54 protein-coding genes and 1 tRNA gene (1 of these 55 only partly in view) are annotated in these 55221 nt (G+C 72.3%); 23 read left to right on the forward strand and 32 right to left on the reverse strand.

Translation table 11 applies throughout. The features are described 5' to 3' along the window. Positions 1 to 88 precede the first annotated feature (88 nt). From ABZ459_RS21735 to ABZ459_RS21745, 3 genes are read right to left on the reverse strand one after another with little or no spacing between them, the layout of a single operon-like run. Positions 89 to 829 carry a metallophosphoesterase gene (locus tag ABZ459_RS21735; protein WP_357972829.1) on the reverse strand — a complete coding sequence of 247 codons (741 nt, stop codon included), beginning with the start codon at positions 827 to 829 and terminating at the stop codon, positions 89 to 91. Beyond that, on the reverse strand, positions 822 to 1070 hold the full coding sequence (locus ABZ459_RS21740; RefSeq protein ID WP_357972832.1) for a BON domain-containing protein: 249 nt from the start codon (positions 1068 to 1070) through the stop codon (positions 822 to 824). The genes ABZ459_RS21735 and ABZ459_RS21740 overlap by 8 nt, the downstream gene beginning before the upstream one ends. Before the next feature lie 45 nt (positions 1071 to 1115). Further along, a complete protein-coding gene (locus tag ABZ459_RS21745) occupies positions 1116 to 2123 on the reverse strand; it encodes a DNA topoisomerase IB (RefSeq protein WP_357972835.1) in 1008 nt (335 codons plus the stop codon). Positions 2124 to 2177: 54 nt separating this feature from the next. On the opposite strand from ABZ459_RS21745, the gene ABZ459_RS21750 reads away from it, so the two are divergent. Then, positions 2178 to 2444: a hypothetical protein gene (locus ABZ459_RS21750; protein WP_357972838.1), complete on the forward strand. Its 267-nt coding sequence runs from the start codon at positions 2178 to 2180 to the stop codon at positions 2442 to 2444. An 8-nt stretch (positions 2445 to 2452) separates the two neighbouring features. Next, positions 2453 to 3457 (forward strand): SDR family oxidoreductase, encoded by a 1005-nt coding sequence (locus ABZ459_RS21755; RefSeq protein WP_357972841.1) that lies wholly within the window; start codon positions 2453 to 2455, stop codon positions 3455 to 3457. A 341-nt stretch (positions 3458 to 3798) separates the two neighbouring features. Here the strand turns inward: ABZ459_RS21755 and ABZ459_RS21760 are convergent, their stop codons facing one another. After that, positions 3799 to 4314: a GNAT family N-acetyltransferase gene (locus ABZ459_RS21760; RefSeq protein ID WP_357972843.1), complete on the reverse strand. Its 516-nt coding sequence runs from the start codon at positions 4312 to 4314 to the stop codon at positions 3799 to 3801. Positions 4315 to 4535: 221 nt separating this feature from the next. After that, positions 4536 to 4943, reverse strand: a complete 408-nt coding sequence (locus tag ABZ459_RS21765) for a RidA family protein (protein WP_357972846.1) — start codon at positions 4941 to 4943, stop codon at positions 4536 to 4538. Between the two features lie 131 nt (positions 4944 to 5074). On the opposite strand from ABZ459_RS21765, the gene ABZ459_RS21770 reads away from it, so the two are divergent. Together ABZ459_RS21770 and ABZ459_RS21775 are read left to right on the forward strand one after the other, a co-directional pair. Continuing rightward, positions 5075 to 5455 (forward strand): helix-turn-helix domain-containing protein, encoded by a 381-nt coding sequence (locus ABZ459_RS21770; protein ID WP_357972849.1) that lies wholly within the window; start codon positions 5075 to 5077, stop codon positions 5453 to 5455. Between the two features lie 127 nt (positions 5456 to 5582). Beyond that, complete coding sequence (locus tag ABZ459_RS21775) at positions 5583 to 7409, forward strand: transketolase (RefSeq protein ID WP_357972852.1); 1827 nt, start codon at positions 5583 to 5585, stop codon at positions 7407 to 7409. Between the two features lie 5 nt (positions 7410 to 7414). Here the strand turns inward: ABZ459_RS21775 and ABZ459_RS21780 are convergent, their stop codons facing one another. Together ABZ459_RS21780 and ABZ459_RS21785 are read right to left on the reverse strand one after the other, a co-directional pair. Beyond that, positions 7415 to 7798 (reverse strand): ChaB family protein, encoded by a 384-nt coding sequence (locus tag ABZ459_RS21780; RefSeq protein ID WP_357972855.1) that lies wholly within the window; start codon positions 7796 to 7798, stop codon positions 7415 to 7417. 13 nt (positions 7799 to 7811) lie between these two features. Beyond that, complete coding sequence (locus ABZ459_RS21785; protein WP_352319513.1) at positions 7812 to 8093, reverse strand: hypothetical protein; 282 nt, start codon at positions 8091 to 8093, stop codon at positions 7812 to 7814. A 38-nt stretch (positions 8094 to 8131) separates the two neighbouring features. Here ABZ459_RS21785 and ABZ459_RS21790 point away from each other — a divergent pair, with 38 nt between their 5' ends. The 3 genes from ABZ459_RS21790 (at position 8132) to ABZ459_RS21800 (ending at position 12541) form a co-directional block, all read left to right on the forward strand. Next, a complete protein-coding gene (locus ABZ459_RS21790) occupies positions 8132 to 8641 on the forward strand; it encodes a shikimate kinase (protein WP_357972858.1) in 510 nt (169 codons plus the stop codon). A gap of 12 nt (positions 8642 to 8653) precedes the next feature. After that, entirely contained in the window at positions 8654 to 9208 is a 555-nt protein-coding gene (locus tag ABZ459_RS21795; RefSeq protein WP_357972861.1) for a GNAT family protein, read from the forward strand. Between the two features lie 96 nt (positions 9209 to 9304). Beyond that, on the forward strand, positions 9305 to 12541 hold the full coding sequence (locus ABZ459_RS21800; protein ID WP_357972864.1) for a serine/threonine-protein kinase: 3237 nt from the start codon (positions 9305 to 9307) through the stop codon (positions 12539 to 12541). Between the two features lie 13 nt (positions 12542 to 12554). On the opposite strand, the gene ABZ459_RS21805 is transcribed toward ABZ459_RS21800, so the two are convergent. Then, the gene (locus tag ABZ459_RS21805) at positions 12555 to 14288 is read right to left on the reverse strand and encodes a protein kinase (protein ID WP_357972867.1); all 1734 of its coding nucleotides are present in this window, start codon (positions 14286 to 14288) and stop codon (positions 12555 to 12557) included. Between the two features lie 82 nt (positions 14289 to 14370). On the opposite strand from ABZ459_RS21805, the gene ABZ459_RS21810 reads away from it, so the two are divergent. Then, a complete protein-coding gene (locus tag ABZ459_RS21810; RefSeq protein ID WP_357972870.1) occupies positions 14371 to 15501 on the forward strand; it encodes a lactate 2-monooxygenase in 1131 nt (376 codons plus the stop codon). 50 nt (positions 15502 to 15551) lie between these two features. Further along, on the forward strand, positions 15552 to 16658 hold the full coding sequence (locus ABZ459_RS21815; protein WP_357972873.1) for a winged helix DNA-binding domain-containing protein: 1107 nt from the start codon (positions 15552 to 15554) through the stop codon (positions 16656 to 16658). On the opposite strand, the gene ABZ459_RS21820 is transcribed toward ABZ459_RS21815, so the two are convergent. From ABZ459_RS21820 to ABZ459_RS21830, 3 genes are read right to left on the reverse strand one after another with little or no spacing between them, the layout of a single operon-like run. Beyond that, positions 16629 to 17450, reverse strand: a complete 822-nt coding sequence (locus ABZ459_RS21820; RefSeq protein WP_357972876.1) for a carbohydrate ABC transporter permease — start codon at positions 17448 to 17450, stop codon at positions 16629 to 16631. The genes ABZ459_RS21815 and ABZ459_RS21820 overlap by 30 nt on opposite strands. After that, a complete protein-coding gene (locus tag ABZ459_RS21825) occupies positions 17447 to 18337 on the reverse strand; it encodes a sugar ABC transporter permease (protein WP_357972879.1) in 891 nt (296 codons plus the stop codon). The genes ABZ459_RS21820 and ABZ459_RS21825 overlap by 4 nt, the downstream gene beginning before the upstream one ends. Next, complete coding sequence (locus ABZ459_RS21830) at positions 18334 to 19584, reverse strand: extracellular solute-binding protein (RefSeq protein WP_357972882.1); 1251 nt, start codon at positions 19582 to 19584, stop codon at positions 18334 to 18336. Before ABZ459_RS21830 ends, ABZ459_RS21825 begins: the two co-directional genes overlap by 4 nt. Positions 19585 to 19706: 122 nt before the next feature. On the opposite strand from ABZ459_RS21830, the gene ABZ459_RS21835 reads away from it, so the two are divergent. From ABZ459_RS21835 to ABZ459_RS21845, 3 genes are all read left to right on the forward strand, one after another. After that, the gene (locus tag ABZ459_RS21835) at positions 19707 to 20462 is read left to right on the forward strand and encodes an IclR family transcriptional regulator (RefSeq protein WP_357972885.1); all 756 of its coding nucleotides are present in this window, start codon (positions 19707 to 19709) and stop codon (positions 20460 to 20462) included. Beyond that, positions 20459 to 21403 carry a sugar kinase gene (locus ABZ459_RS21840; RefSeq protein WP_357972888.1) on the forward strand — a complete coding sequence of 315 codons (945 nt, stop codon included), beginning with the start codon at positions 20459 to 20461 and terminating at the stop codon, positions 21401 to 21403. Before ABZ459_RS21835 ends, ABZ459_RS21840 begins: the two co-directional genes overlap by 4 nt. 85 nt (positions 21404 to 21488) lie before the next feature. Beyond that, positions 21489 to 23153: a catalase gene (locus tag ABZ459_RS21845; RefSeq protein ID WP_357972891.1), complete on the forward strand. Its 1665-nt coding sequence runs from the start codon at positions 21489 to 21491 to the stop codon at positions 23151 to 23153. 7 nt (positions 23154 to 23160) lie between these two features. Here ABZ459_RS21845 and ABZ459_RS21850 read toward each other — a convergent pair whose 3' ends face one another. From ABZ459_RS21850 to ABZ459_RS21870, 5 genes are read right to left on the reverse strand one after another with little or no spacing between them, the layout of a single operon-like run. Continuing rightward, complete coding sequence (locus tag ABZ459_RS21850; protein ID WP_357972894.1) at positions 23161 to 24093, reverse strand: dihydrodipicolinate synthase family protein; 933 nt, start codon at positions 24091 to 24093, stop codon at positions 23161 to 23163. Beyond that, on the reverse strand, positions 24090 to 25082 hold the full coding sequence (locus ABZ459_RS21855) for an ABC transporter ATP-binding protein (RefSeq protein ID WP_357972897.1): 993 nt from the start codon (positions 25080 to 25082) through the stop codon (positions 24090 to 24092). The genes ABZ459_RS21850 and ABZ459_RS21855 overlap by 4 nt, the downstream gene beginning before the upstream one ends. Beyond that, complete coding sequence (locus tag ABZ459_RS21860; RefSeq protein WP_357972899.1) at positions 25075 to 27006, reverse strand: dipeptide/oligopeptide/nickel ABC transporter permease/ATP-binding protein; 1932 nt, start codon at positions 27004 to 27006, stop codon at positions 25075 to 25077. The genes ABZ459_RS21855 and ABZ459_RS21860 overlap by 8 nt, the downstream gene beginning before the upstream one ends. Further along, the gene (locus ABZ459_RS21865) at positions 27006 to 27965 is read right to left on the reverse strand and encodes an ABC transporter permease (RefSeq protein WP_357972902.1); all 960 of its coding nucleotides are present in this window, start codon (positions 27963 to 27965) and stop codon (positions 27006 to 27008) included. The genes ABZ459_RS21860 and ABZ459_RS21865 overlap by 1 nt, the downstream gene beginning before the upstream one ends. Beyond that, a complete protein-coding gene (locus tag ABZ459_RS21870; RefSeq protein WP_357972905.1) occupies positions 27962 to 29566 on the reverse strand; it encodes an ABC transporter substrate-binding protein in 1605 nt (534 codons plus the stop codon). Before ABZ459_RS21870 ends, ABZ459_RS21865 begins: the two co-directional genes overlap by 4 nt. Before the next feature lie 139 nt (positions 29567 to 29705). Between ABZ459_RS21870 and ABZ459_RS21875 the strand changes: the two genes are divergently transcribed. After that, the gene (locus ABZ459_RS21875; RefSeq protein ID WP_357972908.1) at positions 29706 to 30425 is read left to right on the forward strand and encodes a FadR/GntR family transcriptional regulator; all 720 of its coding nucleotides are present in this window, start codon (positions 29706 to 29708) and stop codon (positions 30423 to 30425) included. On the opposite strand, the gene ABZ459_RS21880 is transcribed toward ABZ459_RS21875, so the two are convergent. Next, the gene (locus ABZ459_RS21880; RefSeq protein ID WP_357972911.1) at positions 30413 to 30997 is read right to left on the reverse strand and encodes an HD domain-containing protein; all 585 of its coding nucleotides are present in this window, start codon (positions 30995 to 30997) and stop codon (positions 30413 to 30415) included. The genes ABZ459_RS21875 and ABZ459_RS21880 overlap by 13 nt on opposite strands. A 31-nt stretch (positions 30998 to 31028) precedes the next feature. Here ABZ459_RS21880 and ABZ459_RS21885 point away from each other — a divergent pair, with 31 nt between their 5' ends. Further along, positions 31029 to 31877 carry a DUF4429 domain-containing protein gene (locus ABZ459_RS21885; protein ID WP_357972914.1) on the forward strand — a complete coding sequence of 283 codons (849 nt, stop codon included), beginning with the start codon at positions 31029 to 31031 and terminating at the stop codon, positions 31875 to 31877. Positions 31878 to 31927: 50 nt separating this feature from the next. Here the strand turns inward: ABZ459_RS21885 and ABZ459_RS21890 are convergent, their stop codons facing one another. Beyond that, the gene (locus ABZ459_RS21890; protein WP_357972917.1) at positions 31928 to 32188 is read right to left on the reverse strand and encodes a hypothetical protein; all 261 of its coding nucleotides are present in this window, start codon (positions 32186 to 32188) and stop codon (positions 31928 to 31930) included. A 220-nt stretch (positions 32189 to 32408) separates the two neighbouring features. Here ABZ459_RS21890 and ABZ459_RS21895 point away from each other — a divergent pair, with 220 nt between their 5' ends. Next, positions 32409 to 32969, forward strand: a complete 561-nt coding sequence (locus ABZ459_RS21895; protein ID WP_357972920.1) for an NADAR family protein — start codon at positions 32409 to 32411, stop codon at positions 32967 to 32969. Here the strand turns inward: ABZ459_RS21895 and ABZ459_RS21900 are convergent, their stop codons facing one another. From ABZ459_RS21900 to ABZ459_RS21915, 4 genes are all read right to left on the reverse strand, one after another. Continuing rightward, complete coding sequence (locus ABZ459_RS21900; RefSeq protein WP_357972923.1) at positions 32970 to 35333, reverse strand: helicase-associated domain-containing protein; 2364 nt, start codon at positions 35331 to 35333, stop codon at positions 32970 to 32972. An 80-nt stretch (positions 35334 to 35413) separates the two neighbouring features. Next, positions 35414 to 35490: transfer RNA gene (locus ABZ459_RS21905), tRNA-Lys, on the reverse strand. A gap of 41 nt (positions 35491 to 35531) precedes the next feature. Beyond that, positions 35532 to 36455, reverse strand: a complete 924-nt coding sequence (locus ABZ459_RS21910) for a nucleoside hydrolase (RefSeq protein WP_357972926.1) — start codon at positions 36453 to 36455, stop codon at positions 35532 to 35534. Between the two features lie 322 nt (positions 36456 to 36777). After that, positions 36778 to 37170 carry an OsmC family protein gene (locus tag ABZ459_RS21915; protein WP_352319472.1) on the reverse strand — a complete coding sequence of 131 codons (393 nt, stop codon included), beginning with the start codon at positions 37168 to 37170 and terminating at the stop codon, positions 36778 to 36780. Positions 37171 to 37222: 52 nt separating this feature from the next. Here ABZ459_RS21915 and ABZ459_RS21920 point away from each other — a divergent pair, with 52 nt between their 5' ends. After that, positions 37223 to 37930, forward strand: a complete 708-nt coding sequence (locus ABZ459_RS21920; protein ID WP_357972929.1) for a hypothetical protein — start codon at positions 37223 to 37225, stop codon at positions 37928 to 37930. Positions 37931 to 37980: 50 nt separating this feature from the next. After that, entirely contained in the window at positions 37981 to 38754 is a 774-nt protein-coding gene (locus tag ABZ459_RS21925) for an FAD:protein FMN transferase (RefSeq protein ID WP_357972932.1), read from the forward strand. A gap of 7 nt (positions 38755 to 38761) precedes the next feature. On the opposite strand, the gene ABZ459_RS21930 is transcribed toward ABZ459_RS21925, so the two are convergent. After that, complete coding sequence (locus ABZ459_RS21930) at positions 38762 to 39037, reverse strand: hypothetical protein (RefSeq protein ID WP_352319467.1); 276 nt, start codon at positions 39035 to 39037, stop codon at positions 38762 to 38764. A 115-nt stretch (positions 39038 to 39152) separates the two neighbouring features. On the opposite strand from ABZ459_RS21930, the gene ABZ459_RS21935 reads away from it, so the two are divergent. Next, a complete protein-coding gene (locus ABZ459_RS21935; RefSeq protein WP_357972936.1) occupies positions 39153 to 39533 on the forward strand; it encodes a phage holin family protein in 381 nt (126 codons plus the stop codon). Between the two features lie 9 nt (positions 39534 to 39542). Further along, on the forward strand, positions 39543 to 40874 hold the full coding sequence (locus tag ABZ459_RS21940; RefSeq protein WP_357972939.1) for an aromatic amino acid ammonia-lyase: 1332 nt from the start codon (positions 39543 to 39545) through the stop codon (positions 40872 to 40874). Here ABZ459_RS21940 and ABZ459_RS21945 read toward each other — a convergent pair. After that, positions 40816 to 41799, reverse strand: coding sequence for a LacI family DNA-binding transcriptional regulator (locus tag ABZ459_RS21945; protein ID WP_352352106.1), 984 nt, complete (start codon positions 41797 to 41799; stop codon positions 40816 to 40818). The two genes, ABZ459_RS21940 and ABZ459_RS21945, sit on opposite strands and share 59 nt — an antisense overlap. A 239-nt stretch (positions 41800 to 42038) precedes the next feature. On the opposite strand from ABZ459_RS21945, the gene ABZ459_RS21950 reads away from it, so the two are divergent. Then, positions 42039 to 42899 carry an amidohydrolase gene (locus ABZ459_RS21950; protein ID WP_357972942.1) on the forward strand — a complete coding sequence of 287 codons (861 nt, stop codon included), beginning with the start codon at positions 42039 to 42041 and terminating at the stop codon, positions 42897 to 42899. Positions 42900 to 43173: 274 nt separating this feature from the next. Beyond that, positions 43174 to 43710, forward strand: a complete 537-nt coding sequence (locus ABZ459_RS21955; protein WP_357972945.1) for a cysteine dioxygenase family protein — start codon at positions 43174 to 43176, stop codon at positions 43708 to 43710. Here the strand turns inward: ABZ459_RS21955 and ABZ459_RS21960 are convergent. After that, complete coding sequence (locus tag ABZ459_RS21960) at positions 43682 to 44347, reverse strand: hypothetical protein (RefSeq protein ID WP_357972948.1); 666 nt, start codon at positions 44345 to 44347, stop codon at positions 43682 to 43684. The genes ABZ459_RS21955 and ABZ459_RS21960 overlap by 29 nt on opposite strands. A gap of 13 nt (positions 44348 to 44360) precedes the next feature. Continuing rightward, entirely contained in the window at positions 44361 to 45533 is a 1173-nt protein-coding gene (locus ABZ459_RS21965) for an MFS transporter (protein ID WP_357972951.1), read from the reverse strand. A gap of 81 nt (positions 45534 to 45614) precedes the next feature. On the opposite strand from ABZ459_RS21965, the gene ABZ459_RS21970 reads away from it, so the two are divergent. Continuing rightward, complete coding sequence (locus ABZ459_RS21970; RefSeq protein ID WP_352352348.1) at positions 45615 to 46586, forward strand: LacI family DNA-binding transcriptional regulator; 972 nt, start codon at positions 45615 to 45617, stop codon at positions 46584 to 46586. Here ABZ459_RS21970 and ABZ459_RS21975 read toward each other — a convergent pair. Next, on the reverse strand, positions 46549 to 47871 hold the full coding sequence (locus tag ABZ459_RS21975) for an MFS transporter (protein ID WP_357972955.1): 1323 nt from the start codon (positions 47869 to 47871) through the stop codon (positions 46549 to 46551). The two genes, ABZ459_RS21970 and ABZ459_RS21975, sit on opposite strands and share 38 nt — an antisense overlap. 59 nt (positions 47872 to 47930) lie before the next feature. On the opposite strand from ABZ459_RS21975, the gene ABZ459_RS21980 reads away from it, so the two are divergent. Then, entirely contained in the window at positions 47931 to 48917 is a 987-nt protein-coding gene (locus ABZ459_RS21980) for a winged helix-turn-helix domain-containing protein (protein ID WP_357972958.1), read from the forward strand. Between the two features lie 14 nt (positions 48918 to 48931). On the opposite strand, the gene ABZ459_RS21985 is transcribed toward ABZ459_RS21980, so the two are convergent. The 5 genes from ABZ459_RS21985 to ABZ459_RS22005 all read right to left on the reverse strand — a co-directional run. Continuing rightward, entirely contained in the window at positions 48932 to 49792 is an 861-nt protein-coding gene (locus ABZ459_RS21985; protein ID WP_357972960.1) for a carbohydrate ABC transporter permease, read from the reverse strand. After that, positions 49789 to 50670, reverse strand: a complete 882-nt coding sequence (locus ABZ459_RS21990) for a sugar ABC transporter permease (protein ID WP_357972963.1) — start codon at positions 50668 to 50670, stop codon at positions 49789 to 49791. Before ABZ459_RS21990 ends, ABZ459_RS21985 begins: the two co-directional genes overlap by 4 nt. 54 nt (positions 50671 to 50724) lie before the next feature. After that, a complete protein-coding gene (locus ABZ459_RS21995) occupies positions 50725 to 52017 on the reverse strand; it encodes an ABC transporter substrate-binding protein (RefSeq protein ID WP_357972966.1) in 1293 nt (430 codons plus the stop codon). Between the two features lie 123 nt (positions 52018 to 52140). Continuing rightward, entirely contained in the window at positions 52141 to 52914 is a 774-nt protein-coding gene (locus ABZ459_RS22000) for an AMP-binding protein (RefSeq protein ID WP_357972970.1), read from the reverse strand. A gap of 358 nt (positions 52915 to 53272) precedes the next feature. Next, positions 53273 to 55221, reverse strand: the 3' portion of a protein-coding gene (locus ABZ459_RS22005) for a LuxR C-terminal-related transcriptional regulator (RefSeq protein WP_357972973.1). 406 nt of this gene lie beyond the right edge of the window; the window shows 1949 of its 2355 coding nt (coding positions 407-2355); the start codon falls outside the window, past its right edge — the gene reads right to left on this strand; its stop codon occupies positions 53273 to 53275.

Genomic DNA, 55221 nt, shown 5'->3' on the forward strand with positions numbered 1-55221 from the left:
GGACTCGAAGTCCGGTCGACGAGAGTGCTCACTCACCAGCGGCTACCAGGCACCGAGTCTGCCAGCGAGGCCGACCCGGCAGGTCCCATTAGTCGTCGTAGTCGTTGCCCGGCTCTTCCAGGCAGTAGACGCCGTACGCCCTGCCGAGGACGGGCAGGGCGACGTTGCGCACCCGGATGCCGCCCGAGGTGGTGCCCTTCTCCGTGCCCTTGTGGGCGTGCCCGTGCAGGATGAGGTCGGCGCCCGCCGTGTCCACCGCCTCGGCCAGCAGGTAGCTGCCGAGGAAGGGGTAGATCTCCAGCGGCTCGCCCTCCAGCGTCTCCTTGATCGGGGAGTAGTGGGACAGCACCACGCGCTGGTCGGCCACGAGCTCCTTCAGCGCGACCTTCCACGCCTCGGCGATGTAGCGCGTGTGGGAGATGAAGTTCTTGATCTCGCGCTCGCCGAACTCGCTGGCGCTCTTGCCGGCGAACCCGCCGCCGAACCCCTTGCCGCCGACCACGCCCAGCTTCCGGTCACCGCACTGGATCACCGCGCCGTCGTCGTCGAGCACGATGACGCCGGCGTCGCGCAGCTCGGCGGCGATCTCGTACTGCAGGTCGGAGTGGTAGTCGTGGTTGCCCAGCACCGCCACGGTGGGGATGGGCAGGCCGCGCAGCTCGTCGGCCACGACCCGGCCCTCCTCCAGCGTGCCGTGCCGGGTGAGGTCTCCCGCGACCATGAACACGTCGGCACGTTCCTCGATGCCCTCAAGCCTGCGCCGGTACTGGCCTCTGACGTCCTCGCCCAGGTGGATGTCGCCCACCGCCGCGATTCGCAGGTCAGTCAAGATGCTCATCCTCCCCCGGCGCCGAGACGTCGACCACGCGTATCTCGTTGTGCAGGTGCAGCTGGGGCGCGATCTCCCGCGCCACCTGGCCGAGCCTGTCGCGCTGCTCGGCTCCGCTCACCTGGCCACGCAGGAACAACTGGTCGCCGCGGACGTCGACCCGGATGCCCAGCTCGTGCGTGCGTCCGTCCTCGGCCAGCGCCTGTTGGACGCGGGCCGCGACGTACTGCGGAGCTTCCATCACTTGCCTCCTTCTATTGTCGCCGCATGCCCGGGGATTAACGGCTCAAACGGCGCGAATAAGGTCTATAACGGCCCGTTCCACCGTCCCGTGGGTGGCGAGCTGCCCGTAATCGGCGTCCGCTCCGAGTTCGGTGAGGGCCGCGGCGATCGTCCTGTCCTGGTCGTACGCCTCCACCACCCGCGGGTCCACGTACGACGCCCGCGCCACGGTCGGCGTGTTGCCCAGATACTCGGCCACCTCCCGCATCACCCGGGTGACCGCCCGCTTCCTGGCGGTGCCGTTCCCACGGGCGTGCTTGGAGACCGCCAGTCCCACGGCGGCCAGGACGGTCGCGTGCCAGGTGCGGAAGTCCTTGGCGGTGACCTCGCAGCCGACCAGTTCGCGTAGGTAGTCGTTGATGTCCTCGCTCCTGACGTCGCCCCAGCCGCCTTCCGGGCGGCGGTAGCGGAGCAACTCGCCCTCCGCGCCGAGCGCCTTGAGCGAACGCAGCACCGTGCAGGCGCCGGGATCGGCCACCACGACCTCGCGGGAGATGTCCCCCTTGGCCTGGTAGGCGCAGGTCACGACGCCGTTGCTGCAGGTCACGTGGTCCATGCGCAGGGTGGCCAGGCCGTAGGTGTCGTAGCTCTCGCCGCCGATCCTGAAGAAGCCGACGTCCAGCAGGCGGGCGGCGGCGGCCAGCACCCGGTCCCTGGTCAGGCCGCGGCCCTTGAGGCGGTCGTCCACGGCCTTGCGGAACGCGGGCAGGCGCTCGGCCACCTCCAGCACGTGGTCGAACTTCGCCTTGTCCTGCTGCTCACGCCACAGGTCGTGGTAGCGGTACTGCCTGCGTCCGGCCGCGTCCACGCCGACAGCCTGGAGGTGGCCGTACGGGGAAGGACAGATCCACACGTCCTTCCACGCCGGGGGGATGACGAGCGACCTGATGCGCTCCAGCGTCGCCCTGTCGCGCACCGGCCGCCCGTCCGGTCCTTCGTAGCTGAACCCGCGCCCGCGACGGCGCCTGACGATCCCCGGCTCACTCTGGTCACTGGGATGTAGCTCGGGCACGCAGGGCGGCTACCCAGCACGTTAGGCAACAAACAGGACGGGCAGGTGAGCGGCATGCCTGAGAACACGGATGACGGTAGATGGCACGAAGAGGGTGACCGGAAGGGCCACCCCATGGTGCCCGCCACACCGCGCGACGTGGTGCACATCAGGGTGGGGTCGTTCATTCTGGTGTTCCTCTTCGCGTTCACGGTGCTGGGGCTCATTGCGGGCGCGCCGGTGATGGCAGGGATCGCGATCGTGTTGTTCATCATCACGATCATCGACATCGCGATGGCGATCCGGCGGCAGAAGGAACGAGACACTGGAGAGGCAGGCTGACAACCGACATGGCATCCCTTCGAGGACGCGTGGTAGTGGTGACGGGCGCGAGCGGCGGGGTCGGCCGGGCGGTGGTGCGCGAGCTGGGCGCTCGCGGCGCGCGCGTGGCCCTGATCGCCCGCGGCACGGCGGGCCTCGGCGCGGCCGCCGTGGACGTGGGAACCGCGGGCGGGGACGCGAAGGTCTACGAGGCGGACGTGGCCGACTACGAGCAGGTGAAGGCGGCGGCGGAGCGCGTCGAGGCGGAGATGGGACCGATCTCGACCTGGATCAACACCGCCTTTTCCTCAGTCTTCGCCAAGTTCACCGATATTTCGCCAGATGAGTACGCTCGTACCACTTCGGTGACGTACCTCGGCTACGTGTGGGGCACCAAGGTCGCCCTCGACCTCATGGGCCCCCGCAACGCCGGGACCGTCGTCCAGGTCGGCTCGGCGCTGAGCCATCGCGGCATCCCCCTCCAGTCGGCGTACTGCGGGGCCAAGCACGCCATCAAGGGCTTCACCGAGTCGCTGCGCACCGAGCTCCTGGCCGACCGGAGCGGCATCGACGTCACGCTGGTCCAGCTGCCGGCGGTCAACACCCCTCAGTTCGAGTGGGTCCTGTCCAAGCTGCGGCGGCACCCCCAGCCCGTACCCCCGATCTACCAGCCGGAGGTCGCGGCGCGCGCCATCGTGTACGCCGCCGAGCACCCCGGACGCAAGGAATACTGGGTGGGCGCCAGCACCGCGGCCACCCTCATGGCCCAGCGGGTCGCCCCCGCCCTGGTCGACCGGTACCTGGCCAGGACCGGCGTCCAGTCCCAGCAGACGGACGAGAAGCAGCCGAGCGGGGTGTCGAACCTCTGGGAGCCGGCCGACGAGGACAAGGACTACGGAGCGCACGGCACGTTCGACCAGCGCTCACACGGTCACAGCCCCCAGGTGTGGCTGTCCCAGCACCGGCGCGCGGTGATGCTGGCGGCGGGAGGCGTGGCCGCGGCGGTCACCGTGGCCCGCCGACTCGCCCGCTGACCGGGTAACGGGCCTTTTCTCCGGCCCCCACCCGACACCTGGTAACCGGGTGGGCCGCAAGAGCCCACCCGGACGCTCGCTGCTCGCCATGGTCACGCGCCCGGCACCCGGTTACCGGGTGAGCCGCGGGAGCCCACCCCGGACCAGGCGCGCAGCGAAGTGTCCTCTACCGACGTACCGGCCATGCCCCTACCGCCTGACCTGGCAGCGGACCTGCTCATTCCTCAACCAGCCGTCCCAAAAGATCAGCAGCGACTGGACGGGAGCGTCCGCCAAACACTGCGATCTTCAGAGTCGCAGCACTCGGCTCCGAAAGGCCCCGGGGATCAAGGCGGTTCGGCTCAGCGCCCCGGCAAGGCTCGCTCCAGCTCGATCAGAGCCAGCGCGGGCCCCTCGTCGAACTCGTGGTCGTGGGTCCTGCCGGTCTCGGTGAAGCCGTTCTTGGCGTAGAAGCGGCGCGCCTGGGCGGAGTCTCGGAGCGTCCACAGGTGCACGTCGTCGTACCCGGCGTCGTGTGCCGCGTCCAGGACGGCCGTCAGCAGAACGCCGGCGATGCCGCTGCCCCAGACGTCCGGGTGGGCGAAGAAGGTATAGATCTCCGCGGAGCCGGGACGGGAGGTGGACGCCCCGAACCGGGCGAAGGCCCCGGGTCGCTCGTTCAGGCTCGCCAGCAGGATCGGGTCCCCGCCCTCGGCCAGGATCCGGTGCCACTTGCCGCGCCGCTCCTCGATCCCGGCCGCGGCGACCTTCGGCGCGCACAGCGGGCCGTGCGAGACACCCCAGGACAGGGCGTGGATCTCGCCGAGGACGTCCCCGTCACCGGGTTGCGCGGGGTGGACAGTGATCACGTCAGGCATGCCTCAGACACTACTGTCGGCCGCTTCCCGCCCCGCCCGGGGGACGAGGGTTCGACCCGCCGGCCCATGTCCCCCTCCCCACGGACATGGCAGATCAGACAGGCGTACGCGAGCCGGTCCCGAGGAGCGTGCTGTCACGTTGCCCCTCGCCCAACTGAGCACAACTGAGAAGTGGGTTCTCAACGACGTTTCTCAGTTGCCCTCAGTACGTCCCGCGTCCCTTACGCGAGGATCGCGGTGGCTTCGACCTCGACCAGGTGGTCCGGGACGGACAGGGCAGCGACGCCCAGCAGGGTCGCCGGCGGGGTCGCCGTCGTGCCCAGCTTGGCCTTCGCCCGGGAGATCCCGTCCAACAAGGCGGTCATCTTGTCGGGGGTCCAGTCCACGACGTGGACGGTCAGTTTCGCCACGTCGTCGAAGGAGCCGCCGGCCCCCGCGACGGCGGTGGCGACGTTGAGGTAGCACTGTTCGACCTGTGCGGCGAGGTCGCCCGCGCCGACGGTGGTCCTCTCGGCGTCCCAGGAGACCTGGCCGGCGACGAAGACCAGCCTCGTCCCCGACGCGACCGCCGTCTGGTGGTAGACGTCGATCTCGGGCAGCCCCTCGGGGTTCAGCAGGGTGACGGGCATGGTGGTACGCCTCCTCATAGGGGCGGCCGGGACGCGCACGGCCACCCAAAACTCTCTTGTGGTTACTGAGGAACTGTAGGAGAGTGTCCGCTGACGTGGAAGAACGCACTTTTCAGTGACTGGGGAACCTCATGGTGAGCAAGCAGTTCAAGGGCTCGGACGGCGAGGCGGACCTGAGGCGGGCCGACTCCCTGGCGCGGGAGATCTTCACGGACGTCGCCAACAAGTGGGCGTTCCTGATCATCGAGGCCATCGGCGAGGGCACTCTGCGGTTCGGCGAGCTGCGCGGCCAGGTCGAGGGCATCAGCCACAAGATGCTCACCCAGAACCTGCGCATGCTGGAGCGCAACGGGCTGGTCGAGCGGAAGGTGTATCCGACCGTGCCGCCGCGGGTGGAGTACACCCTCACCGAGCCGGGGCGGGCCCTGCGCGCGACGGTCGACGCGATGTGCGCGTGGACGCAAGCCCACCTCGGCGACATCGAGGCCGCCCGCCGCCGCTTCGACGCATGAGGCCCCACGCCGGGACCGCCCGGGCGAGGGAGGTTTCAACTGCCGACAAATGGGGTCAGGTGACGTCAGGCCCGAGTTAAGCGCCGCGCAGGGGGTAGGCGGCGTGAAACTCACGAGGAGGGTCTTGATGCCTGAACGCGATCTCCAGTACTTGACCGAACTGGCCGCGCAGCTGCGCGTCGACTCCGTACGCGCCGCCGCGGCGGCCGGTTCCGGGCACCCCACCTCGTCGATGTCGGCGGCGGACCTGATGGCCGTGCTGTTCGCCTGCCACCTCAGGTACGACTTCGACCGCCCCGACAACCCCGGCAACGACCACCTGATCTTCTCCAAGGGCCACGCCTCCCCCCTTCTCTACTCGCTCTACAAGGCGGCGAAGGTCATCGACGACGAGGAGCTGCTGTCGTTCCGGCGCCGGGGAAGCCGCCTGGAGGGGCACCCCACCCCCCGGCTGCCCTGGGTGGACGTCGCGACCGGCTCCCTCGGTCAGGGGCTGCCGGTGGGCGTGGGCGTGGCCATGGCGGGACGGCTGGAACGGCTGCCGTACCGGGTGTGGGTGCTGTGCGGTGACAGCGAGCTGGCCGAGGGGTCCATCTGGGAGGCGGCCGAGCACGCCGGGGCCGAAGGGCTGGCCAACCTGGTCGTGATCGTGGACGTGAACCGGCTGGGGCAGCGCGGCCCGACCCGGCACGGATGGGACACCGGGGCGTACGCGCGCCGGTTCGGCGCCTTCGGCTGGCACACGATCGAGATCGACGGCCACGACCCCGGCCAGATCGACTTCGCGCTGGGGGACGCCTGCAACACCCGCCGGCGTCCCACCGTGATCCTGGCCAAGACCCGCAAGGGCGAGGGGGTCGTCGAGGTCGAGAACCGGGAGGGCGCACACGGCAAGGCGCTCAAGGATCCCGACAAGGCCATCGACGAGCTGGGCGGGCCGCGCAGCGTCCACGTGGACGTGCACAGGCCGGAGGGTGAGGCCGCGCCGTACCACTTCGACCCGCGACCGGCGACGGTGCCCGAGTTCGAGGTCGGCGCGAAGGCGGCGACCAGGGCGGCGTTCGGCGCGGCGCTGGCGGCGCTCGGCGCGGCCCGCGGCGACGTGGTGGCGCTGGACGGCGAGGTGGCCGACTCGACCAAGACCGAGGAGTTCGGCCAGGCGTTCCCCGAGCGCTTCTTCGAGATGTACATCGCCGAGCAGCAGCTCGTGGCGGCGGCCGTCGGCCTGTCGGTGCGCGGCTGGACCCCGTACGCGGCCACCTTCGCGGCGTTCCTGACCAGGGCGCACGACTTCGTCAGGATGGCCGGCGTGAGCCAGGCGTCGATCCGGCTGGTCGGCTCGCACGCCGGCGTCTCGATCGGCGAGGACGGCCCCTCGCAGATGGGCCTGGAGGACCTGGCCATGATGCGGGCGGTGTACGGCAGCACGGTGCTGTACCCGTGCGACGCCAACCAGGCGGCGGCGCTGACCGTCGAGATGGCGGACGTGTCAGGGGTGTCCTACCTGCGCACCACCCGCGGCGAGACGCCGGTCATCTACCCGCCCGGCGAACGTTTCCCGGTGGGCGGCTCGCGGGTGCTGCGGAGCTCGCCCGACGACCGGGCCACGATCGTGGCGGCCGGGATCACGGTGCACGAGGCGCTGGCGGCGGCCGACGAGCTGACGGCGGCCGGCATCCCGGTCGGCGTGATCGACCTGTACTCGGTCAAGCCGGTGGACGCGGCGGTGCTGGTGGAGGCCGCCACGACGACGGGCAACCTGATCACGGTCGAGGATCACCGGCTGGAGGGCGGTCTCGGCGACGCCGTGCTGGACGCCGTCAGCGAGCTCGGCCCGCGGGTGGTGAAGCTCGCCGTGACCGGGTTGCCCGGGTCGGCGACGCCTGAGGAACAGCTCGCGGACGCCCGCATAGACCGCCACGCGATTGCCGAGGCGGTCAAGCGGTTGTTGTGAAGGAACTAGCGGGCCTTCGCCGTGGCCTTCCTGTTGGCCTTCTTGATGGCGTCCACCAGTTCCTTCTTGGTCATCCTGGATCGGCCGCGCACCCCGAGCCTGGACGCCACGCCCTGCAAGTGCTCCTTGCTGGCGTTGGCGTCCACGCCCTCCTCGGTCCTGCCGGAGCGGTCGGTCGCGCCCTTGTCGGACGGTCCCTTCTGCCCCTTGGGCTCCCAGTGGTCTCCGACCTTCTCGAAGGAGTGCTTGAGCGCGGCGAACGCGGTCATGTGCGCGCGCCGTCCCTCTCCGTACTCCTTCACGGCGGAGTCGTGCGCCTTGATCCACGTGTTCTGTGCCTTCTTCGGCGAACGCTTGATGGTCGACGGCAGCTCGTCAACGGCTGGCATGTCGATTCACCTCCTACAGCGGCGGCTCGTCGTAGTGGCGGCGCTCCTCGTACACCGTGGTCCTGCGGGTCTCCGGCTCCTCGTAGATCTCGTGCCGGTGCACCGGCTCGTCGATCGGGCCGACCGCCCTGCGGGTGACGCTGATCCGGTAGATGCCGAACAGCAGCCCCGCCAGGCCGCCGAGCATGAGGATGACGCCCACGACGTTGATGTCGAGGCCGGCGAGGTCGAACTCGACGGCCCAGGTGAGGATCGCACCGAGCATGATGAGGATGATGCTTCCGGCGATGGTCATCAGATTTACCTCCTTGACACGAAGGAACCTCTATCCACATGTCGAAAAACAAACCAGTCGTGGTGATCGGGCTGATGGGATCGGGTAAGACGACCGCAGGCCGCCTCCTCGCCACAGCGCTGGGGATGCCGTTCACGGACAGCGACCCGTTCCTGGAGAAGGAGCACGGCGGCACGGCGGCGCAGATCGCCGTCCGCGAAGGGGCCGACGCGCTGCACCGGTACGAGGCCGAGCACGTGCTGGCGGCGCTGGCGGGCGAGCCGAAGGTGATCGCGGCGGCGGCCAGCACCGTGGAGGACCCCCGGGTGCGCGAGGCGTTGCGCGAGGCGTTCGTGGTCTGGGTGGACGCCGCCGACGCCGTCCTGGCCCGGCGCATGAGCTCGGGCGCGCACCGCCCCGAGTTCCGGCCCGCGGAGATGCGGGCCCGGCGCGAGCGCTACTTCCAGCAGGTGGCGGACCTGACGTGTGACGTCGGCGTGCTGACCCCCGAGGACGTGCGCGACGCGGCTCTGCGGAAAATGGGTTTGCCCGCCGATGAGCAGGACTGATACCCAGAGGGGATGTTCGCCGAGAAACCCACTCTGACGGGTGAGCGCGTCAGGTTGCTCCCGGTCGGCCCCGAGCACGTCGAGGGCCTGATCGCGTTGATCAGCGATCCGGAGGTGCAGCGGCTGACGGGCTCGCACGGCGAGGTCGACCACGGGGTGGCCCGCCAGTGGTACGACACGCGGGGCGAGCACGCCGACCGGCTCGACCTGGCCATCATGGCCGGCGACGAGTACGTCGGCGAGGTCGTCCTCAACGAGCTCGACCGGCACAACCTGTCGTGCAACCTGCGGATCGCGCTGATCGGCGCCCGGGTCTTCGGCAAGGGCTACGGCACCGAGGCGATCGAGCTGGTTCTCGGCCACGCCTTCGCCACCACGCCGCTGCACCGCGTCGGCCTCGGCGTCTTCACCTTCAACGAGCGGGCGCGGCACGTCTACAAGAAGATCGGGTTCGTGGAGGAGGGCGTGCAGCGCGACACCCTGCTGTGGGAGGGCGAGTGGCACGACTCCGTGACGATGTCGGTGCTGCGGCCGGAGTGGCAGTCAAGATCCAGAAGCCTGGCATAATGATCATGACGCATGGGTCCCCCGAGGCGCGCGGGGGACCTGTGGTCGTTCCCTCACAACCAACGGCCGATCCGGCGCATCTAAGCATCAGTGACGATGCGCTTGGTGCCTGGTGACCCCGAGAGGCTGGGCGGCTTCTGGCTGGCCGCCCGGCTCGGCGCGGGCGCGCGCGGGGTGGTCTACGACGCCTACGACGACGAGGGCCGCCGCTACGCGGTGAAGGTGCCCCGGGTCGAGGTCGAGCCGGTCGCGCGGGTGAGCTGCCCGCACCTGGCGGAGGTGGTCGCCTCCGGGGCCGATCACGGCATCCCGTACGTGGTGAGCGAGTTCGTCGACGGGCCCGACCTGCGGCAGGCGGTCGAGCGGCACGGGCCGTACCGGGGCGAGGAGCTGGCGGCCCTGGCGGGCGCGCTGGCCGGGGCGCTCCGCGCGCTGCACGCGGCCGGGCTGACGCACCGCGACCTGCGGCCGGAGAGCGTGCTGCTGGCGGCGGGCGGCCCCAAGGTGATCGACATGGGGGTGGCGGTCGGCGGGTCGCTGGGGGCGACGTGCACGTACCTGGCCCCCGAGATCCTGACCGGCAGCGGCCACGAGCCGGCGACGGACGTCTTCTCCTGGGGGGCCGTGGTGCTCTACGCGGCCACGGGCGGCGATCCGTTCTCCGGGCGGAGTCTCGGCGCGGTGCTGCACCGGCTGCTGACCGTCGATCCCGACCTGAGCGCCCTGCCCGACGGGCTGCGCGAGCTGGTCGGGCGGGCGCTGGCCAAAGACCCCGCCGCCCGCCCCGCGGCGGACGAGCTGCTGGTCGAGGCCGACCCCGCCGCGTTGCGCCCGCCGGCGGGCGTGGCCGGGCACAGGTCGCTCGGCGAGCTGGCCGAGCGCGTCTACGCCGGGCTCACGCCGCGCCAGCAGGAGGCGGTGCCGGGCCTGCTGCTGCGCCTGATGGACGGCGACGACCCCCACGACGAGGGCGGCGTGCTGGCCCCGCTGATGGACGCCGGGCTGCTCGTACGCCGGAGCGTGCGGGTGCCGCCCACCGAGACCCCGGTCGGCAAGCTCGTGGCCGTGCGCGACGACCGGGTGGCGCCGGCCAGCGCCGCGCTCTACCGGGCCTGGCCGCGCCTGCGCGGCTGGGTGGCCGACGAGCGCGACGGCCTGGCCGTCCACCGGGAGCTGCGCCTGGCGGCCGACCGATGGTCGCGCCACCGGCGCGGGCGCACGTACCTCTACCGGGGCGACCGGCTCGACACGGCGCTCGGCTGGGCCGCGGCCAAGCGCCGTCACCTGCGGCTCAACCAGCTCGAACGCGACTTCATCGGCGCGAGCGTGGCCATGTCCAAGCAGCGCAGGCGGCTGCTGCGGCCCTCGCTGGCGACCCTGGCCGCCGCCCTGGCCGTCGCGGTGTCGATGTCGGCCGTCTCGCTCAACGGCGAACGGGAGCTGCGCGGACACCTCCTTGAGGCCAACGCGCGGGCCGTGGCCGCCCGCGCCGAGGCGCTGCGCTCCTCCGACCCGCGTACGGCGATGCGGCTGAGCGTGGCGGCCTGGCGGATGTCGCCGGTGTTCGAGGCACGGGTGGCGTTGCAGGCGTCGCTGGCGCAGCCGGAGCTGGGCGTGTTCACCGACCCCGCGGCCGACGAGCGGGCCGGCTACCTGCTGCGCGGCGACGAGCTGGTCAGGTGGCGCGACCGCACGCTGACCGTCTGGGACGTCCGCAGCGGCCGGCAGCTGGCCGCGCACGCGCTTCCCGAGGGCAGCGCCGCGCTGAGCGACGACGGCCGGTACGCCGAGGGCACCGGCGGGCAGCCCGTCGAGGTGGCCACCGGCCGGGCCCCCGCGACCGGGACGTACACGATCACCAGCGGCAACCGCACCAGGGTCTACCGGGGCGCCGAGGTGCTGCTCGACGTGCTCGACCACCGGGTGGCGGTGTCGCGCGACGGGAGCCGGGCCGCGGTCTCCGACCTGGACGGGCGGGTCGAGCTCTGGTCGCTGCCGGGCCGGGCCAAGGAGCGGGAGTTCACCGTCCGGCCGCAGACCGGGCCGGACCGGTCGGCGCCGCCCCTGTCGTTCAGCCCCGACGGCCGCACCCTGGCCGTCGCGGGCCGCGACGGCGTGACCCTCCTCACTCCCGGCGCCGAGCCGCCGCGGGAAGCCACCGCGACGACCACCGCCGCGTTCGCGGCGGAGGCGGGCGACGGGGAGATGCCGGCGGACGGCTCCGCCGGCACGCCCGTGTTCAGCCCCGACGGCAGCCTGCTCGCCCTCCCCGGCCGGGACGAGGTGCGCCTGTGGAGCGTGGCCGACCGGCGGCTGGCCGGCGCCTACCGCTTCCGCGGCGACCAGCACGGCGACCTGGCCTTCTCCGCCGACGGCCGCACCCTGCGCTACCTGAGCGGCCTGGGCTCGGTCGTCTCGCTCGACGTCTCCGGGCTCCCGGCCCCCGCCCCCGGCGTCCACACGGCCGCGCTGTCGAGCGACGGCCGGGTGGCGGCCAGAGACGTCGGGAACGCCATCCGGCTCACCGACGTGGTGGCGCGCAAGCCGCTGGCCGAGATCGCCGCCACCGGCGACGTCGCCTTCGACGCGGCGGGCAGGCTGCTGGCCGTGGCGGGCGACCCGGTCACCGTCTGGGAGGCGTCGGGCGGCAGGAGGGTCACCGTCATCGACGCGGGCGGCGACGTGCCGGCCGTGGCCCTGTCCCCCGGCGGCGACACGCTGGCCACCGCGCGCGGCCGGCGGCTGGAGACCTGGGACGTGCGCGCCGGCCGCCGGATCAGGGCCTACGAGGGTGCGGGCGACCTGGCGATGGCCTTCAGCCCCGACGGCTCGACGCTCGCCTCCGGCACGAACCTGCTCGACCTGCGTACCGGCGAGATCACCCCGCTCGCCCCGGCCGCCGCCCGGCCCACCGCGCTCGCCTTCTCCCCCGACGGCCGCACGCTGGCCCTCGGGCTCGGCGGCGGACGCGTCGAGCTGTGGGACGTGGGCGAGCGCGAGCGGGCCGGCTCGATCGAGACCGGCACGGCCCCCGTGCACGACCTGCGCTTCTCCCCCGGCGGCGACCTGCTCGCGATCGACGCCGAACGCACCTCCCTGTGGGACGCCGGCACGCTGCGCGAGGTCGGCCAGGTCGGGTCGGGGGCCGAGGGCCTGGCCTTCAGCCAGGACGGCCGCAGGCTGCGCGGCGTGGCGGCGGACGGCAGCGTCCGCGAGAGCCCGGTGGACCCGGCGCTGACGGCGCAGGAGGTGTGCGCCCGCGCGGGCGGGCCGCTCAGCCAGGACGAGTGGAGCCGGCTGATCCCGGAGAGCGGCTACCAGGGCGGCTGCTGAGGCGGGCGGCCGGTCAGGAGGCGGGGTAGGTCTTGAGCACCCTGCCCTGGGGGTCGGCCACCAGGTAGCCGGTGCGGTAGGCGTCGCCGAGGTAGACGAGCAGCACCTGCTTGGTGCTGGTGAAGACGAAGTTGGGATCGACGATGAGGTAGCGCGTGGTGGGCTTGCGCACGCCGAGGACGCTCTCGGCCTTCTTGAGCAGGCCGGGCAGGGCGTCCCAGTTGTACTTGGCCAGGTCGACGGGCGGGGTGCGGACGGTGGAGCCGGTGCCCTCGCGGGTGGCCTTGCCGTCGCGGTAGGCGTAGCGGTCGTAGACGGCCGGGTCGCCCTTGAGCGGGGCCTCGGCGGAGATGTACGTCGGGTAGACGACCATCCGGACGACCTTGGTGCCGCCCATGACCGGCTTGAGCGCCTTGATCGCGGCGCGGATGCCGTCGGGGGTGAGCAGGTTCTCCGGCTGCGGCTCCGGCTCCTTGCTCGCCTCCGGCTCCTGGGCGTCGGTAGTCTCCACCGGGGTGATCTGCGGCGTGTTCGGCTGGGTCGGCTCCTCGGCGCCGCGCACGCCCGGGAGCAGCGTGTAGACCAGCACGCCGGTCACCGCCAGCGCGCCCACGGAGGCCGTCACGGCGGCGACCGGCGAACGGCGGGCGCGGCGCGACGCCACGGTGCCGGGCTGCGAGAACGACGGCTGCGGCCCCCAGGGGTGCGGCGCCCCGGGCGGCACGGTGGCCCCCTGCCGGGCCCCGGGCGGCACAGTGGCCCCCTGCGGCGGGCCATGGTGCAGCGGCCCCGCCTGATGGAGCGGTCCCGAGGGCGCGGACGGGTGACCGGGGTGGAGCGGGGCCGAGGGTGCGGACGGGTGGCCGGGGTGGAGTGGGGCCGGGGCCGGGGCGGGCGGCAGGTAGGCGGGCGGGGCCGAGCCGGGGTCGGCGGCGGCGGCGAGCATGCGGTCGAGGGTCTCGGCGTCGGGACGGCCGGCCGGGTCGCGGCGCAGCAGCGCGCCGAGCACGGGACCGAGCGGCCCGGCCCGCTCCGGCGGCGGCACCTCCTGGTTGAGCACGGCGGCCAGCGTCGCCAGCGTGGTGCTCCGGCGCAGCGGGTGGCGGCCCTCGACGGCCACGTACAGCAACATGCCGAGCGACCACAGGTCGGAGGCGGGGTCGCCCTCGTGCCCGTTGATGCGCTCGGGCGCCATGTACTCGGGCGAGCCGATGAACGACCCGGTCGCCGTCAGGCTGGTCGACTCGCGCACGGCGGCGATGCCGAAGTCGGTGAGCACCGAGCGGCCGTCCTCGCGCAGCAGCACGTTGGCGGGCTTGACATCGCGGTGCTGGATGCCGACGGCGTGCGCGGCGCGCAGCGCGGAGAGCACCTCCCGGCCCAGGCGGGCGGTCTCCCAGGGCGTCATGGGCCCGCGCGCGAGGCGGTCCTGGAGCGAGCCGCCGGTGACCAGCTCCATGACGATCCACGGGTAGCCGTCGCCGCCCGGGTCGACGATGTGGTGGATGGTGGCGACGTGCGGATGGTTCAGCCGGGCCAGCGCGCGGGCCTCGCGCAGCACCCGGGCCCGCAGCGCGCGGGCGGCCTCGGGGTCGTGCTCCTCGAACGAGGGATCGGGCGGCCGGACCTCCTTCAGCGCGACCTCGCGGTGGAGGGCGGTGTCCCAGGCGCGCCACACCAGGCCCATGCCACCGCCGCCGAGCCTCTCGGTCAGCTCGAAGCGGTTGTCGATCACGCGATTGTGCATGGGAAGCAGCGTAGGGCCGGGCCGTGGTCGCCGTCATCAGGGTGGTCGCGGTGGGGATGGACGGGCTGGTTGGATGGGCGCCATGAACGCAGGCGATCACCAGCTCGGCATCTACCTGACGGGCATGCTCGAAGGCCGTACGCCGGAGCTGACCACCGACCTCTCGGCCCTGGAGGGCGCGGCCAGGCGGGTGCTCTCGCCCGAGGCGCTGGGCTACATCGTGCCGAGCGCGGGCAGCGGCTCGACCGCGCGGGCCAACCTGGAGGCGTTCGAGCGGCGCCGGATCGTGCCGAGGATGCTGCGCGGCGTCGCGCGGCAGCGTGACCTGTCGTGCGAGGTGCTGGGCACCCCGATGGCGGCGCCGGTGCTGGTGGCGCCCATGGGGGTGCAGACGCTGGCCCACGAGGAGGGCGAGCTCGCCACCGTGCGGGCCGCGGCCGCGGTCGGCGTCCCGTACGTGCACTCGACGGCCGCCGCCCACGACTTCGAGCAGGTGGCGGCGGCGGGCGGGGACGCGCCGCGCTGGTACCAGCTCTACTACCCGACCGACCGGGACGTGTGCCTGAGCTTCCTGCGCCGGGCCAGGGCGACCGGCCACTCGGTGCTGGTGGTCACGCTGGACACGACGCTGCTCGGCTGGCGTCCGGCCGACCTCGACCGCGGCTACCTGCCGTTCCTGGCCGGCACGGGCATCGCCAACTACCTGAGCGACCCCAACTTCGCCGGGGTCGAGAACCCGGTCGCCCACTGGGCGGGCATGTTCCCCAACCCGGGCCTGAGCTGGGACGACCTGTCGTTCCTGCGTGACCACTGGGACGGCCCGATCGTGCTCAAGGGCATCATGAGCACCGAGGACGCGCGCCTGGCCGCCGAGCACGGCGTCGACGGGATCGTGGTGTCCAACCACGGCGGCCGCCAGGTCGACGGCGCCCTGGCCGCGCTCGACGCGCTGCCCGGCATCGCCGAGGCGGTCGGCGACCGGCTGACGGTGCTGTTCGACTCGGGCGTGCGCACCGGGGCCGACGTGGTCAAGGCGCTCGCGCTGGGCGCGCGGGCCGTGCTGGTCGGCCGTCCCGTGCTGTACGGGCTGGCGCTGGGCGGGCAGGCGGGCGTCGAGCACGTGCTGCGCTGCCTGCTGGGCGAGCTGGACATCACGCTCGCCCTGTCCGGCTACTCCTCCCCCGACGAGCTGGGCCCCGACGCGCTCGCCTGATGGCACATCGAGGTCCGGAAATGACCGCGATTGCCCCTACCTTTGTCCCCATGGATCCCCTCATCTCCCAGCGCGCACTCAACCGGGCCACGCTCGACCGGCAACTGCTGCTGCGCCGCGGCGGCGGGAGCGTGCAGGAGGTCGTCGAGCGGCTCGGCGGCCTCCAGGCGCAGACCCCCCACACCTGGTACGTCGGCCTGTGGAACCGCATCGAGGGGCTCAAGCCCGAGGACGCCTCCGGCCTGCTGGCCGGCCGCGAGCTGGTGCGGATCGCGCTGCAGCGCTCCACCATCCACCTGGTCACCGCCCGTGACTGCCTGGCCATGCGGCCGCTGTTGCAGGTCGTCACCGAGCGCATGACGCGTACGACGTTCGGCCGGCGGCTGGCCGGCGTCGACCTGGACGAGCTGGCCGCGACCGGCCGGGCGCTGCTGGAGGAGCGGGCGATGACCTTCGCCGACCTCGGCCGGGCGCTGGGCGAGCGGTGGCCGGAGCACGACCAGCACGCGCTCGGCCAGGGCGTGCGCTGGCTGCTGCCGCTGGTCCAGGTGCCGCCGCGCGGGCTGTGGGGCAGGAGCGGGCCGGTCGCGCACACCACCGCCGAGTCGTGGCTGGGCCCGGCGGAGGTGCCGCCGATGACGCCCGCCGAGCTGGTCCGGCGCTACCTGGCCGCCTTCGGCCCGGCCTCGGTGCAGGACGCGCAGACGTGGTCGGGCCTGACCAGGCTGGGCGAGGTCGTCGAGTCCATGGACCTGGTCCGCTTCAGGGACGCCGCCGGCCGCACGCTGTACGACCTGCCGGAGGCCGTCCGGCCGGCGGCGGACGTCCCGGCCCCGGTGCGGCTGATGTACGACTTCGACAACCTGTTCCTGTCGCACGCCGACCGCTCGCGGGTGATCAGCGAGCGCGGCGCGGCCGTCATGCAGGGGTCGTTCATGGGCACGAACGTGATCCCCCGGATCATCCTGGTGGACGGCGTCACCGCCGGCGACTGGACGGTGACCAGGGCCAAGGGCGTCTCCACGCTGAACGTGCACCAGTGGACGCCGATCGCCGAGCTGGACGAGGTCGAGCGGGAGGCACGGCTGCTGCTGGAGTTCCTGGCCCCCGACGACGAGCACGACGTCTCAGTCCTTGACCGCCCCTCCAAGCCCTGACACGAGCCGCCGCTGCACCGCCACGAAGAAGATCAGCACGGGGATCGTCATCAGCGTCGAGGCCGCCATGATCCCGCCCCAGTCGTTCTCGTTGGGCTTGAAGAAGACGAGCAGCGCGGCGGGCAGGGTCTGGTTGTCCTTGGCCGAGATGATGAAGGTGCGCGCGAAGACGAAGTCGTTCCAGGCGGTGATGAAGGAGAACACGCTGGTCGCCACCAGGCCGGGCGCGACCAGCGGGAACAGGATGCGCCACAGCACGGTCGCGCGTCCGGCCCCGTCGATCATCGCCGCCTCCTCCAGCGCCTCCGGCACCCCGGCGACGAACCCGCGCAACATCCAGATCGCGAACGGCAGCGTGAAGGCGAGCTGCACCACCACCAGCGAGGCCAGCGTGTTGAGCAGCCCCAGGTCCCGGACCACGAAGAACAGCGGGATCGTCAGCGCCTCGACCGGCACCATCTGCGCGACCAGGAACATGATCAGCACGGTCGTCCTGAACCGGAAGGCGAACCTGGTCACGGCCACCGCCGCGAGGAAGGCGACCCCGGCCGACAACACGACCACGACGAGCGCCACGATCGCGCTGTTGAGCAGGTAGCGGGCGAAGTTCTCCCCGGTCAGCACGCGGACGAAGTTGTCCAGCGTCGGATGGGACGTCCAGGGCCTGACCTCCAGCGACTGGATCTCCCCGGCGGGCTTGAGCGCCGACAGGACCATCCAGTAGAGCGGGAACGCGGTGAGCAGGGCGACCACCAGCGCGACCGCGTTGGGCACAAGACGGCGTCGGTTCACAGGCGTTCCCCACTGCGCCGCAGCGCCCGGATGTAGAACAGGGTGATCACGAGCAGGATCAGCGTCATGACGACCGCGACGGCCGAGCCGAGTCCGTACTCGGAGGAGCCGAAGGCGATCTGGTAGGCGTAGACGTTGAGCACGGTGTTCTGCCCGGCCACGCCGCCGCCGTTGGTCATCACGTAGATCTGGGTGAAGAGCTTGAAGTCCCAGATGACCGACTGGATGACCACGATCGTGACCAGCGGCCGCAACATCGGCACGATGATCCGCCAGAACCCCTGCCAGGCCGAGGCGCCGTCGAGCGCGGCCGCCTCCAGCACCGAGGCGGGGACGGCCCGGATGCCCGCGTACAGGGTGATCATCACGAACGGGAACGAGTGCCACACGACCGTCGCGCCGACCACGCCGAAGGTGACCCACCGGTCGTAGAACCAGTTGAACCCGTCGATCCCGAGCACCTGGTTGACCAGGCCGAGGTCGGCGTCGAACAGGAACATCCACACGGTGGAGCCGGTCATCGCGGGGGCCGCCCACGCGCCGAGCGCGGCCAGCGACAGGGCCGTCCTCGGCAGCGGCCCGGTCCTGGTCAGCAGCACGGCCAGGGCCGCGCCGACCGCCAGCGTCGCGACGACCAGCGCCGCCGCGAACCCCACCGTCTGCGCCAGCACCTCCCAGAACCGCCGGTCGCCGAGCAGCGCGGCGTAGTTGCCGAACCCGACGAACGTGCTCGGCTGCCCGCCGCTGACCTGCGCCTGCCGGTAGTCGAAGACCGACAGCAGGCCCAGCATGTAGACGGGATAGCCGAACATGGGGACCAGCACGGCCGCCGCGGGCAGCAGGTAGAGCCAGGGGCGCCCGCGGCGGACGGTCGTACCTCGGCTCACGAGCGGCCGAAGGCGGTCTTGACGGCCGCGGCCGCCTCGGTGGTGGCCTGCTCGACGGTGGACTGACCGGTCGCGACCTTCTGCAGCATCGTGGGGACGACCTTGCCGTTGTCGATCTTCACCCAGGCGGGGTCGATCGGCACGAACCGGGTGCCCTTGGCCACCGTGTCCAGGAACGGCTTGACGAACGGGTCCTTGGCCGCCAGCTCGTCGCGGGCCGAGGTGAGCGTCGGCAGGTTGCCCATCGCGTCGTACATCTTGGCCTGGTACGCCTTGCCGCCCAGGAGCTTGACGAAGTCCGCGGCCAGGGTGCGGTGACCGGCGTTCTTCAGCACGCCCAGGTTGTTGCCGCCGGCGAAGGCGGGCGCGATCGAGCCCTCGGCCGCGCCGGGCAGCGGGACGACGGCGTACTTGCCGGCCGCCGCGCCGGCGTCCACGGCCGAGCGGTTGAAGTTGCCGAGTATGCCCATCGCGGCCTTGCCGCCGGCGAACAGCTCGACCGTCTTGCCGCCGGTCAGCGAGACGCACGCCTGCGGCGGGCAGACGTCGTCGGTCAACAGGTCCGTGTACGCCTTGACGCCCTTGCGCGACTGCGGCGAGTCGAGCGAGGTGATGTCGCCGCCGGCGTCCCAGACGAAGGGCAGGGCGCCGAAGGTGTACTCGCCGCCGACGGCTATGCCGTACAGGTCGGGCTTCTTCTTGCGGATCGTGCGGGCGGTCTCGGTCAGGGCGCCGATGGACGTGGGCGGTTTCAGGCCGAGCTCGTCGAAGACGTCGGTGCGGTAGTAGAGGGCACGGATGCCGATGAACCAGGGCAGGCCGTACTGCTTGCCCTGGACGGAGGCCGACTTGACCAGGTCGGGGGTCAGGTCCAGGCCCTTCAGGTCGGCAGTGAGGTCGGCGAATCCGCCGGCGGCGGCGTACTCGGCGAGGTCGGTGTTGCCGTACTCGGCGACGTCCGGGGAGCTGGCCGGGTCGTTGAAGGCGCCCTTGAACTTCTCGTGCCGGGCGGGCGTGGTGGGGATGTAGGTGACCTCGACCTTGACGTCCGCGTGCGCGGCGGTGAACTCCTTGATCGCCTCGTTGACGACCTTGTCCTTGGGGGCCCGGTTGGGCTCGTCGAAGAGCCAGACGCGCAGCGTCCCCGTCCGCTCGTCGCCGCCGCCGGAGGCGGGAGCGGTCGAGGGCGCGCAGGCGGCCAGCATGAGCAGGGCCGTTCCGGCCGCGGCAAAGTAAAGAAACTTCACTATTACCTCCTGCGCAGACACTAGGAATTCGCCCAGGAGTCGAGAAGACTTGTCAGGAGATGTTGTGCAGTGCACAACAGGGTGCTGCATTTCGCGAAATTTCATCGAATATGGTGACTTGCGTGCCCGAACGCAACCAGTCCGCCTCGCTCCGGCGCGCTCTGGCCGTCCTGGACCACGTACGCGGCCACACCGGCCTGTCGCTCACCCAGCTCGCCGAGGGCGTGGGCCTGTCCAAGAGCACGGTGCTGCGGCTGACCGTCCCGCTCGTGGAGGCCAGGCTGCTCGAACGCGACCGCAGGACCGGGGCGTACCGGCTGGGGCACGGCACCCTCCAGCTCGGGCAGGCGTACCTGGCCACGCTGGACCTGCGCGCGGTCGCCGCCGAGGAGTCGCACCGGCTGATGAGCGAGGTGCGCGAGACCGTGCACCTGGTCGTCTACGACCACCCGCACGTCGTCTACATCGACAAGGTGGAGAACGAGACGAACGTGCGCATGGCCTCGCGCATCGGCAGCCGCGGCCCGGTGCACGCCACGGCGGTCGGCAAGGCGATCCTGGCCTGGCAGCCGGAGGAGGCGCTGGCCGGGCTGGCACTCGACCCGATCACCAAGCACACCATCACCGACGCCGACCGGCTGCGTGCCGAACTGACCCACATCCGGCGGCGCGGCTACGCGGTGGACGACCGCGAGAACGAGCCCGAGGTGCGCTGCGTCGCCGCGCCGATCTTCAACCACAACGACGCCGTCGTCGCCGCCGTCTCGGTCTCCGGGCTCACCTCGCGGATCACCGCCGCGCGGGTGCGGGAGCTCGGGCCGCTGGTGGCCGGGGCGGCGTCGCGGATCTCCAGAAAGCTGGGCAGGCCGACCACATGACCGAACTGGTGACCTTCGGCGAGACCATGGCGCTGTTCGCCGCCCGGCGCACCGGGCCGCTGCGCTTCGCCCGCGACTTCGACCTGGGCCTCGGCGGCGCCGAGTCGAACGTGGCGATCGGCGTGGCCCGGCTCGGCCACCGGGCGACGTGGGCCGGGCGGGTGGGCGACGACGAGTTCGGCGACCTGATCCGGGCCACGCTCACCGGCGAGGGCGTGGACGTGCGCGCGGTCACCGACCCGGACGCCCCCACCGGGCTGATGATCAAGGGCAGGCGCACGGCCGACCTCGTGGACGTGCGGTACTACCGCAAGGACAGCGCCGGGTCCCGGCTGCGGCCGGCCGACCTCGATCCGGCGCTGATCGCCTCGGCCAGGGTGCTGCACGTCTCCGCGATCACCCCGGCGCTGTCGGCGTCGGCCCGGGAGACCGTGGCGCACGCGATCGCCGCGGCGCGGGCGGCCGGCGTGCTCGTCTCGCTGGACGTCAACTACCGCCGGGCCCTGTGGACGGCGCAGGAGGCGGGTGCCTGGCTGCGGGAGACGGTCGGCGGCGTGGACGTGCTGTTCGCGACCGTGCCGGAGGGCCGCCTGGTCGCCGACGTCGACGACCCGGCCGAGCTGGCCAAGGCGCTCGCCTCGCTCGGGCCCTCGTACGTGCTGGTCAAGTCGGGGTCGGCGGGCGCGCTGGAGCTGTCCGGCGGGGTGCTGCGCCGGGCGCGGCCGTACCGGGTGACCGAGGTGGACCCCGTGGGGGCCGGGGACGCGTTCGCGGCCGGGTGGCTGGCCGACTGGCTGGCCGGGGCGGACCCGGAACGGCGGCTGGACACCGCCTGCGCGGCGGGGGCGTTCGCGGTGACCTCGCAGGGCGACTGGGAGAGCCTGCCCCGCCGCTCCGACCTGGGCCTGCTCGGCCGGGGCGCCGACGGCGTGAGCAGGTAGCCGCCCCAGGACGAGGTTTTGCCCGTTTTCGACCCGTTCTTGAGGGCAGCCGGGGAAGATCTCGTCCGGGGAGAGGAACAGTGCGATGACAGACGTCTCCAGCAAGGGTCCGCAGTCGAACGACGAGCGCGAGGTGCTCACCAACCGACAAGGGCATCCCGTCTACGACAACCAGAACCAGCGGACGGTCGGCCCGCGCGGACCGGCGACGCTGGAGAACTACCAGTTCCTGGAGAAGATCAGTCACTTCGACCGCGAACGCATCCCCGAACGGGTGGTGCACGCCAGGGGCGCGCTGAGCTACGGCTACTTCGAGGCGTACGGCAAGATCGGCGACGAGCCGGTCAGCCGCTACACCAGGGCCAAACTGTTCCAGGAGGCCGGCAAGCGCACCGACGTGGCGCTGCGCTTCTCCACCGTGATCGGCGGCCGCGACTCCGCCGAGACCGCCCGCGACCCGCGCGGCTTCGCGATCAAGTTCTACACCGAGGACGGCAACTGGGACCTGGTGGGCAACAACCTGGCCGTCTTCTTCATCAGGGACGCCATCAAGTTCCCCGACGTCATCCACGCGCTCAAGCCCGACCCGGTGACCTTCCGGCAGGACCCGAACCGCATCTTCGACTTCATGTCCCAGACCCCCGAGTCGATGCACATGCTGGTCAACCTGTTCAGCCCGCGCGGCATCCCCGCCGACTACCGGCACATGCAGGGATTCGGCGTGAACACCTACAAGTGGGTCAACCAGCAGGGCGAGACGTTCCTGGTCAAGTACCACTGGATGCCCAAGCAGGGCGTGCGCAGCATGACCGCGGCGGACGCGGCGGTCGTCCAGGCGGGCGACCTCGGGCACGCCACGAAGGACCTGCACGACGCCATCGAGCGCGGCGACCACCCCGAGTGGGAGCTGCTGGTCCAGCTCATGAGCGACGAAGAGCACCCCGAGCTGGACTTCGACCCGCTCGACGACACCAAGGTGTGGCCGGAGAACGAGTTCCCGGCCAGGCCGGTCGGCCGCCTGGTCCTCAACCGCAACGTCGAGAACCAGTTCGCCGAGAACGAGCAGGCCGCCTTCGGCACCGGCGTCCTGGTGGACGGCCTCGACTTCTCCGACGACAAGATGCTGGTCGGCCGGACGTTCTCCTACAGCGACACCCAGCGCTACCGGGTCGGCCCGAACTACCTGCAACTCCCGGTCAACCAGGCCAGGAACGCGCCCATCAGGACCAACCAGCGCGACGGCCAGATGGCGTACTTCGTCGACACCGGCGGCGAGGACCCGCACATCAACTACGAGCCCTCGCTGCGCGGCGGCCTGCGCGAGGCCGAGTACCCGACCCTGGACGAGGAGGGCCCGGTCATCAACGGCCGGCTCATGCGCAGGCGCATCCCGCGGACCAACGACTACAAGCAGGCCGGCCAGCGCTACCTGCTCATGGAGCAGTGGGAGCGCGACGACCTGGTGCGCAACTTCGTCGACGCGCTCAGCCAGTGCGACCGGCGCATCCAGGAGCGCATGGTCTGGCACTTCCTGCTCGTGGAGGACGACCTGGGCCTGCGCGTCGGCGAGGGCCTGGGCATCACCCCGGACGACGTCGCCCGGCTGGAGCCGCTGGCGAGCCAGGACCTCACCGACGAGGACCGGGAGCGCCTGGTCAAGCTCGGGCGCAACGGACCGCGCGACGTGGAGGGCCTGAAGATGACCCACTGCGTGCCGAACGAGCGGGCCGCCCACGCCGACGGCCTCTGAGCGGCGGCTACAGCAGCCCGGCGGCGGCCAGCAGCTTGCCGACCCGGCCGGTCTCGTCGTCGTTCAGCGGGATCTGCGGCAGCGCGGTGAGCGGGCAGTCGATGACGCCCCGCAGATGCAGGGCGGCCTTGAACGCGCCCAGCCCCGCCGAGCTGCCGCCCATGCGGCCCGCACCGACCCGGACGATCTCGAACAGCCTGACCAGGCGTTCCTGCTCGGCCCTGGCCGCCTCCCAGTCGCCGCGGGTGGCGGCCCGGTACAGCTCGGCGTACCCGTGGGGGTCCACGTTGCCGAGGCCGGGGACCACGCCGTCGGCGCCCATCCACAGCGCGGAGTCCACGGTCACCTCCGACCCGGTGAGCACGCTGAACGGCGCCCGGCGGCCCATGATGACCTGGCGCAGCCCGCCGTCGTCGCCGCTGGAGTCCTTGACCCCGGCGAGCGCGCCCTCGGCGGCCAGGTCGAGCAGCAGGTCCGCGCTCAGCTTGGTGTGCACGCTGACCGGCAGGTCGTAGGCGTAGACCGGCAGGCCGGCGCGGGCGGCGATCGTCCGGAAGTGGGTGCGGATCTCCTCGGGATGGGTGCGCGTGTAGAACGGCGCGGTCGCCACCAGCCCGGACGCCCCCGCCGCCGCCGCGACGCGGGCGTGTTCGAGCACCCGCGGCGTGGTCATGTCGATCACCCCGGCCAGCACCGGCACCTGGCCGCCTACGTGCCCGACGACCGTGTCCAGCACCACCCGCCGCTGCGCGTCGGTCAGGTAGGCCACCTCCGAGGAGGAGCCGAGCACGAACAGCGCGTCCACCCCGCCCGCCAGCAGGTGGTCCACCAGCCGGGTCAGGGAGGCGGCGTCCACCTCGTGGCCGGGGGTGAACGGGGTGCAGACCGGGGGGATCACGCCGGTCACCGTCGCGGACCCGGCGACATCGGGATCTGTCATGAGTGCTCCTGGATCAGCTCTAGGTCGGTGGCTCCGGCCGCCACCGGGTGGTGGCAGTGGAAGAGGTGGTCGTCCCCGGCCCGCGTGGCGGCGGGCATCTCGGCCGCGCACAGGTCGTCGGCCCGCCAGCACCGGGTGCGGAACGGGCAGCCGCTCGGCGGCCTGGTGGCCGACGGCACCGCGCCCACCAGCGGGATCGGGGTGATGGGCGAGATCAGCCCGGGGGTGGCCGAGAACAGCGCCCGCGTGTACGGATGCCTGGCCCGCCCCGGCACCGACCGCGCGGGCGTCTGCTCGACGATCCTGCCCAGGTACATGGTGACCACGCGGTCGCTCATCCGGCGCACGGTCTGGATGTCGTGCGAGATGAACACCATCGCCAGCCCGAGCCGGTCCTTGAGGTCGAGCAGCAGGTTGAGGATCTGGGCGCGGACCGACACGTCCAGGGCGCTGGTGGGCTCGTCGGCGACGACCAGCCGCGGTTCGAGCGCGAGCGCCCTGGCCACGGCCACCCGCTGCCGCTGCCCGCCGGAGAGCTGGCCGGGCAACGCGCCGGCCACTCCGGCGGGCAGGCCGACCAGGTCCAGCAGCTCGCGCACGCGGGCCTCGCGCTCGCCGGGGGTGCCCCGGCGGTGCACGTCGAGCGGGTCGCGCAGGATCCGGCCGACCGGCAGCCGCCGGTTGAGCGCCGTGGACGGGTCCTGGAAGATCAGCCCGACGCCGCCGCCGACGAGCGTGCGCCGCTCGTCCTGCTTCAGCGTCCACAGGTCGCGGCCGTTCAGGCGCACGCTTCCCGTGGTCGGCCGCTGCAACCCGACCAGCACCTTGGCCAGCGTGGACTTCCCGCAGCCCGACTCCCCCACGATCCCGACGGTCTCGCCGGGCGCGACGGTCAGCGAGGCGGCGGTCAGGGCGTGCACGCGGTCCCGCGCGAACAGCCCTCCCGAGCGGGCCTTGTGCACCACGTGCACGTCGTTCAGCTCAAGCACGTGTCTCACTCCCTGCGAGTTCGACCGCCGGGTGGTGGCAGGCCACCGCGTGCCGCCTGGCCTCTCCGGCCAGCACCGGGGTCTGCGTACGGCACACGCCGGTGGCCATCGGGCACCGGTCGGCGAACCTGCACCCGGCCGGGAAGTCGGCGGGCGCGGGCACCACGCCGGGGATCTGCGTCAGCCGCTCGGCCCCCGACTCCAGCGACAACACCGAGCCGAGCAGCCCCCGCGCGTAGTGGTGAGCGGGCTCGCCGACCAGGGCGGCGGTGGCGCCGGTCTCGACGATCTGGCCGCCGTACATGACGACGACGCGGTCGGTGACGTCGGCGACCAGGGCCAGGTCGTGCGAGACCAGGATCAGCGCGAACCCCAGCTCCTCGCGCAGCCGCAACAGCAGCTCGATGACCTGCGCCTGGACGGTCACGTCGAGCGCGGTCGTCGGCTCGTCGGCGACGATGAGCTTGGGGTCGCGCGAGAGCGCCATCGCGATCAGCACCCGCTGCCGCTGGCCGCCCGACAGCTCGTGCGGGTAGGCGGACAGGGTGCGGCGGGCGTCGAGGCCGACGAGTTCGAGCAGCTCGGCCGGGGTACGCCGGCCGCCCCTGCGGGTGAGCTGCCTGAGCTGGGCCCTGATGGTCATGGCCGGGTTGAGCGAGGACAGCGCGTCCTGGTAGATCATCGCCATCTCGTGGCCGAGCAGGCGGCGGCGGGCCCGGCGCGGCAGCGCCAGCAGCTCCTTCTGGTCGAAGCGCACGTGACCGCCGACCCGGGCCTGGCGCGGTTGCAGGCCCATGACGGTCAGGGCGGTCAGCGACTTGCCGCAGCCGGACTCCCCCACCAGGCCGACGACCTCGCCGGGCCACACCTCGAAGCCGACGCCGTCCACGATGTCCACGCCGGGGTCGAAGCCGATCCTCAGGCGTTCGACGCTGAGGATCGGCTGTCCTTCGGGCAGCGGGCGGGCGCGTCCGGCCAGCCGGCGGGCGGCCTCGGCCAGGCCGGGCAGCTCGACGACCTGGCCGGTGCCGGGGGCGGCCTGCTCGTAGGCGTCGTCCTTCTTGGGGGCGGCCCTGCGTACCGGGGCGGCCCAGGCGTCGGAGATGCCCTCGGACAGGATGTTCAGGGCCAGTACGGTGATCAGGATCAGCAGGCCGGGGAAGACCGTGGCCCACCAGCCGCCGAGCAGCACCAGGTTCTTGCCGTCGGCGATGACGCTGCCCCACGACGGGTTGGGCGGGCGTACGCCGGCGCCGATGAACGACAACGACGCCTCGAACACGATCGCGTCGGCCACCATCACCGTGCAGAACACCAGTACCGGCGCCGCGCAGTTGACCGCGACGTGCCTGAGCACGATGTACGGCGTGCGCGCGCCGATGACGCGCTCGGCCGCCACGTAGTCCTCGCCGTACTGGGCGATCACGTTGGCCCGCACGACCCTGGCCACGGACGGCATGTAGAGGAAGGCCATGGCCATGACCAGCACCGGGATGCTGCCGCCGAACACCGCGACCAGCACGGCGGCCAGCGCGATGCCGGGGAAGGCCATGATCACGTCGAGCACGCGCATGACGGTCTCGTCCACGACCCGGCGCGAGGTGGCCGCGACCGCGCCGACGACCGCCCCGGCGACCAGGGCGAGGCCGGTGGCGCCGAGGCCGATGATCAGCGACCAGCGGGCGCCGTACAGGAGCCTGGACAGGATGTCGCGGTTGGCGCTGTCGAGGCCCATCCAGTGCGCGGCCGACGGGCCGCCGCCGGCGGCCTCCTGGAAGTACGGCGAGTGCGGCGCGATCAGCGGCGCGAACAGGGCGGCCAGCACGACCAGGACGACGACGCCGACCGCCGGCCACGACGCCGCCGGAAGGCGACGGAAGGCGACGCCGGGCCTGGACAGGCGTTCGGTGAGTCCGCTTCTCATCAGGCGGCACTCCTCAGGCGGGGGTTGACCAGCAGATAGAGGATGTCGACGACCAGGTTGACCACCATGAAGCCGATCGCGATGGTGAGCACGACGCCCTGCACCACGGCCGGGTCGCCGTCGCGCACCGCGTTGATCATGAGCTGGCCCATGCCGGGCAGGCCGTAGATCGTCTCGATGACCACCGTGCCGCCGATCAGGTAGCCGATGCGCAGGCCGAGCACGGTCAGCGGGTTGATGAGCGCGTTGCGCAGCACGTTGCGGCCGACCACGACGATCATCGGCAGGCCGCTGCCGATCGCGGTGCGCACGTAGTCCCGGTCCAGCTCCTCGACCATCGACGTGCGGATGATGCGGGTGAGCTGGGCGGCGATCGGCAGCGACAACGACAGCGCGGGCAGCGTCATCGACTGCAGCCAGCCGGTGAGGGAGTCGGCGGGGTTGATGTAGCCGCCGGTCGGGAACAGCCCCTCGCCGACCGCCAGCCACTGGATCATCAGCAGCGCCAGCCAGAACGCCGGGGCCGCCACGCCGACCAGCGACACGACCCGGATCGCCTGGTCGGGCCAGCGGTCGCGGAACAGCGCCGCGGTCACGCCGAACACCAGCGAGAGCACGACCGCCACGGCCAGGCCGAGGAACGTGAGCTGCAGGGTCAGCGGCAGCGCGGTGGTCACCGACTCGACGACCGGCTTCTTGGTGAGCACGCTGGTGCCCATGTCGCCCTGGGCGAGGTCGGCGACGAAGCGCACGTACCGCAGCGGCAGCGGGTCCAGCAGGCCGTTCTCCTCCTGGAAGCGGTGGATCTGCTCCGCGGTGGGGTTCGCGCCCTGGAAGTAGGCGTACTCGGGCTTGACGCCCGAGAAGCGCATCACGACGAACACGAACGCGACCACGCCCAGGACCAGCGGGATCAGGATGAGGAGCCGCCGCAGCAGCATCCTGAGTACGAGCGTCATGTCCTCTTGGCCTGCAGCAGGTTGATGCCGGGGTACGGCTGGGCGCGGATGCCGGAGAGCTTCTTCGGGTCCCAGGCGGTCATCAGCTCGTTGTGGACGACGGGGTAGAGCACGGCCTGCTCGGCGACCAGGTCCAGATATTTGTGGATCTGCTCGCTCTTCTTGGCCTTGTCCGTCTCCTTGCCGGCCGCGTCCATCATGGCGAACAGCTTCTCGGCGTCCTTGCTGCCGTCCCAGTGGCTGTACTTCATCCACAGGCCGCCGGGCACGTAGTTGTAGTGCAGGATCAGGTCGGCGTCCATGCCGAACTGGTTGGGGTTCGAGGCCGCCGCGACCACCTGGTAGTCCTGGAACTGGTCCATCTTGGTGAACAGCGCGGCCGTGTCCTGCGGCTCCAGCGTGGTCTTGATCCCGACGGCCTCCCAGGAGGCGGCGATGGTGGGCAGGCAGTCGACGATCCAGCTCACGTTGACGGCCATGAGGTTGACCGTCAGGTTCGTCACGCCCGCCTCCTTCAGCAGCGCCTTGGCCTTGTCGGGGTCGTAGTCGTAGACGACCGAGGCGCGCCGGTGGTCGGGGTGGCCCTCGTTGAGGAAGGAGCTGGAGGCCGTGCCGTGGCCCTTGAGCGCCACGTCGATCATCTTCTGCTTGTCGATGGCGTAGTGCAGCGCCTGGCGGACGCGTACGTCGTCGAAGGGTTTGGCGGCGGTGTTGAACATCAGGAACATGTGGTTCATGCCCTTGCCGCCCTCGACCGTGAGGCCCTGCTGCTTGAGCTGGTCGACGTTGGCGTACGGGATGTTGTCGGCGATCTGCGCCTCGGCCGAGCCGCCGGAGATCTTGGCCACCCGGGCGGAGGCGTCCACGATGGTCAGCCAGTTCATCTTCTTGACGGTGGCCGGGCGGGGGCCGTTGTAGGCGTCGAACGCCTCGAAGGAGGTGTTGGATTTGGGGTTGTGCGCCGCCTGCTTGTACGGCCCGGAGCCGACCGCCATGCCGCTCTTGGCCTTGTCCCACGCGCCCGCCTGGCTGAACACGTGCTTCGGCATGATCTTGGCGATGGTCAGCCGGGGCGCCGCGTCGGGGAAGGGGAACTTCAGGACCAGCTCCACGGTCCGGTCGTCCACCTTCTTCACCTCCTGGAGCCACGGCTTGAAGAAGTTGCCGGTCAGCACGTTGTCGGGGCCGAGGATGCGCTCGAAGGTGAAGACCACGTCGTCGGCGGTGACCGGCTGCCCGTCGTGCCACTTGGCGCCCTCGCGCAGGGCGAACGTCCACGACGTGGCGTTGGCGTCGGCGGGCAGCGCCGTCGCCAGGGCCGGGTACGGCTCCCTGGTGACCGGGTCGGTGTCGAGCAGCCCTTCGTAGACGTGACTGATCCCGGCCATCGCGAACGCCGACGCGGTCTGCGTCGGGTCCCAGCTCTGGTCGTTGCCGTAGCCGATGACGGCGGTGATCAGGTCTTTGTTCGATCCGGCGCCGACCGAGCCGGTCGAGGCCGGGCCTCCGGAACAGGCGGAGAGGGTGGCCGCGATGAACGCCGCCGCACCCGTGGCCCCGCTGTAGCGCAGGAAGTCACGGCGGCTGAACTCAGAGCTCACGGATGCCTCCTGGGGGGGAACAGGTAGAACGTAGGACATCCCATGTCCTATCTTGTGCGTAACGTGGACGCTAAACGCCAGAGCGTCTTGAGGTCAACAGAGGATTTCCGGAATGTTACCTACGCTGAAAGGAAGCTTCATGGCCGCAGTCCCGCGTCCGGCACGTCCCAGCCGGGCCGTCGAGGCCCAGGAGGGCGTCAAAGACCTGATCGTCAGGCGCGGGCTGGTCGCGGGCGACCCGCTGCCCACGGAGTCGGAGCTCATGGAGGAGCTCCAGGTCAGCCGCAACTCCGTCCGGGAGGCGCTGAAGGCCCTGCAGGCGGTCGGCATCGTGGACATCCGCCACGGCTTCGGCATGTTCGTGGGCCGGATGTCGCTGTCCGGGCTGGTGGACGAGCTGGCCTTCCACAGCCGCATCACCCTCCAGAACGGCCGCAACCACCTGGCGCACCTCATCGAGATCCGCGAGATCCTGGAGAGCGGGCTCGTCCAGCGGCTGATCGACCTCGGCCCGGAGGCCGACCTCGCCCCGGTGGCCGACGTCATGGCCCGCATGGACCACGAGTCGCAGGTCGGCGAGGTCTCCCCCGAGACCGACCGGCTCTTCCACGACCTGCTCTACCGGCCGCTCGGCAACCCGCTGGTCAGCCAGCTCCTCGGCGCGTTCTGGGACGTCTACCACCAGCTCCGCGACCACCTCGGCGCCCCCGACGAGCCGCCCGGCGACGTGGCCAGGCGGCACCGCGACATCTACGCCGCGGTGCTGGCCGGCGACCGGGCCGCCGCGGTGTCGGCCGTGTACGCGCACTTCGACGGCGTGCGCAACCGGCTGGCCCGGCTGGGAGGTCAGTCCGGGTAGCGGGCCACGCGCCTGGCCCACGGCCGCCGCCACTCCTCGTACCACTCGGCGAACCAGGGGTGGGGCGCGGCCAGCGGCACGATGTGGGTGACGGTCTCGTGGTAGTAGCGCTTCTGGAACCGCCAGTGGAGGCGCTGCAACTCCTGCACGTTGCTCACCCGGTCGGCCAGCTTCACCAGCACCGCCTGCGCCGGGGCCTTGGCCAGCGCGGCCAGGTGGTCGGCCTTCGCGCGCCCGGCGGGCCTGGTCACCCAGCGGACGAGCCCGGTCACCTCCGCGCCGAACCGCCGGGCCAGCTCCCGCTCGGTGCACGCGGTGTCCTCCAGCACGTCGTGCAGCACGATCGCGGTCAGCACGTCGGGGTCGCGCACCTGCGCCCCGGCCACCGCCACCTCCAGCGCCTCCAGCAGATGCTCCACGTACGGCCGCCCGGTGGGACGCTGCTGCACGCCGTGCTGCGTCCGGGCGAAGCGCACCGCCTCGCGCAACCTCGTGACGGCCTGCGACGGGAGCGCCTCGGCCAGGGGGCCGGCGGCCTGGCCCCACGACATCCAGCTCGTGAAGATCTTCATCGGGCTCCTCTCGACGTCCTAGGCTGAGAATATGACCGAGATCGCCGTTCCCGACGGCTCGTGGACGTTCAACGGAGAGATGCTGCGCATCGTCCCTGGCGGCGACAAGGACGTCCACGAGCTCCGCAAGGTGCTCGGCGAGGTCGCCGTGCCGCTGGAGGCCATCGCGACGTGCGCGTTCGAGCCCGGCCGCAAGGGCGGCCAGCTCCGCCTTCGCCTGCGTTACGGCGCCGACCCCCTGTCCGACCTCGTCGCCGGATCGCTGGCCGCCCCCGCCGACCCGTACCGGCTGGCGGTGCCCAAGGAGCGCGCCGGCGCGGCCCAGTACTTCGCCGACGAGGTCCGCGACACCCTGGAGATCAACCAGACGCCCAGCGGCCCCTGCGAGCACTATCTCCTTCCCGGCCCTGCCATCCCCGTCTCGGCCACGGCGGGCGACGGCACGGCGATCTTCGACGGCGAGCGCGTACGCCTGGAATGGACGGGTTTCGCCAGCTCGGAGAAGGAACGGGCGGGGTCGCAGGAGTTCCCGCTGGCCGAGCTGGTGGGCGTGGAGTGGAAACCGCAGTCCGGCCTCGGCTACGGCACGCTCCGCTTCCGGCTCAAGGGCGACGGGCCCGGCGCGTCCCCGCAGAAGGACCCCCACTGCGTCTCCTGGGGCATCCAGCGCTTCGGCGGCGCGACCGCGCTGGTCGGCGCCGCGGTGCTGGCCCGGCTGCCGCGCGAGCGGCCCGAGGAGCTGGAGCCGCCGGCCGCCGCCGGCGACGCCCACGACGCGGTGCTGCGCCGCCTGGCCGAGCTGGGCGAGCTGCACCGTTCCGGGGTGCTGACCGACGAGGAGTTCGCGGCGGCCAAACAGGCCATGATCCGCCGGCTCTGACCGGCGGACGGCCCGAAGGACAAGCCTCCGGGCCGCGGCCGGTCAGGCGGCTATCGGGTCAGCACCATCAGCGTGAAGAAGCCGGTGTACTGGCAGAAGTACGACAGGTAGGTGCCGTTCGCCTTGAGCTCCTTGCCCTTGGCGATGCACTTGGCCTCACTGCTGTAGTCGCCGTACTTGATCCAGGTGGAGGCGGCGGCCGAGGCGGCCGAGGTGGTGGCGGAGGCGGCGGGCGCGGTCATCGCGGTGCACGTCGCGGCCAGGGCGACGGCCGCGACGGAGGTGGCGGCGGCGCGGGTGAGCTTGGACATGGACATCCCTTCGGGGTCAGGGGGTCATGGCGGAGAAAACTAGATCATTTCCCGCCGCCATGATCATAATCATCCGCGCGGCGGCCCGCTGACGCCGCCTGGCCGAGCTGCACCGTCCCGGGGTGCTGACCGACGAGGAGTTCGCGGCGGCCAAACAGGCCATTATCCGCCGGCCTTAATCGGCTTGGCTGACGTCCGTCCCCTGTGGGACGGTTGAGCCGTGTCCGACCAGCTTCCCCGTACCGTGGACGAGGCCGTCGAGGCGGAGCGGAACGGCCGCCGGCTGCGCTACCTCTACTTCTGGGGCCACCGCCCGGCCCGCGACGGCGGCCCCGGCCGCGGCTGCCTGTCGCAGTGGTGGCCGGTGACGTTCACCGAGGGCGGCCATACCTTCGCCTCGGCCGAGCACTACATGATGGCCCACAAGGCGTGGCTGTTCGGCGACCACGACAGCGCCGGCCGGATCCTCCTGGCCGCGACCCCGGGCGAGGCCAAGAAGCTCGGCCGCACCGTGCGCGGCTTCGACGAGGCCGTGTGGGCGGCCCACCGGCTCGACATCGTCACCCGGGCCTCCCTCGCCAAGTTCGGGGCGCACCCGGACCTGCGGCAGTTCCTGGTCGGCACCCGCGCGCACGTGCTGGTCGAGGCCAGCCCGCTGGACCGGGTCTGGGGCATCGGCCTGGCCGCCGACGACGAGCGCGCCGCGTCCGCGGCGACCTGGCGGGGGCTGAACCTGCTCGGTTTCGCCCTGATGGCGGCCCGCGACGAGCTGGACGCCTGATCAGGTCAGCACCTTGGTGATCTTGGCCAGGTCCAGCAGCCGGAACTCGGCGGGCTCGTGGCACCACACGTCGAGGTCGGCGCCGCGCACCTCCGGGCCGCTGACGGTGAGCTCCTCCCCGTCGTGGACGATCCGGGCGGTGCCGTGGTACTGCAGCTCCATCGCCACCCGTTCGCGGGCCTTGGGGGGCAGGGCGGTGGCGTACCGGGCGAAGACGTCGCGCATGCCGTGGTGGCTCGGCAGCGGCTCGCCGGCGGTGGCGACCAGCCAGGCGGCGGCGCGTTCCGGGCTGAGGACCGCCCGCTCGCGGCCGGCCGGACGGGCCGGGGCGCGCCGGGGCGTGCGGCCGGTCACGGTGAGCGAGCCGTCGGCCTCGCGGGCGACCGGCGCGTAGCCGGCCTCCCTGAGCAGGGCCAGGGTCTGCGCCGGGTCGAGCGCGCTGGCCAGGACGGTGGGCGCCAGCAGGCGCGGACGCAGCTTGGCCAGCCTGCGATGCGCGGCCAGCTCGGCCAGCAGGGCCTCGTCGTCGCCGACCACGCAGCAGCCCACGGGGACCACGCCGATCTCGCCGTGCCGCCGCGCGACGTCGTGGACGAGGTACGTCAACGGCTGCGGCAGCGGGCCGGTGGCCACCTCGGCCAGAGCCGCGACGAGGCCGTCGGCGGTGTGGCCGGCGTCCAGGGCACGGCGCACCGAGGACGGGCCGAACCGCCACGAACCGCCGGGCTCGCGGTCGGCGGCCCGGTCGAGCACCTCCGCCAGGGCGGCGGCCGGAGGCCCGGTGACGACGGCGGTCAGGTCGGTCCCGAACAAGGCCGTCTGCCGGGCCCCCGCCAGCAGCCCCTCCGCGGCTTCGTCCACGCCCCCCGGCGCGGCCTTCTCACCGGCGCCTTCCCCGACGGACAGGGCGGGAAGGGTCGCCCGGAGTGCCAGGCCGGGCGGGCTGAGGGCGTCCGCGCCGACCAGTCCGAGCAGCCTCGACTCGGCCAGCACCGCCAGCACGACCTCGCGGCAGCTCTCCCGCTGCACCAGCGGGAGGTGCCAGCTCGCGGCCCGCGCCACCTCCTCCGCGTCCACCACGGACGCCGCGCCCGGAAGAAGGCCGAAGACCACCTCGCGGATGACGCTGGACGGCGTCCCGGTCCCGGCGGGGGCCAGGGGGAGGCGCGGCTTGCCGTCGTACCGGCGGGTGGGGCTGATCGGCAGCCGCCACCACGCCTCGACCAGCGCGACGTACCGGTCGGCGGGCGAGAGCCGCAACCAGGCGTCGAACCCCTTGGTCGGTGAGACGCCGGTGCGCCGCGTCTCGGTCGCCCGCCGCGTGCGCACCTGCGTGACCGGGTTGGCGCCCAGCAGCCCGGCGGCGTGCGTCAGATCCAGCAGCAGGCGGACCTCGTCCTCGTCGCAGCCGAGCCGGCTCGCCAGGCGGCGCACCTCCTTCACCCCGACGCCACCGCCCTTCAGCTCGGGCAACGGCTCCCCCGCCGCGGCCTGCAGCAGCGCCGCGGCCCGGTCCAGCAGGCGCAGGGCGGCCACGGACGCCTCGTGCGCGACCAGGTCGGCGGCGACCGGCCGCGTCCGGACCGCGGGCGGCCCGGACGGAAGCTCGACCCGGTAGTCGCGTCCGCGCAGCGCGAGCGCGACCTCCATGGGCATGACGTAGGTGCGCTCCCAGTCGACGCTCCAGATCAGGCCGTGGTCGGCGGCCCATTGCACCGGGGTCGCCGCGGGCCGCTGCCGGCGGTGGCCGCGTGCCGGGAACTCGTCGAGCACGCGCCCGGGGCCGCGCTGGAGGAAGTCGTCCAGCAGCTCACGGGTTCCGGCGGGGGCATGGGCGACCTGCCGGGCCAGCCGGTCGGGGTCGGCGAGGGCCGCCGTGATCGACTCGACCAGCACGGCCTTGCGGGCCGTCCCCCTGCCGCCCAGCCGTCGGTGCACGTCGGTCAGCTCGGCCACGGTGACGTGCGTCAGGACCGAGGCCAGGTCGGGACCGAGCCTCAGGGGCGTCGGCAGCACCGCGGGCAACCCGGCGGCCGGGTGCAACGCCCCGCCCTCGCCCCGCCGTACGAGCGCGACGCGTTCGAGCCGGTCGATCAGCCCCGGCAGGTCGGCGCCGGCGGCCACCAGCTCGGACAGCGGCCGGCCGCTGCGGGCCGACACCAGGATCGTCTCCACCAGCAGCAGGCAGGGCAGCGGTGTCCGGGACAGCGCCAGGTGCACCGACTCCGGCGCGTCGAGCCGCTCGGCCAGCTCGGCCAGCCGCCGCGGCGGCACGGGCCGCAACACGTCGGGCCGCGCCGCCAGCAGCTCGGCCAGCCGCTCGCGCCCCAGCCCCGCCAGCCATCCCAGAAACGTCTCGTCCACCGCCCGATTGTCGCAAGCCGCGGGGAACGGAGGGGCCCGGAAAGCAGCGAAGCCGCCTGGTGAACCAGGCGGCTTCGGTGTGGTGCGCCGCCAGGGACTCGAACCCCGGACCCGCTGATTAAGAGTCAGCTGCTCTAACCAACTGAGCTAGCGGCGCAACAGGCTTAACTGTATCAGCCGCCGGACGGTGCCCGCACATCAGCCGAGCCTCTGCCCCAGCCGCCCGTACGCCTCCAGCACCAGGTCCCAGAAGCCCTTCACGTCCACGGACGTCGCCACCAGCGCGTTCGCCTGCCGCCCGCGCAGGTCGAAGTCGGTGACGGTCATCCCCCGCGTGTACGTCCCGGCGGTCTCCACGTTCACCACGGCCGGCACGCAGGTGAACAGCGACGGGTCCAGCACGTACGCCACCGCGCAGGCGTCGTGGATGGCCGGGCCGCCCTCGGCCGTCACCACGCCGTAGAACTGCGCGGCGGGCACCAGCAGCTCCGACAGCCGGCCGAGCGGCCGCATGCGGTCGAGCACGTCCGCGGTGACCAGGGCGGACAGGGTCACGTCGAGGCCGAGCTGGCGTACCTGCCAGCCGGCCTCGAAGACGATCGCCGCGGCCTCGGGGTCGGCCAGCATGTTGAACTCGGCCGCCGGGTTGTGGTTCCCGCGGGTGTACGAGCCACCCATGATCACCAGCTCCCGGGCCCACTCCACGACGCGGGGCTCGCGGCGTACGGCGAGCGCGATGTTGGTCAGCGGGCCCACCGCGACCAGCGTGATCTCGCCCGGGGCGGCACGCAGGGCGTCCACGATGAAGTCCACCGCGTGGCCCTCGGACAGGGCGCGCACGGGGGCGGGCAGGACGACGTCGCCGAGACCGGTGTCGCCGTGGACGTGGCCGGCGCGGACCGTGCGGTGCAGCAGGGCGCCCGCGCTGCCGGGCGTGACCGGCACGTCGCCGAGGTCGAGGAACTCCCTGAGCGCCAGCGCGTTCGCGGTGGTCAGCTCCAGGTCGACGTTGCCGCCCACGGTGGTGACGCCCACGATGTCGAGGTCGGGGGAGCCGGCGGCGAGGGCCAGGGCGAGCGCGTCGTCGATGCCGGGGTCGCAGTCGATGAGAACTTTCTTCACACCACAGGACAATACGCATGACCGATGGCAGACGGGACAGCGCCGGGGTCGGCTGCGGGCATGGATCGGGACACGGACCGGGGCACGGGTCCGGGCATGGATCGGGGCCGGGCAGTTCCCCCAAATCTGCCCGGCCCCGATCGGTGGCGGTCCAGGCCGACGTCTTCCCCCAAAAACGTCGGCGGTCCCGCACTCGCGGACCGCGGTCCCCCTCCGCGTCCGCATCGGTGAAGGTCTGTTGTGGCCTCTCGACCTGCTACAACGCTACCGAGACGAATGCAACGGTCGCGTCATAACGGGGTCGAATAAGCGTTTAATCCGACTAGGGAAGCTCCAATCGAACCTCCGTACCGTCCTGCAACGATCTGCTCACCGTGCAGTACTTGTCGTGCACCCGCCCGGCCACCGCCCTGAAGACCTCGTCGGCCTCCTCCGAGGGCAGCTCCACGTCGTAGGTGACCGTCACCGGCCCGAGCTTGTTCGGCTCGACCTTCTCCGACTCCACCGTCATGGCCAGGCGCACCAGCCGGTGCCCGCGCTTGGCCGTGAGCGGCTCGACGGTCACGATGTTGCAGCCGCCCACCGCCGCGAGCAGCAGCTCGACCGGGGTGAACACGCCCTCGTCGTCGCCGCCGCCGATCTTCACCTCGGCGCCGCGGGCGTTCGTGGCCCGGAAACCGCCGTCTTCTGTCCGCTCAACACGCACGTTAGCCATGTTTCAGACCTTACTCAGAAAGCTCTCATGTTCTTTCAGCATCGTCGTAGACATGGCTAGTGAGGTGAATGCGAGTCACGGTCCCATCCTCTTCTGGTGCGGGGTCGCGGTCGCCGAGTTCGGCGCGATCCAGCCCGGGTTCGGCTACCCCTGGCGGCCCACCGCGTACGCCGCCGCGGCGTTGCTCGTCGCGCTCGGCTTCGCCATCGTCAAGGCCGCCGATCTGCTCCGCACCGAACAGGCCAGGCAGCGGCTGCGGCTCGGCGGCTACCTGGCCGGCGCGCTGCTGGTGGCCCACGAGCTGAGCTCCACCGCGTACGTGACGGAACTCAGCCGCGTCGGTTCGCTCCTGCTGTACGCGATGGCGGCGGTCATGGCGGTCCGCAGCCACACGGTCGTCCCCGAGACCAGGGGCAGGGTGCTGATCGCGTCCGGCATGGACCCGGAGACCCTGCGCGCCCAGCTGACCGGCGGCACCGGGACGGACACCGTGGCGGTCTACCGGGCCGAGCGCGCCACCAGCGAGCTGCGCGACCTGGAGGCCAGGTACGGCCTCATCCTCGTCACCGGCGCCGAGCACGACCCGAGGGCCAAGGAGCGCATCAGCGCCTCCGGACTCAGCCGCGAGATCCCCGACATCGCCGAGCGCGAGGTGGTCGTCGAGGGCCCGCGCCCGTTCACCCGGTACGTCGGCGGCGCGTTGTCACGCCTGGCGATCCCGAGGTCACAGGTGCGCTTCAAACCAGGGCAAAAGGTTTAGCCCCACGTTACGGCCGACGTGAGAGCGTGGGCAGCGGACAAGGAGGCCAGGTGACGATTTTCCCCGGAAGCGCCCGTGTCGACACGGTCATGGGCATGCCCGTCAGCGTGGACATCCGCACGGCTCTGCCGGCCCGAGAGCTCACCCCCCTGCTCGACGACGCCTTCTCCTGGTTGCGCTGGGTGGCCGACACCTTCAGCCCGGCCAAGGAGGACAGTCAGATCTGGCGCCTGAACCACGGCCTGACCATCAGGCAGATCCCCGAGCTCGTCGAGGTCCTGCACCGCTGCGAGGAGCTGGGCGAGGCGACCGGCGGCTGGTTCGAGCACCGGATCAACGGCGTGATCGACCCCTCCGGCTACATCAAGGGCTGGGCCCTGGAACGCCTGTCGCGGGCGCTGTGCAACGCGGGCGCCGGTGACCACCGCATCAACGCGGGCGGCGACATCAGGGTGCGCGGCTCGGCCGCCCCGGGCAAGCCGTGGCGCGTCGGCATCCGCGACCCGCACACCGACGTCGTCAGGAAGGCGCTGTTCGCCCACGACCTCGGCATCGCCACCTCGGGCGGCGCGGCCGTGGTGGACCCGCGCACCGGGGAGCGCCAGCAGACGCTCGGCTCGGTCACCGTGATCGGCCCCGACCTCGGCGTGGCCGACGCCTACGCCACCGCCATGTACGCCATGGGCCCCACCCTGGCCAGGCGGTTCGCGACCGACCTGGCCGAGGCCGGCGCGTACGACACCATGATCGTGCTCCGGGACGGCCAGGAGGTCAGCACGCCGGGCATCTCGGGCATCGCCGCGGGGGCGCGCCTGGCCGGCTGAGCACGGCTCAGGCGTCGGGATGATCCCGCAGGTATTCCAGGTAGATCGGGCGCAACGCCTCGCCCAGCTCACCCTCGCCCGCCGCGAGCGCGTCGCTGAGCAGCGCGGACACCCGGCTGAGGTCGTTGGCGGTCTCACTCTCGTGACCGCTCGCGGCCTCGGCGGCCGGGATCACCTTCAGCAGGTTCCACAGGAAGCCCAGATCCCCATGGCGTACGGCGTACCGCACCGCTCGGTCGTGCAACTCCGCCGCGGGCAACGAATCAAGACCATTAGCGTCCATCCCGCTCCCTTTCCCGACATGAGTCACAGGTAACCGCCGCCACCACGCGTGATCGACCGGCTTCGCGCAGTCGATGTATCGCGCCGGCGATCGCGAAGTGGGAGGATCAACCAGCGTGAGATTCATCATCAGAACCGTGGCCGCGGCCGCCGCCCTCTGGGTCGCCATCCAGCTCCTCGACGGCATCCGGATCACCGCCCCGGAGAACTCGGCCAAGTACTGGGGCGTGCTGCTCCTCGTGGCCCTGATCTTCGGTGTCGTCAACGCCATCGTGAAGCCGATCGTCAAGGCGCTGGGCTGCGCGGTCATCGTGCTGACCCTCGGGTTGTTCCTCCTCGTCATCAACGCGGGCATGCTGCTGCTGACGAGCTGGATCGCCGGCCAGTTCGACATCCCCTTCCACGTCGACAACTTCTACCCGGCCGCCTTCTGGGGCGCGATCATCATCAGCGTGGTCAGCTGGCTGCTCGGCCTGTTCATCCCCGACAACGACTGACCCCCTCCCATGCAGCTCAACGGCGCCGGCCTGACCTGCGCCCAGGTACACGAAGCCGCCCACGGCCGGGCCCGGGTCACGATCGGTCCCCTCGATCGTGCCCGGGCCTCGTGGGCCACCGCCCAGGGGCTGACCGGCCCCGTCTACGGCCGCAGCACGGGCGTGGGCGCCAACCGGGACGTCCGGCTCGACTCCCCCGGTCTCGACCTGCTGCGCAGTCACGCCTGCGGAGCGGGTCCCCTGGTGGCGGCCGAACGCGCGCGGGCCATGCTCGTCGTACGGCTCAACCAGCTCATGGCGGGCGGCTCGGGCATCGACCCGGCCGTGCTGCCCGTCCTGGCCGAGGCGGTCGCGGGCGGGTTCACGCCGCCGGTCCGCACGTACGGCGCGATCGGCACCGGCGACCTGACCGCGCTCGCCACCACGGCCCTGTGCCTGCTGGGCGAGGTGCCCTGGCGGCGGGCGGGCGAGGAGACGGCCGGGCCGCGCTTCGCGCTCGCCTCCGGCGACGCGCTGCCCTTCATCAGCTCGGGCGCGGCCACGCTGGCCGACGCCGCGCTGGCCTGCCACCGGCTGGGCGCTCTGCTGGAGGCGGCGGTCGAGGTGGCCGCCCTGTCTTTCACCGCGGTCGACGCCTCCGCCGAGCCGCTGGCCGCCGCCGTCCAGGAGGCCAGGCCGCATCCGGGCCAGTCGCGTGTGGCCGGACGCCTGCGCGGCCTGCTCACCCACGAGCTGGCCACCCGCGTCCAGGACCCGTACGGCTACCGCGCCTTCGCGCAGGTGCACGGCGCGGCCGTGGACGCGTTGGAGCGTGCCACCGCCACCGTCGAGACCGACCTGAACGCCGCCACCGAGAACCCGCTCATCACCGGCACCCTGGCCTGGCACAACGGCAACTTCCACTCGGCTCCGGTGGCCCTGGCCCTCGACGCGCTGCGCGCCGCGCTGGCCCAGACCGCCCAGCTCAGCACCGCCCGCCTGGCCACCCTCATGAACCCGGCCTACACCGGGCAGCTGCCCTTCCTGGCCGACCGGCCGGGCGCCTCCGGCCTGATGATCCTGGAGTACGTGGCCCAGGACGCCCTGGCCGAGCTGCGCCATCTCGCGGCCCCCGTGACGACCGGGACCGCGGTGATCTCGCTGGGCACCGAGGACCACGCCGGTTTCGCCACCCAGGCCGCCCGCCACGCGCTGCGCTGCCTCGAACCGCTGGAGATCGTGCTGGCCTGCGAGCGCGCCGCCGCCGTGCGGGCCCGCAAGGGGGCACGACCCGACGGGCAGCTCACCGACGAGCTGGACGAGGCGCGGGCGGCGCTTGCGCGACCGAGCCACGCTCCCTGAGCGTCGGCTCCTGGACCACGCGGCGGCGGCGGGTGCCGCCGTCGGCCGCGGCCGCGATGAGGCGCACCGCGGCCCTGACGATGCCGTCGATGTCCCAGTCGACGGTGGTCAGGCCGGGGGTGAGCAGCCCCGACATGGGATGGTCGTCGTAGCCCATGACCGACACGTCGCCGGGGATGGACAGGCCCAGCTCCTTGGCCGCGGCGTAGACGCCGTAGGCGATGGAGTCGGCGAAGCAGAAGACCGCACCCGGCCTGGACGTGGAGAGGATCTCGTGGGCCGCCGAGGTGGCCGCCGCCAGGTCGTGGGGGGCCGTGACGACCTCGATGTCGAGCCCCAGCCGGTCGGCCTCGGCCAGGACGTGCACGTCGGCCGGACGGTCGGGGGTGCTGGCCTGGGTGGGCGTGAGCACGGCCACCCGGCGGTGCCCGAGGCCGGCCAGGTGTTCCAGGGCCAGCGTGACGCCCCGGCGGTTGTCGAAGACGACCTCGCCCGCCGTGCCCGCCAGCGAGTCGCCGATCGCGACGACGGGCAGCGACTCGCACAACTCGGCCCAGAACGGCGCGGCCGGGTCGACCGGCTGCACGATCATGCCGTCGACGCGCTGGTCGCGGAGCTGCTGGGCGAGCACGCGCTCGCGGTCGGGGTCGCCGACCGCGTCGAGGATCAGGGCATAGCGGTCTTTCTCCCGCAGGCCCCTGCTGATGCCGACCGCCAGCGACTGCTGCCACAGGTCTTCGAGCGAGCCGCAGAGCAGGCCGATCATGCCCGTGCGGCCGCTGGCCAGGGCCCTGGCGATGGGGTCGGCCTCGTAGCCGAGCTCGGCGGCGGCGGCGCGCACGCGCTCCATCGTCTCCTCCGAGACCTGCATGCCGCGCAGCGCATAGGAGACGGCCGCCGGAGACAGACCGGTCGCGCGGGCCACTTCCCGAATCGTCGCTCTCTTCCGCGGCATCCCGCCAGCCTATTGCCTGCCACCGACAGAAGCCGGGTTCCCGCACGGGCTCGCGGGCTTTCTTGGCCCGCCCTCGACGTGCGAACCGTTGACAAAAGGGACAGTGAAGCGTTTCACTGAACCGTATCAGTGAAACGGTTCACCTGCTTGATTTCGCAGTACACTTCGTTTACCTGTAATCTCAGTAGGAAATAGAGGGAGGTGTGATCGTGAGCATCGACGTGCACCAGCATCTGTGGACGGACTCGTTCGTCGCCGCGCTGCGCGCTCGCACCGTCCCGCCCCGGCTCGACGGCTGGACGCTGCTGCTCGACGGCGAGCCGCCGTACGAGGTGAACCCGGCCGACCACGAGCACCGGGACACGACGGGGCTCGACCTGGCGCTGGTGTCGATGTCGAGCCCGCTGGGCGTGGAGTTCCTGCCGCCGGAGGAGGCCTGGCCGCTGATCGACGCCTACCACGAGGGCGCGCTCGGGCTGGGCGAGCCGTTCGGGGTGTGGGCGGCGACCTGTCACAGCGAGCCCGATCCGGAGCGGCTGGCCAAGGACCTCGACCGGGGGCCGGCCGGGCTGCAGATCCCGGCCACCGCCGTACCGGACGACCGGCTGCTCGACGTGCTCACCGAGCGGGACCTGCCGCTGTTCGTGCATCCGGGGCCGGCCGCCGTGCCGCCGCCGCCGGGGGCGCCGCCGTGGTGGCCGGCGCTGGTGCCGTACGTGCAGCAGATGCACGCGGCCTGGCACCACTTCCACGCCGTGGTCCGGCCCCGGCATCCTCGGCTGCGGGTGTGCTTCGCGCTGCTGGCCGGGCTCGCGCCGTTGCACTCCGAACGGCTCATCGCCCGTGGCGGCACCGGGCGCGGCCTGGTCGATCCCGGTTTCTACGTGGAGACGTCCTCGTACGGGCCGCGTGCCATCGACGCGATCGTCCGCGAGCTGGGCGTGGACGTCGTCGTCAACGGCTCCGACGCACCGTACGCCACCGCCCCCGACCCCGGCCTCGGCACCGCCGCCCGCCACGCCATCCAGTCCACCAACCCCCGCCGCCTCCTGGGCCTCCCCCACCCATGAACCCGCGAGGGAGCGCCGGTGCCTGGAGGAGCGGCGGGAGCGCAGCGACAGCGGGGGAAGGCGCCGGCATACAGGCGACCGAGCCGCCTCACGGAGTGAGGCAATCAGATACAGCGCCCGCCTCACGCAGTGAGGCCGTTAGACCCGCGAGGGAGCGCCGGTGCCTGGAGGAGCGGCGGGAGCGCAGCGACCAGAGCGGGGGAAGGCACCGGCATACAGGCGACCGAGCCGCCTCACGGAGTGAGGCCATTAGATACAGAAGGGAGACTCGTACGTGAGTGACATCCAGATCCAGGGCGGGGGCGTGTGTGCCGGGCTGCCGGAGCGCACGCTCGACCGGCGCGAGCTGCGCGACCTGGTCGACGAGCTGGCCGCCAACCCGCAGGAGTGGCGTGAGATGGTCGACTTCCCGGCCGACGGCGGGCGGCACTACGCCTCCCTGTACCGGGACGCCTACGTGGACGTCTGGGTGCTGTGCTGGCGTCCCGAGGACGACACGGGCTGGCACGACCACGACATCTCCTCGGGCGCGGTGCACGTCGTGCAGGGGGCGTTGCAGGAGTGCAACCCGCGCATCGGCGGCGAGCACCTGGAGACCGTGGTGCCCGCCGGGCAGTCGTTCTCCTTCGGCCCCGACCACATCCACCGGCTCGGCGGCGCGGAGGGCGAGAGCGTCTCGATCCACGCGTACTCGCCGCCGTTGTGGCGGCTCGGCCAGTACTCCATCGACGACAGCGGCGTCATGCGCCGGGTGTCGGTGAGCTACGCCGACGAGCTGCGTCCTATGGACGAGCCGGTCGCTGTGGCCTGAGCACGCAGCAGCTCCCGCACGCCTCGACGTCGGGCAGGGTGATCCACAGGCAGCACGTCCTGCGGAAGTAGCCGTCGTCGGCGGGCTCGACCAGCCCGTCGACCGGGCTGCCGAGCTCGGCGAGCAGGGCCATGTAGTCGCCCTTGACGATGCAGGTCAGCGGATGGGCGAACGCCTCGGCGGTCGAGCCCCACAACGTGCGCTCGCCGACCTTGGCGAGCGCGCTGATGGCCTTGACCAGCGGCTGCTGCGCCTCGGCCAGCGACTCGCGGATGGGCTCGACGCCGGTGCCCCAGCTCACGCGGCTGGCGGCGATCGTCACGCCGGCGTCGGAGACCTTGAAGTAGGTGTCGGCCAGCCGCATGACGGGGATGCGGCCGTCGAGGGCCCAGCCGAGCGCCATGGGCAGGCTGTGCCAGTAGCCGAAGGTCTTCCAGAACAGCGCCGCGCCGACGTGCCGGGGCGCGTTCCAGCGCGCCGCCGTCTGCCCGACCAGGCCCTCCAACAGCGTGTACGGCTCCCGCAGCAGGTCGGCGGCGGCCGTCCAGCTCTCGTCGGGGTCGATCACGAGCCCTGGCTCGACCCCGATGACACCGCCCCGGCCGTCGGCCAGACGCTGGAGAGCCTCGGTCAGCACGCTCGGATCCCTTCTACAGGTTAGCCTTACCTAAGGTAGCAGGGCGTCCGGCGAACCATCCAGCCACCAGCTGGGCCCCGAGGACCCCCAGGCCGACCGTCAGCGGCACGGTCCAGCCGCCCGAGACCTCCCTCAGGTAGCCGAACAGCAGGGGGCCCAGGGCGGCCACGACGTACCCCACCGACTGGGCCACGGCCGACAGCGCGGTCACGCCGGCCGGATCGGCCGGGCGCAAGGCGATGATCAGCAGCGCCAGCGCGAACGAGGCTCCCTGGCCGATGCCGAGCACGATCATCCACAACCACGGCACGGTGGCCGGGGCCAGCAGCACGCCGAGGTAGCCGAGCACGGTCAGCACGCCGGCGCCCACCACGTACGGCACCTGCGAGGCCCGGCGGCCGGCCAGCACCGGCACCGCGAGCGAGGTCGCGACCTGGACCAGGTTCGTCAGGCTGAGCAGGTAGCCGGCCTGGTCGGCGGGCAGGCCGGCGTCGAGGAAGATGGTCGGCAGCCAGGCCAGCATGACGTAGAAGGTGAGCGACTGCAGGCCCATGAGCGCGGTCACGTACCAGGTGACGCGGCTGCGCAGGACGGCGCCGAACGGTCTCGGGCCGCCCTGCTCGGCGGGCCCGCCCCGGACCGCCTGCGGCAGCCAGAGCAGGGCCGCGAGCACGGCGGGCACGGCGAGCAGCGCCGAGACGCCGCGCCAGTCGAAGCCGGTGGCCCGCTCCAGCGGGATCACCAGGGCCGAGGCCCCGGCCGCGCCGGCCACCACGGCCGCTACGTAGACGCCGGTGAACAGGTTGACGCGGGTGGGGAAGTGCTGCTTGACGATGCCGGGCATGGAGACGTTCATGACGGCGATGGCGGTCGCGGCCAGCGCCGAGCCCAGGTAGAGCATCGGAACGCCGTCGAGCCCGCGCAGGCACTCGCCCGCCGCCACCACGAGCAGGCCGGCCAGCAGTGTCCTGTCCAGGCCGATGCGCCGCGCGAGCAGCGGGGTCAGCGGGCCGAACACGCCCAGGCAGACCACCATGACGGTGGTGATCGCGCCGCCGCCCGACGGCGACAGCCCCAGGTCTTTCATGATCTCGTCGAGGAGCGGTGACAGGCCCGCGATGGCGGGCCTCAGGTTGAGCGCGGCCAGCACGAACCCGGCCACCAGCAAGGCGTGACGCAACGGCATAGGGAACCTACTCTGGCACAGGCGTCTGACAACGTTGTCCGCCCGGGTGGAGTAGGACATGATCCATGCGTGAGACCGACGATGAAGGACGTCGCGTCGGCGGCGGGCGTGGCGCTCAAGACCGTCTCGCGCGTGGTCAACGGCGAGCCCGGCGTCCATCCGGCCACCGCCGAGCGGGTGCGGGCGGCCATCGACCGGCTGGGCTACAGCCGCAACGAGAGCGCCCGGGTTCTGCGCACGGGCATGACCGCCACCATCGGTCTGGTCATCGAGGACGTCGCCGACCCCTTCTACGCCGGTCTCAGCCGGGCCGTCGAGGACGTCGTCATCGACCACGGCTGCCTGCTGCTCAGCGGGTCCTCGGGCGAGGAGCCGGGACGGGAGCGCGAGCTGGTCGAGACGTTCTGCGCGCGCAGGGTGGACGGGCTGATCGTCGTCCCGGCCGGCGACGACCACGCCTACCTGCGGGGCGAGCTGGAGGCCGGCACGCCCGTGGTGTTCGCCGACCGGCCGCCCGAGCCGGGGATCGACGTGGACACCGTGCTCGCCGACAACGCGGGCGGGGCCGAGCAGGCCGTCCGGCACCTGCTCACGCACGGGCACCACAGGATCGCGTTCCTGGGGGACGATCCGGCGATCTACACCGCGGCGCGGCGGCTGGCGGGTTACCGGCGGGCGCTCGGCGGGCTGTTCGACCCGCGGCTGGTGGCGATGCGCCCGCCGTCGCTCGACGACGTACGGGCCGACCTGCGGCGCATGCTCGCCCTGGACGCGCCGCCGACCGCGCTGTTCACCGGGAACGGGCGGCTCACGGTGACCGCGTTGCGGGCCCTGGAGGGGCGGCGGCTCGCGCTGGTGGGGTTCGACGACTTCGAGCTGGCCGACCTGCTGCGGCCGGGGGTGAGCGTGGTGGCGCAGGATCCGGCCTGGATGGGCCGGGTGGCCGCCGAGCTGCTGTTCCGCCGCCTGCGCGGTGACGGCGGGCCGCCGGAGCACGTCGAGCTGCCCGTGCGTCTCATCCCGCGGGGCTCCGGGGAGCTTCCGGCGACCTGACCGCACCGGGCGCCCCGACCGTGCCGGAGGAACTGACCGTGCCGGAGGAACCGGCGGCACCGGAAGAACCAGAAGAACAGGAAGAACCAGAGGAACCGGAGGGCTTGGAAGGGCGCAGGGGCCCGATCAGGGCCAGGGCGACCAGGACGCCCGCCCCGCCCGCCGCGACGATCGCGGCCCCCGGCCCGATCGTCTCGCCCAGCGCGCCGACCAGCGCCGCCCCGGCCGCCTGCCCCGTCATCAGCCCCGCCGACTGCAGCCCGAACGCCTGCCCGCGCCCCTCCTCGGGCACCGCGTCCACGAACCGCCGCTGCAACCCAAGCTGGTACGACAGCCCCGCGGCAGCGCACGCGGCCAACACCGCGGCCCACCCCACGCCCGGCCCGAGCGCGAACCCCAGCCACGGCACCCCGAGCAGCACGGCGAGCGGCGCCGACAGCCGCTCCCGCAGCGGCGGCGCGGCGAACCTGCCCACGCTGAACTCCCCCACCGCCATCCCGGCCGCCGCCGCGGCGAGCACCATGCCCGCCCGCCCCTCACCGCCCAGGTACGGCACGATCATCGCCTCCGCCCCGGCCAGGCACATCGTCGGCAACCAGCCGGCCAGCAGCAGGCCACGCACCCGCCGGTCGGCCAGCAGCGACCGGTTCACCCGCATCGTCTGCCGCACGGCCCCCGTCCCGCCGCTCCCGGCGGCGGCGCGGGCGGGACGGTCGGGCAGGCCGAACCGCAGGACCACCGCGCCCACAGCCGACAGCGCGGCGGTGGCGGCCAGCGCGCCGGGCGCCCCGGCGAAGGCCAGGAACGCGCCGCCGGCCGCGAGCCCGCCGACCTGGGAGGCCGCCGAGGCGATCCCGAGCACCGACCGGCCGAGCACGAACGCGTCCCCCGGCAGGACGTCCGGCAGCGCGGCCGACCTGGCCGCGCCGAACACCGGCGAGAACAGCCCGCTGACCAGCACCAGCGCCAGCATCCCCCACACCGGCAGCCCGGCGTAGGCGAGCAGCAGGCACACCGCCGCCCTGACCAGCTCGCCGGTCACCATCAGCGCCCGGGGCCGCAGCCGGTCGGCCAGCGACAGCAGGAACATGCCGCCCACGATGTACGGCAGCCACCCCGCCATGTACGCCGCCGCCGACAACCCCGGAGAGCCCGTCCGCGCGTACACCAGCACGGACAGGGCCAGCATCTTGATCGATTCCCCGGTGATCAGCAGCGCGAAGCTGCCGAACAGCACCCGGAACTCCTTGACCGCGAACACGTCGCCGTACGTCGCCGCTCTCACACCCCCGATGCTGCTGAACCGGCTCCTGACCGGGCCATGGTTTCGGATATAACCGAAAGATGGCACTGAGGATCCAGGTGACCCCGCAGGACCTGGTGGCCAGCAGGTTCGCGATCTCCCCGCTGATCGAGACCATGCACGCCCACTGGACGCTCGACGGCAGGAACGAGCCGGGCGTGCACCGCCGGTGGGTGGAGCGATGGCGCGGCCCGTACCTGGACCTGGTGCGACGGCATCCGGCGCTGCGCGCGCTGGCGGCGATCAGCGGCAACAAGGGCGACGCGAACGTCGACTTCATCGCCCCGCCGCCGGCCGGGATGAGCGTGCCGTTCGAGACCGAGCTGGCCTCGATGCGAAGGACCCCGGTCCGCCAGGCGCACGAGGAGATCGCCGGGGTGCTGGCGGGGCTGCCGCCGGTGCCGGGGCCGGTCCGGGACCTGCTGTTCTCGCCGCGGGTGGTGGAGGTGCTGGCCGACGCGTACGAGGCGCTGTGGCGGGAGATCATCTCGGTGGACTGGCAGCGGTTCCACACGATCCTCGAACGCGACGTGATCCAGCGGGCCGGGCGCCTGGCCGCCTACGGCTGGGCCGCCGCCCTCGACGACCTGAGCGACCAGGTGCGCTGGCGTCCGGACGGGCACATCGAGGTGCGCCTGCACACCCGCCACGGCCTCCACGTGCTGGGCGGCGGGGGCCTGCTGTTCGTGCCGACCGCCTTCTCCGGCTCGGTCGGCGTGTACCTGGAGGCGGCCTGGCCCAACGCGCTGGTCTACCCGGCCCGCGGGACCGGCGCCGCGGTCGGCGTGCCGGACGGCGACCTGGCGCTGCTGATCGGCCGCACCAGGGCACGCGTCCTCACCGAGCTGGCCGTGCCCGCGACGACCACCCACCTGGCCGCCCTGCTCGGCCAGAGCCTCGGCGCGACCGGCGGGCACCTGACCGTCCTGCGCAGGACGGGCCTGGTCGTGGGCACCCGCACCGGCCGTTCCGTCCTGTACGCCCGTACGCCGCTGGGTGACGCGCTGGCCGGCCGGTCACCGGCGTAGCGGGCCGTCCCGCGTCAGCCCTTCAGCGCGCCCGCCATCAGGCCGCGCATGAAGAACCGGCCGAGCAGCACGTAGATCAGCATGGTCGGGATCGAGGCCAGGATGGCCGCGGCCATCTGCTGGCTGTAGGGGGTGGCCTGGGCCCCGGCGATGTTGTTGAGCATGACGGTGGTCGGCCAGCTCTGGGGCCCGGTGATGAAGACGGCGAACAGGAAGTCGTTCCACAGGGAGGTGAACTGCCAGATGATCACCACCGCGATCGCGGGCCACGACACCGGCAGCACGACCGACCAGTACGCGCGCAGCATCCCAGCCCCGTCCACCCGCGAGGCCTCGATCAGCTCGTCGGGGATCGTGACGTAGTAGTTGCGGAAGATCAGCGTGCAGATGGGGATGCCGTACACGACGTGCGCGAGCACTAGGCCCGGGATGCCGCCGTAGAAGACGCCCTGCAGCCCGGTCTGCTCGTTCAGCCAGACCATGAGCTTGACCAGCGGGATCATCACGCCCTGGTAGGGGATGAACATGCCGAACAGGAACAGCGTGAACAGCACGTCCGCGCCGGGGAAGCGCCATTTGGACAGCACGTAGCCGTTCATCGACCCGAACGCGCACGACAGCAGCGATCCGGGGACGGCCAGCAGCACGCTGTTCCACAGGCCGGGAGCCAGCTTCTCCCAGGCCACCCGCCACGCCTCGGTGGTCCACGTCTTCGGCAGGTTCCACGCCTGGCCGGGGTCGGCCTCGGTGAGCGGCTTGAAGCTGGTGGCCAGCAGCACGTAGATCGGCACGAGGACGACGACCACCAGGGCGAGCAGCAGGCAGAACCGCACGACCCCGAACCCGGTCCTGCGCCGGGCCGCGACGGCCGTCATGGCCTGCGCTCCTTGCGCACCGACCAGATCAGGTACGGGATCACGAAGACCGCCACGCTGAGCACGATGTACGAGGCGATCGTGGCCCCCTTCGCCGGGTCGTGCGAGTCGTAGACCGCCACCCACATGAACACCGCGGGCACGTCGGTGATGATCTGCTTGCCGGACACCGCCACGATGAGGTCGAAGACCTTGAGCGAGATGTGTCCCAGGATGATCAGCGCCGACAGGGTGACCGGCCTGAGCATGGGCAGCACCACGTGCCGGTAGACGCCCCACTCGCCGGCGCCGTCCACCCGCGCGGCCTCGCGCAGCTCCTCGGGGACGCCGCGGAAGCCCGCCAGGAACAACGCCATGACATATCCGGACATCTGCCAGATTGCTGGGAGCGCCATCGCGGCCATCCCCCAGTCCGGATCCCTGAACCACTGCCACTGCGGCAGCCCGATCGCGTCGAACAGCCGGTTCAGGCCGACCGCCCGCTCGCCCGTCCCGGAGTTCATCAGCCACCGCCACACGATGCCGGTCGCGACGAACGACACGGCCATCGGGAACAGGTAGATCGCCCGGAACGTGCCCTCCCCCCAGATCCCCTTCTCCATGAGGAACGCCAGGAACCAGCCCAGCACCAGCGCCCCCGCCACGAACGCGATCGTGAACACGATCGCGTGGTCGACCGACAGGCGCCAGCGCGCCTGGTCCCAGATGTCGACGAAGTTCTTCAGCCCCACGAACGTGCCCTCGGACACCTCATCGTGCTGGTCCGTCATGGCCAGGCGGAAGTTCCAGCCCAGCATGCCGTACACGAACACGCCGATCGCCACGATCGACGGCGCGACGAGGAGGAGTCCGGGCAGCCAGGTGCGTGCCCGCCTCACAACCGTTTCCCTTCGCGCGGGTACGGCGGGAGCGCCCCGCCGTACCCGCATGCGTCACTGAGCGTTGGCCTTGGCCGCGTCGGCCAGGCCCTGCTGCAGGCCCTTGACGTCCTTGCTGCCGATGAACAGCCCGACCGCCTCGTTGATCGAGGCCAGCCACGGCTGGCTCACCGAGACGCCGTGCTGGATGGAGCCGGCCAGCTTGTTGCCCGACCAGTCCTTCAGCGCGTCGGCCAGGTAGTCGGTGTAGAGCGACTGGTCGGCGTCCTTGCGGGCGGGGATGGAGCCCTTCTTGGGGTTGAAGGCGTCCTGCCCCTCCTTGCTCGCCGCGACCTTCAGCCACGCCACGGCCCCGTCCCGGTTCTTGGCGCCCTTGGGCAGGGTGAAGCTGTCCGACAGCCACATGTAGGTGCCCTCGGTGCCGGGCGCGGGCGCCCAGTCGAAGTCCGTCTTGGACGTCTTGCCGAGGCCGCCCTCCGGCGGGTTGTGGAAGTAGCCGTAGGCCCAGTCGCCCATGATGTTGAACGCCGCCTCGCCGTCGGCCACCTGCTTGGCGGCGGGCTGCCAGTCGTCCTGCGGATCGCCCGCGTACGACATGATCTTGGCGTAGTTCTCCAGCGCCTTCGTCATCTGCGGGCCGCTCCAGTCGGCGCCCGGCTTGAACAGCGCGTTGTAGGCGTCGGTGCCGAGCGAGCCGAGCAGCACGTTCTCCAGCAGGTGGGTGGCGGTCCACTCCGAGCCGACGGAGATCGGGATCTTGCCCTTGGCCTTGACCTTCTCCAGGTCGGCGATGAACTCCTCGATCGTCTTGGGCGCGGCCGCGATGCCGGCGTCCTTGAGCACCTTGGGGTTGAACCACAGGACGTTCGACCGGTGGATGTTGACCGGCACCGAGTAGATCTTGCCCTCGACGCTGATCTGCTCGACGAGCTGGGCGGGGAAGACGTCCTTGAGCTTCAGCTCGTCGTACAGGAACGTCAGGTCCTCCAGGTTGCCCGCCTTGATGTAGCCCTGCAACTCGGCGCCGGCGTGCCCCTGGAACGTGTCGGGCGGCGTGCCGGCCTGCAACTTCGACTGCAACAGCGCCTTGGCCTTGTCACCCGAGCCGCCCGCCACGGCGGCGTCGAAGAACGTGTAGTTCGGGTTCTTGTCCTCGAATATCTTCTTCATCGCCTGGAGGCCGTCGGCCTCACCGGGGCCAGTCCACCAGGAGAAGACCTCCACCTGCTTCTTGCCGCCGCTCGACGAACCCGGCTCAGAAGTCCGGCCGCCGCTGCCTCCGCCGCAGCCCGCCAGGCCCAGAACGCCCGCCATCGTGATCGAGACGGCCGCTAACCACCGTCGCATCGCACACCATTCCCTTCGCGATCCCCCGAAGTTGGTGACCTTTGACAACGTTGTCAACAACGGCTATCAACCCACTTCGCGCGCGCCGACGTCAAGGGCGGAGCAGGTAACAGGTCCGCATACTCAGCCCACGCGCTCCAGCGTGCCGGCCGGCCCGGTGAGCACGGTGACGCCCGCGTCGTAGCCGGATCCGGGCAGGTCACCGCGACCCGCGGCCACGACCAGCGCGCCCTTGGACACGGCCAGGCCGACCAGGGCGGGCAGGTCGGCGCCGTCGCCGGGCGGCCACGTGCACAGCACGACGTCGGACTCCACCAGGCCGATGGGCACGTCGAGCTCGGCCATCCTGGCCAGCAGGTCGGCGTGCGTGAGCCGGGCGCCGCCGGGCAGCGCCAGCGCGTCCTGGCGCTTGGCGTCGAGGGCGGGCAGCGCGGTGGGCTCCAGCACGAGCAGGCCGCGGAAGTCGATCGTGTCGAGCGCCGGGCCGAGCGAGACCACCTGGCGCACGCGGGAGCCGTCGGCCGCCGCGATCGCCGTCTCCGCCAGGTCGGGGGTAGTGATCAGCATGCGGGCGTCGCACTCGCGCAGCAGTGCCGCCACCTCCTCGGCGCCGAGCCCCGCACCGATCGGCGCGGCCACCCCGCCCGCCGCCAGCACGGTGTGCAGGGCCACCGTCTGGGTGCCGGTCGTGGAGACGTGCACCCCCACCACCTGGTCGCGGCGCGCTCCCCTGCGCACCAGCCCGGACGCCGCCCTGGTCACCTCGGTCACCAGGCTGCGGTAGCCGTAGACGTGGCCGCCGCGCAGATCGATGAGCGCCGGCCGCTCGCCCCGCTCGTAGGCCCGGCAGAACACCTCGTGGATCACGGTGCCGGAGGACGAGGCGGACGGCGTCATGCCCGTCAACGTACGGTCGCCCGCGCGCCGGCCGCATCCACCGATCTATGTAGAGCGGTGTGCATTTCCCCAGCCCAGGGCCGAGGTGGGCGGGCCCGAGCCCTGCGCGACTCGAGCCCGCTGTCACGCGCCCTGGAACCGGGCCCCCACCCCTCCGAGAAGGCCCGGCTCCGTCGGGACGCGTGACGTCCCTCGGTCGATCGGCCGCCGCGGCCCCCGGCGCGAGGACGGGAAGCGCGGGGCGCGGTCGATCACACGCAGAACGGTAGGCGCTCGGACGGGGGCGGCACATGCGCTGACATGGCCATTCGACGATGTAAGCGCCGGGCGGCGGCGATGTGTAGAGAACCCGCCGGGATCAGCGTCCGCCGATCACCCATGCGGCAATCTGTGTACGTGTGGAGAAGCCCAGCTTGCCGAGGATGTTGGCGACGTGCCGCGCGGCGGTGGCCGGGCTGATCACCAGTTCGTCGGCGATGGCCCGGTTGCTCAGCCCGCGGGCCACCAGCTCGGCGATCTCGCGTTCCCTGGCCGTGAGCCTGCTGTCCTGGGCGGCGGGGACGACCGGCGCGGCCGGCAGCTCGGGCAACGGCCCGCCGAGCGCGCACGAGACCGCCTGGTCGGCCGTCATCGCCAGGCCCTCGGCCCACAGCAGCGCCACCAGGGCCTCGCCGAGCCGGTCGCGGGCGGGGGCCAGCAGCTCTTCGGTGCGGGCGTCGGGGCGGCGGTCGCGCAGCCCCAGGGAGGCGGCGGCCAGCAGGACCGCGCGCCGGTCGTCGCCCTCGGCCGCGACCAGGCGCGCCCAGGCCGCCAGCCGCCGGGCGATGCTGTCGCGCAGGCCCGCGTCGCGGCTGAGCACCAGCGCCTCGGTGAGCCGGGCGCGAGCCTCGGCCAGGTCGCCCTCGTCCAGCGCGACGCGGCCGAGCCCGGCCAGGCAGCTCACGATCTGCTGCCTGGCGTCGATGTGCCGCAGCAGGCGCAGGCCGGCCTCGTAGTGCCGCCGGGCGCCCAGCCGGTCGCCGGTGCGCCGGGCGATCTGGGCCAGGCCGACGTGCCCGTAGGACTGGCCGAGGTGGTTGTCCAGCCGTTCGCTCAGCGACAGGACCTCCTCGAACGCGCGCCGCGCCTCGTGCAGGCGGCCGGCCCGCAGGCCGAAGTCGGCCCGGGTGCCCTGGGCGAGCGACTCCAGGATCGGGTCGCCGCGCCGCCGCGCCGCCTCCAGGGCCGAGGTCAGGGGCTCCTGGTCGCCGGTCGCCTGGGCCAGCATGATCAGGCCCACGGCCTCGCCGTAGGCGTCCTGGGCGTCGACGCACAGCGCCAGCCCGATCTGTACGCACCGCGCCGCGAGCCCCGTCTCGCCGGCCGCGAGCGCCAGCTCACCGCGCAGGATCATCGCCTGCCCGCGTAAACCCTCGGGCACGTCGGGGGCGTCGAGCGCGAGCAGCCGGTCGAGCCGTTCGGCGATGTCCAGCCGCCGCCCGCTGGCCATGAGCAGGTAGCGCACGTCGGTCAGCAGCTGCAGGGCGGTCTGCGGCGACCCGCTCGCCACGGCCCAGTCGCAGGCCGCGCCCACCTCGGCCTTGAGCCCGTCGAACAGGTTGACGAAGCGCTCGACCACGGGCCACGACGTGCGCGTGCCCGGCGCGAGGACGTCCTTGAACCGCCCGGCCAGCCCGGCGAGCGCGGCCAGGTGCGCGCGGCGCAGCGCCGCCTCCTCGCCGGACTCCGCGAGCTGCTCCAGCGCGTATTCGCGGACGGTCTCCAGCAGCCGGTAGCGGGCCTGGCCGGCGACCTCGCCGTCGAGCACGACCAGCGACTTGTCCACCAGGTCGCACAGGCGCGGCAGCACGTCCTCCTCGGGCAGGCCGGTGCCGGCGCACACCGCTTCGGCCAGGTCGAGCGTCCAGCAGGAGCGGAAGGCCGCCACGCGGCGCAGCAGCAGGCGCTCCTGGGGGCTGAGCAGCCGGTAGCTCCAGTCGACGGCGGCGCGCAGCGTACGGTGCCTGGCGTGGGCCGTACGGGCGCCGCCCGCCAGCACCCTGAACCGGTCGTCGAGCCGCTCGACGAGCTGCCTGACCGACAACACCCGCACCATGGCGGCGGCCAGCTCGAGCGCCAGCGGCAGCCCGTCGAGCGCCTGGCACAGCTCGATCGCCAGCGGCAGCGTCTCCTCGTTCAGCTCGAAGCCAGGACGCGCGGCGGTGGCCCTGGTCACGAACAGGCGCACGGCCTCGCTCTCCTCGCCGACGAGCGAGAGCGGCGGCACCCGCCAGACCGTCTCGCCCGGCACCCGCAGCGGCTCGCGGC

Source organism: Nonomuraea sp. NPDC005692 (genome assembly GCF_040631115.1).
Classification (GTDB): domain Bacteria; phylum Actinomycetota; class Actinomycetes; order Streptosporangiales; family Streptosporangiaceae; genus Nonomuraea.

What these genes read in the sequence shown, in the direction of transcription:
- ABZ459_RS21740 (WP_357972832.1), bottom strand. Translation starts at nt 1,070, where the DNA reads ATGGAAGCTCCGCAGTACGTCGCGGCCCGCGTCCAACAGGCGCTGGCC.
- ABZ459_RS21750 (WP_357972838.1), top strand. Translation starts at nt 2,178, where the DNA reads ATGCCTGAGAACACGGATGACGGTAGATGGCACGAAGAGGGTGACCGG.
- ABZ459_RS21755 (WP_357972841.1), top strand. Translation starts at nt 2,453, where the DNA reads ATGGCATCCCTTCGAGGACGCGTGGTAGTGGTGACGGGCGCGAGCGGC.
- ABZ459_RS21760 (WP_357972843.1), bottom strand. Translation starts at nt 4,314, where the DNA reads ATGCCTGACGTGATCACTGTCCACCCCGCGCAACCCGGTGACGGGGAC.
- ABZ459_RS21765 (WP_357972846.1), bottom strand. Translation starts at nt 4,943, where the DNA reads ATGCCCGTCACCCTGCTGAACCCCGAGGGGCTGCCCGAGATCGACGTC.
- ABZ459_RS21770 (WP_357972849.1), top strand. Translation starts at nt 5,075, where the DNA reads ATGGTGAGCAAGCAGTTCAAGGGCTCGGACGGCGAGGCGGACCTGAGG.
- ABZ459_RS21775 (WP_357972852.1), top strand. Translation starts at nt 5,583, where the DNA reads ATGCCTGAACGCGATCTCCAGTACTTGACCGAACTGGCCGCGCAGCTG.
- ABZ459_RS21780 (WP_357972855.1), bottom strand. Translation starts at nt 7,798, where the DNA reads ATGCCAGCCGTTGACGAGCTGCCGTCGACCATCAAGCGTTCGCCGAAG.
- ABZ459_RS21785 (WP_352319513.1), bottom strand. Translation starts at nt 8,093, where the DNA reads ATGACCATCGCCGGAAGCATCATCCTCATCATGCTCGGTGCGATCCTC.
- ABZ459_RS21790 (WP_357972858.1), top strand. Translation starts at nt 8,132, where the DNA reads ATGTCGAAAAACAAACCAGTCGTGGTGATCGGGCTGATGGGATCGGGT.
- ABZ459_RS21795 (WP_357972861.1), top strand. Translation starts at nt 8,654, where the DNA reads ATGTTCGCCGAGAAACCCACTCTGACGGGTGAGCGCGTCAGGTTGCTC.
- ABZ459_RS21800 (WP_357972864.1), top strand. Translation starts at nt 9,305, where the DNA reads ATGCGCTTGGTGCCTGGTGACCCCGAGAGGCTGGGCGGCTTCTGGCTG.
- ABZ459_RS21805 (WP_357972867.1), bottom strand. Translation starts at nt 14,288, where the DNA reads ATGCACAATCGCGTGATCGACAACCGCTTCGAGCTGACCGAGAGGCTC.
- ABZ459_RS21810 (WP_357972870.1), top strand. Translation starts at nt 14,371, where the DNA reads ATGAACGCAGGCGATCACCAGCTCGGCATCTACCTGACGGGCATGCTC.
- ABZ459_RS21815 (WP_357972873.1), top strand. Translation starts at nt 15,552, where the DNA reads ATGGATCCCCTCATCTCCCAGCGCGCACTCAACCGGGCCACGCTCGAC.
- ABZ459_RS21840 (WP_357972888.1), top strand. Translation starts at nt 20,459, where the DNA reads ATGACCGAACTGGTGACCTTCGGCGAGACCATGGCGCTGTTCGCCGCC.
- ABZ459_RS21845 (WP_357972891.1), top strand. Translation starts at nt 21,489, where the DNA reads ATGACAGACGTCTCCAGCAAGGGTCCGCAGTCGAACGACGAGCGCGAG.
- ABZ459_RS21850 (WP_357972894.1), bottom strand. Translation starts at nt 24,093, where the DNA reads ATGACAGATCCCGATGTCGCCGGGTCCGCGACGGTGACCGGCGTGATC.
- ABZ459_RS21860 (WP_357972899.1), bottom strand. Translation starts at nt 27,006, where the DNA reads ATGAGAAGCGGACTCACCGAACGCCTGTCCAGGCCCGGCGTCGCCTTC.
- ABZ459_RS21865 (WP_357972902.1), bottom strand. Translation starts at nt 27,965, where the DNA reads ATGACGCTCGTACTCAGGATGCTGCTGCGGCGGCTCCTCATCCTGATC.
- ABZ459_RS21875 (WP_357972908.1), top strand. Translation starts at nt 29,706, where the DNA reads ATGGCCGCAGTCCCGCGTCCGGCACGTCCCAGCCGGGCCGTCGAGGCC.
- ABZ459_RS21880 (WP_357972911.1), bottom strand. Translation starts at nt 30,997, where the DNA reads ATGAAGATCTTCACGAGCTGGATGTCGTGGGGCCAGGCCGCCGGCCCC.
- ABZ459_RS21885 (WP_357972914.1), top strand. Translation starts at nt 31,029, where the DNA reads ATGACCGAGATCGCCGTTCCCGACGGCTCGTGGACGTTCAACGGAGAG.
- ABZ459_RS21890 (WP_357972917.1), bottom strand. Translation starts at nt 32,188, where the DNA reads ATGTCCAAGCTCACCCGCGCCGCCGCCACCTCCGTCGCGGCCGTCGCC.
- ABZ459_RS21915 (WP_352319472.1), bottom strand. Translation starts at nt 37,170, where the DNA reads ATGGCTAACGTGCGTGTTGAGCGGACAGAAGACGGCGGTTTCCGGGCC.
- ABZ459_RS21920 (WP_357972929.1), top strand. Translation starts at nt 37,223, where the DNA reads ATGGCTAGTGAGGTGAATGCGAGTCACGGTCCCATCCTCTTCTGGTGC.
- ABZ459_RS21930 (WP_352319467.1), bottom strand. Translation starts at nt 39,037, where the DNA reads ATGGACGCTAATGGTCTTGATTCGTTGCCCGCGGCGGAGTTGCACGAC.
- ABZ459_RS21940 (WP_357972939.1), top strand. Translation starts at nt 39,543, where the DNA reads ATGCAGCTCAACGGCGCCGGCCTGACCTGCGCCCAGGTACACGAAGCC.
- ABZ459_RS21965 (WP_357972951.1), bottom strand. Translation starts at nt 45,533, where the DNA reads ATGCCGTTGCGTCACGCCTTGCTGGTGGCCGGGTTCGTGCTGGCCGCG.
- ABZ459_RS21970 (WP_352352348.1), top strand. Translation starts at nt 45,615, where the DNA reads ATGAAGGACGTCGCGTCGGCGGCGGGCGTGGCGCTCAAGACCGTCTCG.
- ABZ459_RS21980 (WP_357972958.1), top strand. Translation starts at nt 47,931, where the DNA reads ATGGCACTGAGGATCCAGGTGACCCCGCAGGACCTGGTGGCCAGCAGG.
- ABZ459_RS21985 (WP_357972960.1), bottom strand. Translation starts at nt 49,792, where the DNA reads ATGACGGCCGTCGCGGCCCGGCGCAGGACCGGGTTCGGGGTCGTGCGG.
- ABZ459_RS21995 (WP_357972966.1), bottom strand. Translation starts at nt 52,017, where the DNA reads ATGCGACGGTGGTTAGCGGCCGTCTCGATCACGATGGCGGGCGTTCTG.
- ABZ459_RS22000 (WP_357972970.1), bottom strand. Translation starts at nt 52,914, where the DNA reads ATGACGCCGTCCGCCTCGTCCTCCGGCACCGTGATCCACGAGGTGTTC.